A 57,471-nucleotide genomic window follows, 5' to 3' on the forward strand; every position below is an offset into this window, starting at 1 on the left:
GGCCCGGTCGTCCGGCGAGCCGCGTCGCCGTGGCGCGGAAGCCCTCGCCGCGATGCGGGAGAAGAAGAGCGCGCCGCATCCGGCGCAGCGGGCGCAGTCGCCGACCGGCCCGCAATCACCGGCGGCGCCGCAATCGCAGAACGAATCGGAAGATCAACGGCCGCAAGAAGTTTCGGATGGGACGCAGGATGCGTACCCGGCGGCGGCCGATCGTCCGGTTCCGGATGACCGACCCGGTGCCGCCGGTATTTCGATGAGCGGTGAGCAGGTCTCTGGGACCGGCTCCGTAGCCGTCGGTGCCGTATCGGCCGACAGCGAAGCTGTCCGCCCGGCGTCGGTCGGTGTGGAAACAAGTGAAATCTCCACGGCGACAACCGATTCCGGTGCCGAATCAGGAAATGCGGATCAGGTCGCCGGGTCCGGGCCGGAGGGTGCGTCTCCCTCCGGCGCGCAGCCGGTGACCGACACCGAGCGACAGGCCGAAACGGAGGAGTTGGCTCCCGACCTGGGCGCAGCCGAGTCGGTCGCCGTCCACCGGCCCGCTGCGGATTCTGTGGCCCGGCCGGAATCATCCGACCCGATGCATCCCGCGCCCGGCGACGCCGCCTCCACTGTCCATCGAGGCGAATCGGTGTCGGCCGGATCCGACGACGCCGCCGAGCGCGGCCACCGTGGGCCGAACGCGACCGCTTCCGGCGACGTCGCCAACCGCCCCGAAACGGGAGGCGAGTCGGGCGCGGGCGCCGAAGGAACCGTCGAGTCCGATCGCGACTCGGAGCCGGCCGGTGTGGCCGCCCGGTCGACGGGTGCCGCGAGTTCGAGCGGCCCGGATGCCGTCGCGGGTTCGGATGCCCACGGTCCCGCGGTCGATTCCGTCACCGATTCCGACGCTGCCCGGTCTGCCACCCCGGAGTCGGCTTCGGCCGACAGCCCGGAGAGGCGGGATCCGTCGGATGCCGACGAGGCGGACCGGATCGCGGATGCGCCCGCGGAGCTGGTGACGTCGCCCGCGGAGGCCGGCAGTGGCGATGTCCTGCGGGAGATCGAGGCCGCCTGGGCCGATATCCGAGCCAAGGCGCGGGAGTCGAGTGCCGCCCTGCCGGCGCTGCTGTCGGGTGCGGTGGGGGCCGTCCGGGTCGAGGGCGACACGATCGTGTTCGCCCATCCGCATGCTCCGCTCGCGCAGCGGTTGTCCATTCCGCAGAACATCGACGCCGTGCGGGCCGCAGTGCACGCGGTGATCGGCCGGCAGTACGGCGTGCGGTGGGAAGTCGGGTCGGGCGATGCCGGTGGTGCGCGCACCGGTGGTGCGGCGTCCGAGCGACCTGCGCGAGGCGGCGCCGAACCGTCGGCCGGCCGTGGTGGGCGTGGGGACAATCCGGGGCAGTCGCAACCGCCGCGATTCGTCCGGCCCAGCCAGAGCCAGGCGCAGTCGGCGGACGGTGAGACCCGTGGCGGTCAGACCGATACCCGGGGCGCCGCGGCCGATCGTCGCGACGGTCAGGGGCAGGGACAGCGACGGGAGTTCCGCCCGCCGCGCGGCGCCGGCGCCGGCGACCGAACCGCGCCCGACGACGATATTCCGCCGCCCGAGGCGCCGGACCTTCCGGACGACCCCGGGCCGTCGGACTACTCGCCGGTAGGTTACGACGGTGTCCCACCTGCGTTGACGCCGGAAGAAGAGCAGGAGATGCTCGCGGAATCGGCGCGACCGGTCCCGCCGGAACAGCGCCGCGACCCCGATGAGGTGGCCTTGGAGTTGCTGCGAACTGAGTTGGGTGCCACACATCTGGGTGGTTGACAGTCACCTGCCGGAATACGTTAAGTTAACCGGAGTTCGCATCCCGCTGTACTATGAACGGGTGGTCGTCAGCATCGGTGCTACGAGGTTCTATGGTATGCCCAGGCATACGGGCATCCCGGAGCCTCGTAGGTCGATGCGTGTCGGCGTTTGTACAGCGTTATGCGCTCGGCGGACTTCCGGAGGAAACCGTGTGTGACCTCCCGGTTCGCCGGTGTGGTGTGCCCGAGGGCTCGCCGGGATCGAACACGGTCGGTCGGATGGCCGGTCGGCACCTTTAAGGAAGGAAACACTCCGATATGACCACAGAGGCCTACATTTTCGAGGCCATCCGCACCCCGCGCGGCCGCAACAAGAAGGGCTCGCTGCACTCGGTCAAGCCGATCGATCTGACGACCGGTCTGGTCCAGGAGCTGCGCAACCGCTTCCCGAACCTCGACGAGGATCGCATCTCGGACATCATCCTGGGTGTCGTGTCGCCGATCGGTGACCAGGGTGCCGACATCGCCCGCACCACCGTGCTGACCGCGGGCCTGCCCGACACGGTCGGCGGTGTGCAGATCAACCGCTTCTGCGCCTCCGGCCTCGAGGCCGTGAACATGGCCGCGCAGAAGGTCCGCTCCGGCTTCGAGGACCTGGTCATCGCCGGTGGTGTCGAGTCGATGTCGCGCGTGCCGATGGGCTCCGACGGCGGTGCGCTGTTCGCCGACCCGGCCACCAGCTACGACCTCTACATCGCGCCCCAGGGCATCGGTGCCGACCTGATCGCCACCATCGAGGGCTTCACCCGCGAGGACGTCGACAAGTTCGCCGTGCGCTCGCAGGACCTGGCCGCGCAGGCGTGGTCCGGCGGCTACTTCGCCAAGTCCGTCGTGCCGGTCAAGGACATCAACGGCCTGACCGTGCTGGACCAGGACGAGCACATGCGTCCCGGCACCACCGTCGAGGATCTGGCCAAGCTGAAGCCGTCCTTCGCGGGCATCGGCGAAATGGGTGGCTTCGACGCGGTCGCGCTGCAGAAGTTCCACTACATCGAGCAGATCGACCACGTGCACCACGGCGGTAACAGCTCGGGCATCGTCGACGGCGCCGCGCTGGTGCTGATCGGCTCCCAGGAAGCAGGGGAGGCCTCCGGTCTGACCCCGCGCGCCCGCATCGTCGCCACCGCCACCAGCGGCGCCGACGCCACCATCATGCTCACCGGCCCGACCCCGGCGGCGCACAAGGCGCTGGCCAAGGCCGGTCTGTCGGTCGACGACATCGATCTGTTCGAGATCAACGAGGCCTTCGCCTCGGTCGCGCTGAAGTTCCAGAAGGATCTGAAGATCCCGGACGAGAAGCTGAACGTCAACGGCGGCGCCATCGCGATGGGCCACCCGCTGGGCGCCACCGGCGCGATGATCACCGGCACCATGGTCGACGAGCTGGAGCGCCGCAACGCCCGCTACGCCCTGGTGACCCTGTGCATCGGCGGCGGCATGGGTGTGGCCACCATCATCGAGCGCGTCTGATCCCCACCCTTCACATTCTCCAGGAGAACGAAAAACTATGACAGAGAACATGATCGGCTGGGAAAAGGACGCCGACGGCATCGTCGTGCTGACCATGGACGACCCGAACCAGGGCGCCAACACGATGAACGAGCTCTACAAGAGCTCGATGCACGCCACGGTGGACCGCCTGGTGGCCGAGGTCGACGACATCACCGGTGTCGTCATCACCTCCGCGAAGAAGACCTTCTTCGCCGGCGGTGACCTCAAGAACATGATGAAGACCACTCCGGAGAACGCTCCGGACATCATGGAAGAGCTCACCAGCATCAAGGCCGACCTGCGTCGCCTCGAGACCCTGGGCAAGCCGGTCGTGGCCGCCATCAACGGCGCCGCGCTCGGCGGTGGCCTGGAGATCGCGCTGGCCACGCACTACCGCATCGCCGCCGACGTCAAGGGCGTGCAGATCGGTCTGCCCGAGGTCTCGCTCGGCCTGCTCCCGGCCGGTGGCGGTGTCACCCGCATCACCCGCATGCTCGGCATCGCCGACGGCCTGATGAGCGTGCTGCTGCAGGGCAACAAGTTCAACGCGCAGAAGGCCAAGGCCAAGGGCCTGGTCAACGAGGTCGTCGGCAGCGTCGAGGAGCTCGTCCCGGCCGCCAAGGCGTGGATCAAGGACAACAAGGACAACGCCGAGGCCGCCACCCAGCCGTGGGACCGCAAGGGCTACAAGATCCCCGGCGGCTCGCCGTCGAGCCCGGCGCTGGCCGCCAACCTGCCGGCCTTCCCGGCCAACCTGCGCAAGCAGCTCAAGGGCCAGAACATGCCGGCGCCGCGGGCCATCATGGCCGCCGCGGTCGAGGGCGCGCAGGTCGACTTCGACAACGCGTCGCTGATCGAGTCGCGCTACTTCGTCTCGCTGCTGACCGGCCCGGTCGCGAAGAACATGATCCAGGCGTTCTTCTTCGACCTGCAGGCCATCAACAACGGTGGTTCGCGTCCGAAGGACGTGCCCAAGCGGGACATCAAGAAGATCGGCGTGCTCGGCGCCGGCATGATGGGCGCGGGCATCGCCTACGTCTCGGCCAAGGCCGGCTACGAGGTCGTGCTGAAGGACGTCTCCCAGGAGAACGCCGACCGCGGCAAGCAGTACTCGGTGAAGATCGAGGAGAAGGCGCTCTCGCGTGGCAAGACCACCGAGGAGAAGTCCAAGGCGCTGCTGGATCGCATCCACCCGACCGCCGACCCCAAGGATCTGGCCGGTGTCGACTTCGTGATCGAGGCCGTCTTCGAGAACCCCGACCTGAAGGCCAAGGTCTTCCAGGAGATCGAGGACGTCGTCGACGCCGACGCGCTGCTGGGCTCCAACACCTCCACCCTGCCGATCACCCTGCTGGCCAACGGTGTGAAGCGGGCCGAGGACTTCATCGGCATCCACTTCTTCTCCCCGGTCGACAAGATGCCGCTGGTGGAGATCATCCGTGGTGAGAAGACCTCCGACGAGGCGCTGGCCCGGGTGTACGACTACACCCTCGCGATCCGCAAGACCCCGATCGTGGTCAACGACAGCCGCGGCTTCTTCACCTCTCGCGTCATCGGCACGTTCATCAACGAGGCCATCATGATGCTCGAGGAGAACATCGACCCGCAGACCATCGAGCAGGCCGGTCTGCAGGCGGGCTACCCGGCCGCGCCGCTGAAGCTGAGCGACGAGCTCAACTTCGAGACCATGCAGAAGATCTTCAAGGAGACCAAGGAGGCCGCCGAGAAGGACGGCATCGCGATCTCCGCCGCTTCGCTGGCCTCGGGCCGCGTGGTCGAGACCATGATCGACAAGTTCGACCGCAAGGGCAAGCTGCACGGTGCGGGCTTCTACAACTACGCCGACGGCAGGACCGCCGGCCTGTGGGAGGGCCTGCGCGACGCCTTCGACTCCAAGCGTGAGCTGCCTGAGGGCGTCACGCTGCAGGATCTGAAGGACCGCATGCTGTTCATCGAGGCCATCGAGACCCAGAAGTGCTTCGACGAAGGCGTGCTGACCAGCACCGCCGACGCGAACATCGGCTCGATCTTCGGTATCGGCTACCCGGCCTGGACCGGTGGTGTGCACCAGTTCATCGTCGGCTACCCGGGTGGCACGGAAGGCTTCGTCGCCCGTGCCGACGAGCTGGCCGCGAAGTTCGGTGAGCGCTTCCAGGTGCCGGACTCGCTGCGCAAGTAAGGTTCTCGCCACGCCGAGATTCCCTGCGACGGCCCGGATCACGTTCCCGCGTGATCCGGGCCGTTTGCTGTCTCGTCGCTCTCACCGGTGTGGCCGCGGCCGACGGAAACGGTCGCGACTCGAAGCGAGCGGAACCGCGCCCGGATGCGCATCGACCGCGCTACGTTGGAGTGAGGGCGGAACGTTCGAGGTGGCCAGATGAATCCACAGACGGGCAAGGTCCGCAGCGACGACGATCCCGATCCCGCGGCGGACTCGGAGGCAGCCGCGGGGGCGAATACCCAGCGCTACCAACCGATTCGCATCGCCGACGAACTCGAGGCGATGGGGCTGTTCGATGCCCAGGAGATCGGGCGCGGCGGTTTCGGGGTGGTCTATCGCTGTGCGCAGCGGGCGCTGGATCGCGTGGTGGCGGTGAAGGTGCTGTCCTCGGAGATCGACGAGGAGAGCCGGGAGCGGTTCCTGCGCGAGGAACATGCGATGGGCCGGCTGTCGGGCCATCCGAATATCGTCGACGTCCTGCAGGTCGACGTCACGCCCAGCGGCTTGCCGTTCCTCGTCATGCCGTTCGCCGCGCACGGCTCGCTGGAACAGCTGATTCGCGATCACGGCCCGCTGAGCTGGTCGGATTCGCTGCGGGTCGGCGTGAAACTCGCGGGCGCGATCGAGAGCGCACATCGCGTGCACGTCCTGCATCGCGATGTGAAACCGGCGAACGTGCTGCTGAGCCGCTACGGCGAACCGCAGCTGACCGATTTCGGCATCGCGCGCATCCCGGGTGGCTTTCAGACCTCTACCAGCATGATCACCGGATCGCCGGCCTTCACCGCGCCCGAGGTGCTCAAGGGCGAGGAACCGACCGTGCGGTCCGATGTGTATGGTTTGGGCGCCACGCTGTTCGCGCTGCTGACCGGGCACGCCGCCTTCGAACGTCGCTCCGGTGAGCGCGTCGTCGCCCAATTTCTGCGGATCACCACCCAGCCGGTCCCCGACCTGCGCGAACAGGACATTCCGGCCGATGTGGCGGGCGTGATCGAATCGGCGATGGCTCAGGATCCCGCCGATCGCCCGGCCTCGGCCCTGGAATTCGGGCAGGAGATGCGTGCCGTGCAGATCGCGCACGGCGAGACGGCCGACGAGATGGCTCTGCTCGACGGCGAAACGACCGACGGCCGCACGGCCGAACCCGACGCGACGGCGTATCCGATCACCTCACGCCGCAGCCGCGCGGTCCTCGGCCTGCCCGCGCTGCGCACTCCGGGGCCGCCCGGTCTCGCCCAGCCCCCGACGCTACCGCCCACGGCCGCAACGAAATTCCGTCCGCCGACCCCGGCCCGCGAGCCGATTCCCCGGCCCCGGCTGCTCGATATCCTGCGCACGGGTGGCCGCCGCCGGCTGGCCGTGATCCACGGACCGGCGGGCTTCGGAAAAAGTACGATCGCCGCCCAGTGGCGCACCGAACTCACCGCCGACGGCATCGCGGTGGCGTGGATCGGGATCGATCACGACGACGACAACGAGGTGTGGCTGCTGGCCCATCTGATCCAGGCGATCCGGCGGGTGGCGCCGGATATCGGTTCCGGGCTGGCGGAGGTGCTCGAGGAACGCCCCGCGGAGGCGGTGCCCTATGCGATCTCCACGCTGATCGACGAGATCCACAGCGGCGGGCAGGTCGTCGTGGTGGTGGTGGAGAACTGGGATCGGGTCACCGACGAAGGCGCGCATCGGGTGATGGATGCGTTGCTGGAGAACGGATGCCACCATCTGCGCTTCGTGATCACCACCCGCGAGCAGGCCGGTCTGCCGCTCAGCCGGATGCGGGTATGCGACGAGCTGGTCGAGATCGGCAGTCACGAACTGCGGCTCACGCTCGCCGAGACGCGGCAGATCCTGTTGGAGCGCAACAAGTTTCCGCTCACCGATGAACAGGCCGAGCAGATCCGCGCCGCGACCGACGGATGGCCGGCCGCGATCCAGCTGGTCAGCTTGTCGCTGCGCGGGGCCACCACGGGCGCTCCGGTGGATCCGGCGCAGCTGATCGCCCATCTGTCCGGCGGAAACCAGGCCATTCGGGAATATCTGGCCGAGAACGTGCTGGCGGGGCTCGAACCGCGCATGCTCGAATTCCTGATGTCGATCTCGGTAGCGGAGAAGCTCAACGGCGGGCTGGCTACGGCGCTCAGTGGCGAGCCGGATGCCGAGCAACTGCTGGAGCAGGCGCAACAGCGCGAATTGTTCGTCACCCGCGTCGAACACGATCCGGGCTGGTTCCGGATCCAGCCGCTGTTCGCCGAGCAGTTGCGTGCCCGGCTCGAACGAGTGCATCCGGGCAAGTTGAAGTCGTTGCACCGCAAGGCTTCTCGCTGGTACGCCGAACATCAGCAACTGCGCAAGTCGGTGGATCATGCCCTGGCCGCCACCGACCTGAAGATGGCGGTGGATCTGGTCGAGAACGGCGGCATGGATCTGATCGACACCTCCCGCCTGGCGACCCTGCTCGGCACCGTGTCCAAACTTCCTGTGCAGCAAGTGACTTCGCGGTCGAAGCTGTTGATGACACTGGCCCGGGCCAATATCAATCTGCAACAGTCCGGAGCGGCTCGCACCGCGCTCGGGCGACTGTCGAATATGCTCGCCCGCAGCTCACCCTCGGATGCCGATGCCACCCGCCAGCGGTGTGAGGCCGCGGTGTTGTCGGCCGCCGACCTGGTGGCCCGCGACCGCACCGACGGTGTGCTGGAGAAGGTGCTGCCGTGTCTGGAGGAGCCCGACGAACTGCCGCCGTGGACGGTGTCCACCGCTGCGAATCTGGTGTCGTTCGTGCGGCTGTGCGATTTCGATTTCGACGGTGCGCTCTCCATCCAGGACTGGGCCGCGCCCTATCACAGCAGGTCCAAGGATCCGCTCGGTGTGGTGCTGGGTCTGCTCAACACCGGTGCGGTGGCCTATGAACAGCTCGATATCGACACCGCCACCCGGTGTTTCGAGAAGGCCTGGCAGATCGGGCGGGAGCGCTCGGGGCCACGTTCGCACGCGGTGCGGGTGGCCGCGGCGCTGCTGGGGGAGCTGACCTATCGGCGCGGCGACCTGGAGGCGGCGGACCGGCTGCTAGAGCAGAGCCATCGGTTGCCGGCGCGGATCGGTGCGGTGGATTTCATGATCACCACCTTCGTCGTGGGTGCGCGGGTCAAGGCCGTGCTCGGCGATACCGAGACCGCGCGCGCCCGGCTCGACGACGGCGCGCGGATGGCCGCCGAGCGCAAACTTCCGCGCATGGCCGCCCACATCCGGGCGGAACGGCTGCGGTTGGGGCTGCTCGAACCACCCGCCGGGCCGGAGCCGCCCGCCCCGGTGCTGCGCCAGTCCGCCGGCACCGTCGCGCTCACCGCGGAGGCCGAGGAGGTCGCGGCCGTGCGCGTGCTGCTGGCGCGGCACTATCGCGGTCTGGACGGGAAGAACGTGGCGGCCGAGGGCCTCGAATCGGCGGTGAAACGGGCGCGCGCGCTCTACGGCCGGATGGTCGAACAGAACCGTCCCCGGGCGGAATTGGATGCCGCGCTGCTGCTGGTCGAATGCCTCTCGGTCGCCGGATGGAACGGCGAGGCGATCACCTCACTGCTGCCGGCGCTGGATCGCTGCGCCCGATTGGGCTGGACCAGACCACTTCTCGACGCCGGCCCGGAATTGAGCTATCTGCTGCATTCACTGCGTGACGACGTACTGCTCGCCGGTGAGGGCACCGGATCGTTCGATATTCCGCGGCCGTTCCTGAACGCGCTGCTGCACTGAGAACGCCGGCGGGCCGGATTCGTCACCACGAATCCGGCCCGCCGGCAACGCTTTCCGTGCAAGCTCAGGCGTTCCACCACGGACGCAGCGGCACGTCCCAGGTCTGCTTGTCGCCGAGCTTCATCCCGAGCACCTGGTGCAGCTGCACCACGTTGCGCTCGAAGCCCAGCTGGGAGCCGGCCATGTACAGACCCCACACCTTGGCGGTGCCCTCACCGACCTCCGCGACGCACTCGTCCCAGTTCGCGACCAGGTTCTTGCACCATTCGTGCAGGGTCAGCGCGTAGTGCGGGCGCAGATTCTCCTCGTGCACCACCTCGAGCCCGATGTTCTGGATATCGGTGATGATGCGCCCGGATCCGATCAGCTCCCCGTCCGGGAAGACGTAGCGGTCGATGAAGTCGCCGGCCTTCGTCGTGCGGGTGTTGTCGGGGCGGGTGATGCAGTGGTTCAGGAACAGGCCGCCGTCGCGCAGCTTGCTCTTGATGAAGCCGAAGTAGCTCGGGTAGTTCTGCACCCCGATGTGCTCGGTGAGGCCGATCGAGGACAGCGCGTCGAAACCGGATTCGGCGATATCGCGGTAGTCGCTGTGGCGGACCTCGGCCAGCTCCTGCAGACCCTCCTCGACGATCTTGGCCTGCGCCCATTCGGCCTGTTCCTTGGACAGGGTGGCGCCGATGACCTTGACGCCGCGCCGGGCCGCGTAGCGGACCATGCCACCCCAGCCACAGCCGATATCGAGAAGTCGATCGCCTTCCTTCAGCCGCAATTTCTCGAACACCAGGCGGTACTTGTTCTCCTGGGCTTCTTCGAGGGTCTGGTTCTCGTCGGCGTAGCAGGCGCAGGTGTAGGTCATCGATGGGCCGAGCACCAGTTCGTAGAACCGGTTGGACACGTCGTAGTGATGGTGGATCACCTCGGCGTCGCGGTTCTTCGAATGCCGCAGCCCCTCGAGCGCGATGCGCCGCCAGCGCGGCAGCGTCTCCTGCGGCGGCGGCGCGATCGGCTTGAGCGCGTCCCAGCCCAGCGAGCGCGCGATGGTGACCAGCGCCAGCGCCGACGGGCGCCGGAACTTCAGGTCGGTCATCGCCTTCAGGATGTCGTACGGATCGCCCGGGTGGACGCCGTCGACCGCCATGTCACCGGAGATGTAGGCCCGCGCCATGCCGAGATCGCCCGGTGCGGTGGCGATGTAGTTGATACCCCGCGGCGTCGTGATCTCGAGGCTGAACTTCGAATCGTCGGGTCCGGCGCTGCTGCCGTCGTAGGCGGAGAACCGGATCGGGACGCCGCCGTCGACGAGCGTCTCGAAGATTTCGGCAATGCTGAGTTTCGTTCCCAGCTCCGAGAACGGGGGCAGCTGGGAATCCTTGAATGTCGTCACTTGCGTTGCACCGCCTTCGAATACAAATCCAGCAAACGATGATCGGGGTCGTATCGTTTCTTCAGATTCGCGTAGTGATCGCCTCCGTAGAGGCGCGCGAAATCGTCTTCTGCGTAGTAGGAGTCCGAGTAGAGGGACTTGTGGCCGTCCAGGCGGGCGACCTCGTCCTCGATCGCGCGATTGGCCGCACCCTCGATCTGCCCGGGTTGTTTCGGCACCGCCGACCAGAAACCGACATTGACGTAGGTGTGATCCGGTTCCAGCGGATACAGCGGCCACGGACGCGACGGATCCTCGGGCTTTCCCGGTACTTCCGCGCTGTCGCGCAGCCGGAGCGGGCACAGCCACAGCGGTTCGATCGGAATTTCGCGCAGGAACCAGTGCAGGAAATCGGCGGTGCGCTCGATCGGCACCTCGATGTCCTGTACCACGCGCTCCTGTGGCGGATTTCCCTTGCGTGCCTCGAGCTTGTCGCCGATGTTGTATTTGTGATCGAGCGCGATCAGCTTCCAGTAGAAGCTCGAACGGCGGTACTGCTTCGGCCAGAACCGGCGGATTCTCGGATTCTGGGTGCCGAATGCCCGTGAGCACCAGAACCAGTCGGTGTCCCAGCGCCACAGATAGTCGTGGATGGTCAGCCGGTCGCGCTTGGGCTCGGCGCGGTCGTGCCGCAGGGACTGGTAGTAGATATCCATCCCGGTGTAGTCGCTGACCGGGCCCGGTTCGTCGGTCTGGCGGCCCAGGACGAGATAGCTCTCCTCGGCGGTGAATACCGCGCCGTCGAGATAGTCGACCCGCTCGCCGTCGTAGCTCCGGTCGATGACGATCTGTGCCATCACGGTTTCGAGTTCGCGCAGATCGTGGAAACGTACATGGCGCAGCGTCACATACGGCTGCACCGATTCCAGTTCGATCTTCAGTCGGGTCGAATAGCCGAGCGTGCCATAGGAATTCGGGAAACCGCGGAACAGATCGGCGTATTCGCCGTCCGGGGTGGCGGTGATGATCTCGCCCGCACCGGTCAGCACATCGATCTCGAGGACGGATTCGTGCGGCAAACCGTTGCGGAACGAGGTCGATTCGATTCCCAGGCCGGTGACCGCGCCACCCAGCGTGATCGTCTTCAACTGCGGAACCACGAAGGGCGCCAGACCGTACGGCAGGGTGGCGGCGACGAGATCCTCGTAGGTCGTCATACCGGCCACATCCGCGGTCTTCGCCTGGGGATCGACCGCGATCACCCGGTTCAGGCCCGAAACATCCAGTCCGGGTGCGGGGTTCTTCGCCCGGGCGCGAAACAAGTTCGACGTCTTTTTCGCCAACCGCACGTTGGCATCCGAAGGAATCGCACGATAGCTGGCGAGCAGACGCTCGACACCTTCTCGGTGCGCGGCAAAACCTGATTCGCGTGCGGCCGCCGCGCGGCCGGCCTTCCCCAACAGACTCACTGCCACCCCCTGACGCTATCTCTCCTGGTTTCCCCCGGCCACCGCGAGGGTACCTATGGGCGCGATTCTTCACGCATATGTTGCATTGCGTTCGATCACGGGCCGGGCCCACGCTTGTGGGTCATCCGCCCAGCTCGCGGACATGTTTCCGAGCGGAATCGTGCGGCTGTGGGCTGACCCGGGGCTTGTGACGAACCCGTCGAAATTCGTCGCCGGTCCCGGAACGAGCGTTCCGGTTCGGGCGTGAACGGATGCCGCCGAAGGGTCTCGATCGATCATCCGTCACACCGGCGGCCGGTCCGTATTCGAGCGCCGATGATCGTGGACCGTGCCCGTCGCCGATGCCGGTCGCTACGCTCGGCCGGGAGTGCGCGGTGCGACAGACAGAGCGATGGCTCGAGTTCGGTGCGACGCAGCTCAGCGCGACGGATAGCCGGGGCGCATCCCATCCGGGCCGGCCGGCGGATAACCGGGTGGCGCCGGAGGGTAGCTCCCCGCCGGCCCGCTCGGCACGAAATGCGGTGCGGCAGAAAGGTATTCCGCGTGACCCGACGCGCCCGAGTGGGCTGGATACCCCGGTGGCGGCGGAGGATAGCCGGTTCCCGCCGGAGCGTAACCGGGCGCAGGATATCCGCTCGCACCGGACGGATAGCCGGGAGCAGACCGGCCGGCCGCCGGATTCGCGGGCGGTTGCCCCCCATTCGCGACGCCCGGATATGCGGGCGCGCCGGGCGGCGTGGAATGCGTCACCGGATACGCGGAACCGCCGGGGGGATAGGCGGCCGGGTTCGGTACCACCCGCATACCGGTCTTGGTGCCGAGACCGCCCGAGCGGCGCAGTTCTCCGGCCAGGAACGCGCCCCCGCCGACGATCATCAACACGCCGAAGCCGAGCAGCAGCCAACCGGTCCGGGTGTTGTCCGACGCCTGCTCGTCCATCGAGCGGGTGGTGCGGTGGCCGTGTTTGCCCACCTCGACGCACTGGTCCCCGGACCGCATGGTCTCACCGCCGCAGTCGACCCTGCCGTGACTGTTCAGCATCGTGATCGCGCCGACGATCATGACGACGCCGACGACCATCACGCCGACCCACTTGAGCACATTCTTGACACGGCGCGCGCCGATAGCGACGTTCGACACCTCATCCCCCCGGGCGTAGCTGCGGGCAGAGCGAAACCGCGTCTGCCGGTCCGGAACTGCACCGGACGCGGCGTAGCATAGCCCCGCAGAACGGCTCGAATAAACCCGAACGACCCCGGATCGACTAGGAGCTCATTGTGGGACAGGTCAGTGCATCCAGCTCGACCGTCGTCGCTGCGGAACCGCAGCGTGCGCTGGAAGCGATCGCGGACTATCAGGATGTGCGCCCCCGCATCCTGTCTTCGCACTACCACGACTACAAGGTGCTCGAAGGCGGAAAGGGCGCCGGAACCGTCGCCGAATGGACGCTGCAGGCGACGCAGAAGCGCTCCCGCAACGTCCACGCGGTCGTCTCGGTCTCCGATTCGATGGTGACCGAACGGGATTCGAATTCCACGCTGGTCACCACCTGGACCGTCACCCCCTCGGGTGAGGGTTCGCAGGTGACGGTTCGCACCAGCTGGAAGGGTGCGGGCGGCGTCCCCGGCTTCTTCGAGGGCATCTTCGCCCCGCTCGGCCTGAAGAAGATCCAGGCCGAGGTTCTGGAAAACCTGAAGCGCGAGTTGAGCTGAACCTTCGGCCTCCGCTTCGCTCCGGCGGGTCTCGGCCCCTTGGGCCTCGATTTTTCCCTCCTCCGCTCAGTCGCTGCGCTCCCTCGCTCTGTCAGTCCAAAATCGAGGCGGGCCGAGACCATTGGGGTGCACGGACTGGGTGACCGCTATCTTCGGTCGCTTCGGTCAGTGCTGGTGGGCGATGTCGAACAGGTTGCCCTCGGGGTCGGCGAGGGTGACCCATCGCACGCCGTATTCGTCGAAATCGCCGATGTGTTCGGCGCCCAGCGAGACCGCCCGCTCGATCTGAGCGCGCCAGTCCGGTGCGCTCAGATCGAGGTGGACCACGTTCTTGCCCGGGGTCTTGTCGGGAACCTGGATGAACATCAGCGCCGTATCGCCGTCGTCACCGCGGCCGATCGAGGCGAAGTACTCGTTGGCCTCCGGGTCCACCGGACGCTCCAGCAGCTGTGCGTAGAAGTTCGCCAAGGTGGCGGCGTCACGGCAGTCGAAGGTGACGGCGGCCAGACTGATCGACATGAAATATCCTCTCTTCGTGGGAAATTCGTGAATACGCGAGGCGTGTCGCGCGGTTCGCCCGATCAGGCCGATGCGATCGGCCAGCAGACCTCGGTGCGCTGCGCGGCGGGATCCGCGCAGTCCTGCGGGCCGACCACGTAGATCTCGCGAATCGGCTCGCTCAGCGCGGTATCGTGTTCGGCCACATGCGAACCCAGCGCACCGTAGGTGCGATCGAAGTCGGTGAACGGTCCGGCATGCACCGCAATCGCGAAGCGGCGCTGCGGAAATCGGCGAACCGCGACCTCACGGTGTCGGTCGAAGGCGGTGCCCGGATCCGCTGCCAGCGGCGCGAACGCCACCACCTCGCCGATCTCGTTCTCGAAGAAGTCCGCCGAATACGTCGCCCCGCTCGGGCCGCCCGGGGCCACCCCCGCGACCGCGAGCACGTCGTACAGCCGGGGGAACACGGCACCGCACCACTCACCGATCTCCGCCCGCGACACCAGCGCGCGAATCGTCACGGCGGTGAACTCCGGAACCAGGCGATACCGCACGTCGATCGGCGCGCCGGGTGACAGCAGCGCGCGCAGCGATGCCACCACATCGCGTGTCCGCAGCAACTCCGCTTCCATTCGCTCCAGATGCGCTGCCAGCGCGGCATCGCGGGTCGACCGATCCGGCGCGGCCAGGACCGCGCGGATCTGCGGCATCGGCATATCGAGATCGCGCAGGCGGCGAATCAGATGCGCCTGCTCCACCTGGGCGGTCGAATACCGCCGATACCCCGAGCCGGGATCGACCGACACCGGCTCGAGCAACTCGATCTCGTGGTAGTACCGCAGCGTTTTCACGCTGAGATAGGTGAGGCGGGAGAACTCGCCTATGGAGACTGTCGCGGGCATGAGGACAAGCGAACACCCTCCAGCAACAGGAGAGTCAAGTCCTACTGCTCGGTGAGGGCGAACGTCAGCAGCAGCGTGGTCTGGAAGAACCCTCTCCACCAGGAGTAACCGAACCAGACACCGGGGGTCACCTGGCGGATCTCGTCGAGGATCTGGGGTGTGATCGAGGGGCGGTAGTCCAGTAGCCAGGCCGGTTGGCCGTCCAGACGGGCGGGTCCGGAATAGACGTCGGCGGGGAAACCCTCGATGCCGGCCGCGGTGATGCGGTTGGTGAGGGTGCCGCCGTCGGGGCCGGTGTAGAAGTTCTTGCCGATCCAGAACGGCGGCGCCACCGCCTCCATCACCGGCGGGCGGGTCACCCAGCCGTTGGTCACCCCGGTCGGCACGTCGCCGCGAGGTGCGTCCCGGAAGATCTGATCCTGCTGTTCGGCCGAACAGTGGTTGTGCAGCGCGTCGATCGTCGCCGCCGGATCGTCGGTGTAGAGCACGCAGCCACCGCCGTAATCGGTATCCGCCGAGGCGGCCGGGGCCAGGACGGCGGACCCGAGGCCCAGAACGGCGATCGCGACGACGGCCGTCAGTGCCGAACTCCGCCGCCCGCGACGCGGCGGTGGTGCGGATGGGGTGTGCGCAGATGCGGAAGACATGTGTTGATCTTGATCCCGATACATAACCGGCCTCCACCGGATTGGCCCGACCCGTGTGCCGACGTCCGGCCCTGTTCCGATGGTAAAGGCGCCCGGACCGGGCCGGTACCGGACGGGATCCGAACGTGACTACGCTGGTGCACATCCGCATCCCGCAGAGAGGACATCCCCGTGGAGCCTGGTGGACAGCTCGATATGCAGGCCCTGCTCGCGCAGGCGCAGCAGATGCAGCAGGCGGTGATGGCCGCGCAGGCCGAAATCGCCGCCACCGATGTGACGGGTGAGGCCGGCGGCGGTCTGGTGCGGGTGACGATCAAGGCCAGCGGCGAGGTGCAGTCGCTGCAGATCGATCCGAAGGTGGTCGATCCGGAAGACGTGGAGACGCTGCAGGATCTGATCGTCGGGGCGGTCAACAACGCGATGGCCAACGCGCAGCAGCTGGCCGCCGAGAAACTGGGCCCGCTCGCCGGCGGCATGGGCGGCGGTTCCGTGCCCGGCCTGCCGTTCTGAGCGGCCCGATAGGACGAATCCGTGTATGAGGGTCCGGTCCAGGATCTGATCGACGAACTGGGGAAACTGCCCGGCGTCGGTCCGAAGAGCGCCCAGCGCATCGCCTTCCATCTGTTGTCGGTCGAGCCGCCGGAGATCGATCGGCTGCAGTCGGCGCTGCAGAAGGTGCGCGACGGCGTGCGGTTCTGCGCGGTCTGCGGCACCGTCTCCGACGGAGAACTGTGCCGCATCTGCGCCGACCCACGCCGGGACCGGACCATGATCTGCGTCGTCGAGGAACCCAAGGACGTCCAGGCCATCGAGCGCACCCGCGAATTCCGCGGCCGCTACCACGTGCTCGGCGGTGCGCTGGATCCGCTCTCGGGGGTCGGCCCGGATCAGCTGCGCATTCGAGAGTTGTTGGCGCGCATCGGAAATCAGGAGGACGGTGTCGATGTCACCGAGGTGATCATCGCCACCGATCCCAATACCGAGGGCGAGGCGACGGCCACCTATCTGGTGCGGATGCTGCGGGATTTCCCGGGCCTGTCGGTCACCCGGCTCGCCTCCGGTCTGCCGATGGGCGGCGACCTGGAATTCGCCGACGAACTGACCCTGGGCCGCGCCCTGTCGGGACGCCGAACGCTCTGACGGCGCGGAGGCGCCGATCGCAACGGCCGTCAGTACGTCTCCGTCAGAACGTCTCCGTCAGAACGTCACCGCCTCCCAGTCGAGCTCATCCAGGCGGCCGCGCTCCCCGGCGGTCCAGTCCCAGACGAGTGCGGCGACCTGGTCGCCGTCCTCCAGCTGCACCGCGAAATGCCGGTCGGGGCCGCCGTCGCGGTATTCCAGCGTGTACAGCCCGGGCTCGTCGCGATAGGTCTGGATGTAGAGGTGGTCGGCGCGCTCCACGATCAGGTACGGATTCGGTTCCGCGAGTTCGGTGATCCACCGGTGCGCGAGCTGCTCGGTGAGATAAGGGAATTCACCCGCACCGCCGTGGGTGACGGTGACGTCGATGCGACCGGTCGGATCGATCAGCCAGTTCAGCTGCGGATCGTAGAGCGCGTAGTCACGCGGGGTCGCGAGTTCGAACAGGAGGTTGCGCACGTGGCCGATGGCGTCGTAGCGGGCGGCGACGTACAGCGCGCCGCCGGTGCCGTCGCCGCCGGTGGCGACACTGAGGAACGCCTCCTCCTCCGGCAGCGCGTCGTTGCGCCGGTTCACCTCGGCCGCGATCGCCGCCACGGTGTCGGTCTGCGGCCGTCCCTGCTGTGCGGCCAGGTAGGTTTCCACCGCATCGGGCGAGGTGGCGATGCCCGCGGGGAGCAACACGTGGTCGTAACTCATCCGGCCAGGCTACGTGGGGGTGTGGCGAGGGTCCTTTTCCCGGCCGCGGACCGACCTGTAAACTGGCCGACATCATGCAGCGGGCACTCCTCCTCGGCCGCCGCGACGGGGTCTGAATCGGACCGGCTCCCGTCGCGGGGTTCAGCTGTGCCGGTCGACCCCATACTTGGGACACCCACCCACACCCTCGGAGAAACGCCATGTCACCCGCTGACGCCTTCGTATCCGGTACGCGCACCATCACCGCGCCGTCCAAACCCGCGCCCGCCGATCAGCCCGCGTGGAACCAGCAGAAGAACTCCTCGATGCCGACCTTCCGGTACCGGCCCTTCGCCGAGGAGGTCGAGCCCATCACGCTGCCCGACCGCACGTGGCCGAACCAGGTCGTGGACCGGGCTCCCGGCTGGTGCGCGGTCGACCTGCGCGACGGCAACCAGGCCCTGATCGACCCGATGAGCCCGGCCCGCAAGCGCCGCATGTTCGACCTGCTGGTGCGGATGGGATACAAGGAGATCGAGGTCGGCTTCCCCTCGGCCAGCCAGACCGACTTCGATTTCGTCCGCGAGATCATCGAGGACGGCGCGATTCCGGACGACGTCAGCATCCAGGTGCTGACCCAGTGCCGCCCCGAGCTGATCGAGCGCACCTTCGAGGCCTGCCAGGGCGCCGCCAATGTGATCGTCCATTTCTACAACTCCACCTCGATCCTGCAGCGTCGCGTGGTGTTCCGCGCCGACCGCGACGCGGTGAAGAAGATCGCGACCGACGCCGCGACGTTGTGCCTGGAGATCGAGCAGCGCTATCCGGACACCAACTGGCGCTACGAGTACAGCCCGGAGTCCTACACCGGCACCGAACTGGACTACGCCCGCGAGGTGTGCGACGCGGTCTCGGAGATCATCGCGCCGACCCCGGACAAGCCGCTGATCATCAACCTGCCGGCGACGGTCGAGATGGCGACGCCGAACGTGTACGCCGATTCCATCGAGTGGATGAGCCGCAACCTGGCCCGCCGCGATTCGATCGTGCTGTCGCTGCACCCGCACAACGACCGCGGCACCGCGGTCGCGGCCGCCGAACTGGGCTATCAGGCCGGCGCCGACCGCATCGAGGGCTGCCTGTTCGGCAACGGTGAGCGGACCGGCAACGTCTGTCTGGTCACCCTGGGGATGAACCTGTTCTCCCGCGGTGTGGATCCGCAGATCGACTTCTCCGATATCGACGAGATCCGCCGCACGGTCGAGTACTGCAACCAGCTGCCGGTGCACGAGCGCCACCCCTACGGCGGCGACCTGGTCTACACCGCCTTCTCCGGCAGCCACCAGGACGCGATCAACAAGGGCCTGGATGCCATGAAAGCCGCGGCGGACGGCGCCGATTCCGATATCGACGACATCGTCTGGGAGGTTCCGTACCTGCCGATCGATCCCAAGGATGTGGGCCGCACCTACGAGGCCGTGATCCGGGTGAACTCGCAGTCCGGCAAGGGCGGCGTCGCCTACATCATGAAGACCGACCACGGGCTGGTGTTGCCGCGGCGGTTGCAGATCGAGTTCTCGCAGGCGATTCAGAAGATCACCGACGGCGAGGGCGGCGAGGTCACGCCCAAGGAGATGTGGGACGTCTTCGCCGACGAGTACCTGAACCCGATTCTGCCGCTGGAGCGCATCCGGCAGAAGATGTCGGCCGCCGAAACCGATTCCGGCACCGACACCATCACCGCGGTGGTGAAGGTGGACGGGGCCGAACAGGAGATCGTCGGTTCCGGTAACGGCCCGCTGGCCTCGTTCGTCGACGCGCTGGCGACCATCGGCTACGACGTGCGGGTACTGGACTACTCCGAGCACGCGATGTCCTCCGGTGACGACGCACAGGCCGCCGCCTACGTCGAATGCGCGATCGGGGACAAGGTGACCTGGGGTGTGGGCATCGCGACCTCCATCACCACCGCCTCGCTGCGCGCGGTCGTCTCCGCGGTGAACCGCGCACAGCGCACTCGCTGATCCACACACCCCGCTCGACAGCCGGGACCGCCCACCGCCGGGAAGGCGGTGGGCGGTGTTCTGCGGCAACCCGTCCGGTACGGGGTGCGGCCCCTGTTCACCGGGGGACTCGTATTCGGCCAGCGTGCTAGCGTTGTGGCGCATTGGCCGCGAGCTCTCTGCTCGAACTCTGTCGAGCAGATGGGGGAAACGTGACGACTAACGACAACTCCACTTCACCGCCTTGGTTGCAGGGGCAGGGAATGGGCGATACAGCTGCCGACCAGGACAATCCGACCTCGCTGCCGTCGCAGGACGAATCCGACGCGGACACAACGGCATCCGACGGGACGGCGAACGTGACATCCGACGCCGAACCGAACGGCGCACCGGCCGACGAATCCGCGGAATTCGAACACGCGGCGTCCGGGATCATTCCGCCGGTGCCCGACGGTATCGAGCAGACCACGTTCGCACCCGGTCCGCAGTTCGGGCCCGACGGCTTCGCCCCGCCCGAGCAGGGGGGATTCGCACCGGGCCCGTTCGCGCCGCCGGGAGCGAACCCGTATCCGCCGAATCAGGGCTTCGCGCCGCCGGGCTTCCCGATGAACGACCATGGCGGTCCTTTCGCCCCGCCGGGAGATCCGAACGGATTCCCGCCGCCGTGGGCGGGCGGTCCCGGCCCGGATGGTTTCGCGCCCAATGGATTCCCCGGTGAGCAGGGCGGTTTCGCGCCGCCCGGCCACCCCGGCGAACCGGGCTTCGCACCGGCCGCATACCCCGGTGAGCAGGGTGGTTTCCCGCCTCCCGGAAATCCCGGTGAACAGGGTGGTTTCGCGCCGGGCGGATTCCCCGGCGAGCAGAACGGTTTCGCGCCCCCCGGTGAGCAGGGCGGTTTTCCGTCGCACGGAAACCCCGGTGACCCAGGTGGATTCGCGCCGCACGGCAATCCGGGTGACGCGGGTGGATTCGCGCCGCACGGCAATCCGGGTGATCCGGGTGGTTTCGCCGCGCAGGGCAATCCCGGTGAGCAGGGCGGTTTCCGGCCCGGTGCCGGTGAGCCGGGACCGGGGTACGGCGAGGTCCGCCAGGAAACGCCGTACGGTGAAATCCGCCAGGAGATCGGCGCCGACGGCATGGTCCGCCGGGTCTTCGACGAGCGGCAGGCCCCGCCCGGTCCCGAGCAGCAGGGCGGGGACGCCGATGCGGGCGGACCGATCTTCAGCTGGGCGCCGCCGCCGCTGCCCTCGACTCCGCCGCAGCAGCCCCAGCAGTATCAACCGCAGCAGCAGGGCGGCTGGCAGGGCGGCCCCGGGCCGCAACAGCAACTGCCGCAGGCGTATCAGCAGCAGCCGCCGCAGTCGACGTTCCAGCCGCAGCACATGACCCAGCCGGTGCAGCCGGGCAGTTCGGTCAACGACCTGAATCTGCTCAAGCGGGCGCGGCGTTCACCGCGCAGCGGCTGGCGCCGCGCCGTGCACAAGGTGACCGGTGGCGCCATCAATCCGGGCGAATCGTCGGCCGATGTGATCTACCGCGAACTGGTGGACCGGGTGAATCAGCCGGTGCGCGGCGACTACCGGATCGCCATCCTGTCACTCAAGGGCGGCGTCGGAAAGACCACGACCACAGTCGGTTTGGGTTCGACCTTCGCCTCGCTGCGTGGTGACCGCGTCATCGCCATCGACGCCAATCCCGACCTCGGGACCCTGGCCCACCGGGTGCCGCGCCAGACCCGCTCGACGGTCCGCAATCTGCTCGAGGATCAGCACATCGGCCGCTACTCGGATGTGCGGGCCCACACCTCGCAGGCGCCGAGCCGGCTGGAAGTGCTTGCCAGCGAACAGGATCCGGCCGTTTCGGAGGCCTTCAGCGAGGCCGACTACCGGCGCGCGATCGGCATCCTGCAGCAGTTCTACAACATCATTCTCACCGACTGCGGTACCGGCCTGATGCATTCGGCGATGGCCGGTGTGCTGGATATGGCGAGTTCGCTGATCCTGGTCACCTCCCCGGCCATCGACGGCGCGCGCAGTGCCTCGGCGACGCTGGACTGGCTCGAGCACCACGGCTACAGCAAGCTGGTGGAGCGGACCGTGGTGGTGGTCAACGCCTCCCGCCGCGGCGCCTCGACCGTCGACCTGGATCAGCTGCGCAAGCTGTTCCTCGACCGCACCCGCGCGGTGCAGGTGGTGCCGTTCGACGATCATCTCGCCGAGGGCGCGGAGATCGATCTGGAACTGGTCGGCAAGCCGACCCGGCGGGCGCTGCTGGAATTGGCGGCCATGGTCGCCGACGATTTCGGATATCACGTCCCGCAGCCGCCGTTCCCGGGTCCGCAGACCCAGTATCCGGGTCCGCAGGGGCACTATCCGGGCCCGCAGGGCTACTGATTCGCGCCGGGCACCGGTTTTGCGAGGATTTCTCCCCGCCGAATCGCTGCCCGGCCGAATTGTCACCCCGATCGAGACAGAGCCCGGCCGCACCGCATACAGTTACCCGCGGTGTGGAGGTCCCGATAGATGGCAGAGAAATACGGGGCCGTCTCGCGAAGGACGGTACTTCGCGGGGCGGCCGGCGCGGGTGTGATAACCGCGGGCGCCATGATGCGCCCGATTCGTGCGAATGCCGATCCCGGTCGGCGGGTCGCGATTTTCGGTGGCGGCGTCGCCGGACTGACCGCGGCGCACGAATTGGCCGAACGCGGATTCGACGTCACGGTCTACGAACGCCGGGCGCTGGGCGGTAAGGCGCGCAGCATTCCGGTGCCGGACAGTGGTCGCGGCGGCCGTGCCGATCTGCCGGGCGAGCACGGTTTCCGATTCTTCCCCGGTTTCTATCACCACCTTCCCGACACCATGCGGCGAATTCCGTTCGCGGGTAATGCCAACGGTGTCTGGGACAATCTGGTCCCGGCCGCCGAGGCGCGATTCTCCCGCGCCGGCGCCGACGACACCATCGTGCCGATGGGTCGCGCCGGAAAACCGTGGGCCACCCCCGACGATTTCCGTCAGACCGTCGCCTCGGTGATCTCCACCTCGATGAAGATGCCGATGACCGATGCGGCGTATTTCGCCAATCGGCTCCTGGTTTTCAACACCAGTTGCGACGATCGCCGTTTCGGCGAGTGGGAGAAACTCGCCTGGCGCGATTTCGTGGGCGCCCGCGGTCGCTCACAGGAATTCCGCATGCTGATGTCGCGCACCCTCACCACACTGCTGGTCGCGGCGAAGGACGATCACGCCAGTACCCGGACCATCGGTTCCATGGGCGAGCAGTTCCTGGGCAATCCGCTGGAGACCGGTAACGACGGACCGCTGGACCGGCTGCTGAACGGCCCGACCAACGAGGCCTGGATCGACCCGTGGGTGGCCCATCTGCGCGGCCTGGGGGTGCGTTTCGACACCGCCGAACTGCGCGGGCTCGACGTGCGCGATCGGCGCATCTCGGGCGCCCGGGTGGCCGTCGGCGGCGGCGAGCGGGCGGTCGACGCCGACTACTTCGTGCTGGCGGTGCCGGTCGAGGTCGCGCGCACACTGTGGACGCCGGAAATCCTCGCCGTGCAGCCGGAATTGGCGGCCATGGACGGCCTGGTGGTGAACTGGATGAGCGGAATGCAGTTCTATCTGCGCCGTCCCACCCAGATCGCGCGCGGCCATACCGCCTATGTCGACTCCCCGTGGTCGCTCACCTCCATCGCGCAGAATCAGTTCTGGTCGCGCACAAGGCTTTCCGAATCCGGGGACGGTTCGGTGCGGGATTGCCTGTCGGTCGACATCTCGGACTGGAATACACCGGGCATCCTGTACGGCAAGCCGGCGATCGAGTGCACCCACGACGAAATCGCCCGCGAGGTCTGGGCGCAGTTGCAGCGGCATCTGGAAGGACGTGCGGCGCTGGATGATTCGGATCTGGTGTCGTGGTTCCTGGATACCGGCGTGAGCTGGGACGCCGCGCAGAACCGCAACACCAACGCCGATCCGCTGCTGATCAACACCGCCGGTTCGTGGGCGGCGCGCCCGAATGCGCACGGTGGTCTGGAAAACCTGTTCCTCGCAGGCGATTACGTCCGCACGAACATCGATCTCGCGACGATGGAAGGTGCCTGCGAGGCTGCTCGCACCGCGGTGAACGCGCTGCTGGACGTCGCCGGGTCGAATGCCGCCCGCTGCCGGCTGTTCCAGCTGTACCGGGCGCCGCAGCTGGAGCCGCTGCGCCAGGCCGACAGTGCGCGCTACGCGGCCGGACAGCCGAATATGTTCGACGTCCCGATGTAGGTGGCGCGCGGCGGATCTCGCGCGTTCAATGGGGTGATGAGCGAGATCACCAGCGCCGCCGAACTTCGGGAACTGCTCGGTGAGCCGGCGCCGCGCGCCGCGACGAAGGAGCGGACGCGCCTGCATCCGCTCGATCGGGAGTGGATCGCGACCGCGCCGTTCGCCATCCTCGCGACCAGCGACGCCGACGGGCGTTGCGATGCCTCCCCGAAGGGCGATCCGGCCGGCTTCGTGCACGTGATCGACGACCGGACGCTGGCCGTCCCGGAGCGGCCGGGCAACCGCCGGGGCGACGGATACTTCAACATCCTGTCCAATCCGCACGTCGGTGTGCTCTTCCTCATCCCCGGACGCAACGAGACGCTGCGGATCAACGGCCGGGCGCGGCTGCTGCGCGACGCACCCTACTTCGACGACATGGTGGTCAAGGGGCACCGGCCGATCCTCGCCATCGAGGTGGCGATCGAGCAGATCTTCTACCACTGCGCCAAGGCGTTGCTGCGCAGCGAGCTGTGGCGGCCCGAACGCTGGCCGGAGGATCCGTTGCCCGGCCACGCGGTCCTGGTGAAGGAGGTACAGCGCAACACCACCGAATCGCTGGAAGAGCTGCGGGACTACTACGCACCGGAGAACTACCGGCGCATGCTCTACTGACCGCCTCCCGCTCCCGGTCGCAGATCACATCGGCCGGTCGCACACGGGTGTCCGTCCACCAATACACTCGCGTGGTGGCAGACATCTCGGTGCGCGGACGGCTGGCGCTGCGGGCGGCGGCAGCGGCGTCGTGGGCCTCGCAGAAGGCCGGACGCGGTAAGGGGTCGATGATCGGCGGGCTGATCGCCCTGCAGATCGCCCCGGACATCATGACCCAGCTGGGCCGCGATCGGCGGACGGTGCTGGTCACCGGCACCAACGGCAAGTCGACGACGACCCGGATGACCGCGGCCGCGCTGGCCGAACTGGGCCGCGTCGTCACCCAGGCCGACGGGGCCAATATGGATGCCGGAATCGTCGCCGCGCTCAGTGTGGACCGCGCGGCGCCGCTGGCCGCCATCGAGGTCGACGAACTGCATCTGCCGCACGTGGCCGATGCGCTGAACCCGGCCGCGGTGGTGCTGCTGAATCTGAGCCGCGATCAGCTCGACCGGGTCGGCGAGATCAACATGATCGAGCGCAAACTGCGCGAGGGTATGGCCCGCCATCCCGACACCGTGCTGATCGCCAACTGTGACGACGTGCTGATCACCTCGATCGCCTACGACCATCCCAATGTGGTGTGGGTGTCGGCGGGCAGCGGCTGGGCGGTCGACGCCACCAGCTGCCCTCGCAGCGGCGAGCCGATCGTCTGGGAGGGCAACCACTGGCGCAGCACCGGTGCCGACTTCCATCGGCCCGATCCGCAGTGGTGGGTCGACGCGGAGTATCTGTGCGGGCCCGACGGGCTGAAACTGCCTTTGCACCTTGCACTTCCGGGGCGCGCCAATCGCGGTAACGCCGCACAGGCGGTGGCCGCGGCGGTCGCGCTGGGCGGCCGTGCGGAAACCGCGGCGCAGGCCGCCGGAACCGTTCGCGAGATCGCGGGGCGCTACCGCACCGTCCAGGTGGGTGAGCACTCCGCGCGCCTGCTGCTGGCCAAGAATCCGGCCGGGTGGCAGGAGGCGCTGTCCATGATCGACCCCGACGCCACGGGTTTGGTGATCGCGGTCAACGGCCAGGTGCCCGACGGCGAGGATCTGTCCTGGCTGTGGGATGTGCGCTTCGAGCACTTCGAAGGCACTCAGGTGGTCGCGGCAGGCGAGCGCGCCACCGACCTGGGCGTGCGGCTGACCTACGCCGGTGTCGAGCACACGACCGTGCCGAATCCGTTGCGCGCCATCGCTTCCTGTCCGCCCGGGCGGGTCGAGGTGCTCGCCAACTACACCGCCTTCCGGGATTTGAATCGCGATCTGGACGGAAACCACTGATGGCTGAATCGACGGTACGCATCGGGCTGGTGCTGCCCGATGTGATGGGCACCTACGGTGACGGCGGCAACGCGCTGGTGCTGCGGCAGCGGCTGCGTATGCGCGGTATCGATGCCGAGATCGTGGAGATCACGCTCGCGGACCCGGTGCCGGAGACGCTGGACATCTACACCCTCGGCGGCGCCGAGGACTCCGCGCAGCGCTTGGCGACCAGGCATCTGCAGCGTTATCCGGGTCTGCAGCGTGCGGCCGCGAAAGGTGTTCCGGTACTTGCCATCTGCGCCGCGATCCAGGTGCTGGGCAGCTGGTACGAAACCTCGGCGGGGGAGCGCGTGGACGGTGTCGGCCTGTTCGACGTGACTACCGCGCCGCAGCGGGTCCGGTCCATCGGCGAGGTCGCCACCACACCGCTGCTCGCCGGCCTGTCCCAGCCGCTGACCGGCTTCGAGAATCACCGGGGCGGAACGACTCTCGGTGCGGACGCGACCGGACTGGGCCGGGTCACCAAGGGCGTCGGCAACGGTGTGGGCGACGGCCTCGAGGGTGTGGTGCAGGGCTCGGTGCTCGGCACCTACATGCACGGCCCGGCACTTGCCCGCAACCCCGAACTGGCCGACCACCTGCTCACGCGGGCCCTCGGCGGTCGCGAACTGGAACCGCTCGATCTGCCCGAGGTCGAGCGGCTGCGTCGCGAACGTCTGCGCGCCTGAGTCCCTCTACTACGTGATATAGCGATCGCGCATGTAACAGCGCGGTCGCCGGCGCCGATCCTGTTGAGAGATAGGAAGTTCGGCGGTAATCTCGCGCGCGGCCATGCGTGATGAGGGAGGTGGCCGGTGCGGAGACGTGCCTTTTTACAGGCGGCCGGTGCTGCGGTTTTGCTGGGTGCCACGGGCGCGTTGCGCGAGACCGGAACAGCCACCGCCGATCCGGCGTGGGACGGGATGTTCCGCAACTGGGTGTCGGAGATCTTCGTGCCGCTCGCGGATCCGCCGGAGCATACCGAGGCGATCGTGATCGGATCCGGCTTCGGCGCCGCGGTCGCGGCACTGCGACTGGCCGAGGCGGGTATCGCCAATACCGTGCTGGAGCGCGGGTCGCGCTGGCCGAACGATCCCTGGCGAGAGATCTTCACCGGCGACGATCTGCCCGACGGCCGCGGATTCTGGCATCGCACCAGCTTCACCGGCATCACCAAGGTCGCCATGCATTTCGCCGATTTCGGCGGTGTCCTCGATGTCACCGAATTCGACGGGATCGATGTGTGGCGGGCCGCGGCCGTGGGTGGCGGATCGGTGATCTTCTCCGGATGCATGATCGCTCCGGAGCGCCGGCACTTCGACGAGATCTTCGGTGGCACAGTCGATTACACCGAATTGGAGCGCACCTACTATCCGCGCGTGCGGCAGATGCTCCGCCTGTCGGTCATGCCGGCCGACATCTACAATTCGCCGCCGTTCGCCCATTCCCGGATGTGGGACGATCAGGTGCGCGCGGCCGGATACGAGCCGGTGCCCAACGAGTCCATCTTCAAATGGGATACGGTGCGCGCCGAATTGGCCGGTGCCACGCGCGCGTCGGCCACCGCGGCCCGCAGCAATCTCGGCAACTCGAACGGCGCGAAGTTCGACCTCAACCAGAACTATCTGAAGTACGCGCATGCCACGGGCCGCTCGTCGGTGTTTCCGGGACATCGGGTGGACAACATCGGCCGCGACGGTGACCGCTACGTCCTCCAGGTCTCGAAAATCGACCCGACCGGCAAGGTCCTGGGCATCCGCACTCTGACCTGCGACAAGCTGTTCCTCGGCGCCGGATCCATCGGCACCACCGAACTGCTGGTTCGCGCCCGCGCCACCGGCACGCTGCCCAACCTCGACGAACATGTCGGCGACGGCTGGGGCACCAACGGCGACGTCGCGCTGGCCCGCGGTGAGAGCCGGCTCTCGGGGCTGGGGCAGGGCGTGCCGAGCGCCAGCCGGATCTTCGACGAATCCGGCATGCCGTTGACCCTGGAGAGCTGGTACATCCCCGGAATTCCGGTGGAGACCGGCGCCTTGGCCTCACTCGGGCTGGTGATCGATCCGACCCGGACGCGCATCACCTACGACGCCGCGCGCAATGCCCCCGCCCTGAGTTGGCCGCGTGCGGCTCAGGATCGGATCGTGGCCGCCTGCCGCGCGGTCGACCAGCGCATCGCCGAACGGTCGGGCGCGCTGTTCGACTATCAGGTGCTCGGCTACGACGCCAATGCTCCGTTCACCGCCCACCCCCTGGGCGGTGCGGTGCTGGGCCGGGCCACCGACAACTACGGCCGGGTCAACGGCTACCCGGGGCTCTACGTGGTCGACGGCGCGGCGATCCCGGGCAGCACGGGCGCGGCCAATCCGTCGCTGACGATCACCGCGCTGGCCGAACGCAACGTCGAGGCGATCATCCGCGCCGGGCGCTGATTCCCGCCGCCCCGGGCTTCGGGGCGGCTTCCCGGCGCCGCCGATGCCGCTACTCTCGGCAGGTACCCGTTCGATGTGGAAGGGACCGTTGTGGCGCAGTACCCGGCTGGATCGTTGCCCGAGGGATATCCGCGCAAGCCGCCGGCGCTGTGGACCGACCTGCTGATGCTGGTGCTCGCCGTGGTTTCGGTGGCTCTGGTCACCTGGATCACCTTCTTCACCGTGCCGCAGCACACGTATCACGTGATCGTGGTGGTCGACATTTCGATCTGCGCGGTGTTCGCCCTCGAATTCCTCTGGCGCTGGCGGCGGGCGGACTGGTCGTGGACCTTCCCGTTCGTCTACTGGTACGAGGTCCTGGGCATGATCCCGGTGACCAGCCCGTTCTTCCGGGGTTTCCGGCTGCTGCGCATCATCGTGATTCTGGTACGGCTGGCCCGCGTCGCCGACCGGGCCTTCGGCGACCGGGTCACCGCCGCGGTGGTGAACCGATCGGTCGGCGTGATCGTCGACGCGGTCCGGCGCCCGGTCACCATGGCCGTGCTGGAGGAGGTCGCCGATGTGCTGCGTCGTGGGCGGTACACCCACAATATCGCCGCGGCGCTGGAGGAGAACCGCGACGAACTCGACGGCATGATCCTCGAGCTGATCAAGAAGGATCCGGCGGTCGGGCGGGTGCGCTACCTGCCGTTCCACGAGGAGATCATCCGCGGTATCGCCGACACCAGCTTCCGGATCGTCTTCCAGGTGCTGGCCGATCCGCGCACCGACGAACTGGTCGGAGATGTGTTGCGCGAGAACATCAATCAGATGCGGGACGCGGTGCGCGAGGGCGGGCACGTGCCGGAGGCGGTGGATCACAAACTCCAGCAGCGTATGTCGCCCGATCGCGCACCGCGCTAGTCCGCTTCGGCGGTCAGTGCGCGTGCCGCACCGCGTCGCGGGGCTGCGCGTAACGCACTGTCTCCCAGACGATCAGCACGGTGAGCACGGCACACAGCAGTCCCAGTGCGGCCATCGCCGGCAGCTGTCCGGCGATCGGAACCAGAGCGATCAGCACCGCCGCGGTGACCAGGCGCGGCCACAGCACCACCCGGGTCGCGTAGTGCCGGAACCAGACCAGTGCCAGCAGGTACAGCACTACGCCGCCGTAGAGCGCGAACAGGGGAATGCCGTGCAGCCGATCGTGCAGGGTATGGCCGGCCGCGCCACCGAGATAGTTCAGCGTCTTCTTCAATCCGAGCGACATGGCGACGATGCCGGCCACCATCGGGAAGTGCAGAAAGGTGTAGCAATTGCGCGCGATCCGGATCCGGCGCGGACCCGAGGCCTCGGTCATCGCGCGTTCCACGACGGTCGCGGCGACGTCGAAGTAGGCCCACCACAGCAGGCCCGAAACCGCCAGTGCCAGCAGCGATCCCACGGTGATCGGCCACGAGATCGGCAGCCCGGCCACGCCGACGCCGATGGAGACGATCGATTCACCCAGCGCGACGATCACGATCAGGCCGTGCCGCTCGGCGAAGTGCGAGGCCGAATTCACGCGCCAGTCGTTACCGGCGAAGAAGGTCCAGACCATATCGCCGGCGATGGCCGCGATCCACAGCACGATCTGCACCGTGCCGTGTTCGACGGCCGCCACGATCAGCAGTGTGGTTCCGATGGTGATCGAGCCGCCCGCCCAGCGGCCGACCTGGCCGCGCAATTGCCGGTCCTCGGTACTGGCCAGCCAGAACATCCCCAGATGGACCAGCCGTATCACGAGATATCCGATGGCGAACACGAGCGGTCCGTACCAGCCGCCCGGCATGTCGTGGAACGCCTCGGGAATCACCTCGGCCACGATGAGTCCGGCGCCCATGGCCGCGAACATCGCCACCCGGGCCAGCCCCTCGTCGGCCTTCACCACATTGCCCAGCCAGGCGTAGGCGATCCACACCCACCACATCACCGCGAGCACCAGCACGGCCCGCAGCATGTTGAGCGCGGTGACGTCGTGGGCGGCCAGATCGGTCACCTGGGTGAAGGCGAAAACCAGGACGAGGTCGAAGAAGAGTTCCAGCTGGGTTACCGAGGCGTCCTCGGTGACCGCTTGAATGCGTGTGCGTCTGACACCGGTCATTCGCACATCGTGGCAGGAAGCCGACGTCAGCGCCCGCGACGGCGAACTTCTCGGTCAGCCGACCTCGTAGTTCTCGCCGAAGGGAAATTTTTCGATGTACTCGATGAGGTTCTGCACGGCCTCGTCGTTGGCCCGCGACAGCGTGCGCTTGAGCAGCAGACCGGGAACGGGGATCGGCAGATACACCTCGGAGTGGTACCAGACCTCGGTGCCCTCGTCGGTCTCCTCGATGTCGAACCAGCCCTTGCCGCCGCCACCGGCGGCGCTCTCCACCACTTCCCAGGAGATGCGTTCCGGGGTGCAGTTGTACTCGAGGACCTGACGGTCGGAGTTGTTGAGGGTCGTCACCGTGGCGTAGACGCGGCGGGGACGGTCGAATTCGTCGCGGGTCGCGACGCGCACATCTCGATGCGCGGGCGACCATTCCGGAATCCGCTCGACGGCCAGCAATGCTTCCTGAACCTGATCGGGTTCGACATCGATGATGAATCGGTGATCGGTCTTCGTGCGCATGTCTTGCCCTCCACTGCTTCGGCCGATTGTCTCCGCCGTCACACGCGGTCGTCAACCGTGTGGTCTGTTCCTCGAGTTACAGAGACCGACCAGTCTGATTAGGTTCGGTCGGGCGTGCCGCGTTTGCGGTCGCGCTGCCGGGGCGGATCGGCGGCGTACTCGGCGCCGGCGCGCCGCGTCGGTGGCCCGGCGATTGCCGGGTGAGCGGTGACTTGCCCGAAGAGGGACTGCCCCCGGGTGGGAAAGGGGGCTTGACGTTGCTCGTCCGCACAGCTACCGGTGGTGGAGGACCTCCCAGTCGGGCCCCGGAAAGACCAGACTTTCGTGTCCGTCCTCGAACCGTACGACGTAGGGCGGGGCGCCGTCGCTGCCGCGCGCCTCGATGATTTCGCCGGTGCGTTCGGGCATTCCCACAGCATTGCTGTGGACGAGGATGTGATCGCCTACATGCGCCTGCATGACCGCCATTATCGTTCGATGTGATACTGCTCACAAGTCGATGCCGCAGTTCCCCGTCGTGCGAAATCGCCCGCTCTCAGCGATCCCCGGAACCGGCGCGCGGCAAACCTGCCACCCCACTTGACACCACTGCGGCTGTAGTACTACGTTTTAACCACTACAGTCAGAGTGCAACAATCAAGGCGGTATCGGTATGCGAAAGCTCGTCTACTACGTCGGCGTCTCCCTCGACGGCTATATCGCCGGCCCGGGCGGCGAGTTCGACATCTATCCCGTGTCCCAGGAGATGTCGGACTGGTTCAACGAGCGGTATCCGGAGGTGGTGCCCACCCATATCCGCCCGCACGTGAATCTGCCGGTGGACACTCCGAATCGGGAATGGGACACGCTGATCATGGGGCGCGGGACCTACGAACCCGCGCTGGAGATCGGTATCACCAGCCCGTACGCGCATATGAAGCAGTACGTCGTCTCGACCACCCTGGACCCGGTGGACGATCCGAATGTCGAGGTCGTGGCCGACGATCCGGTCGCGCTGGTGCGGAAGTTGAAGCAGCAGGACGGCAAGGACGTCTGGTTGTGCGGCGGCGGCACACTCGCCGGCGCCCTGATCGACGAGATCGACGAGGTGATCATCAAGAGCTATCCCGTGCTGCTCGGCGCCGGGATCTCGGTGGTGTCGGGCAACTTCTCGCCGACCGCCTTCCGGCCGGTCCGGCGGCAGGAATTCGGCAACGGTGCCCAGGTCACCTGGTTCGAGCGCGGCTGAGCAGGATCACCCGGCATCGCGCAGGAAGGACAGGCGCACCCGGCGGATCGGGTTGTCGACGTTGAGGTCCACGAAGGCGATGGACTGCCAGGTGCCGAGCGTCAGCTCGCCGCCCAGCACCGGCACGGTGGCGTACGGGGCGATCAGCGCGGGCATGACGTGCGAGCGGCCGTGCCCGCGCGAGCCGTGGGCGTGGCGCCAGCGATCGTCGGCCGGCAGCAGATCGCGCAGGGCGCGCAGCAGATCGTCGTCGCTGCCCGCGCCGAGCTCTATCAGGGCCACGCCGGCGGTGGCGTGCGGGACGAAGACGTGCAGCAGTCCGTCGCCGCCGCCGGCCTCGCGCAGAAACGTGGCGCACTGCGGGGTGAGGTCGTGGACGACCTCGCGATCACCGGTGTGCAGCTCGATCTCGATGCTCTTCATAGGCCCATCGTGCGCTTTCGCCGCGAGGTACACCGGGAACTCGCGGGAAGGGGTTCGCCGACCGGGTGCTAAACCGGTCGGTGTGATTACTCACACCGGTACGCCGGCTGTTCGGGCGGGATCGGGTCACGGGCTCCGGCGGATCCGGAAAACCGCTGATGAACGAGGCTGTTCGCGCCGATTCCGATGCCCCGCAAGAGCTCTGCCGTCGCGGCCGTGCCCCGCCGCGCCGTCCCGGGACGGGATCGCCGCTGGTCCGGGTAGCGAATTCGGTGGTCGAACCCGCCGGCTCCCGGTTGCCGCTCGGAGGTAGCCGACCACCGAGCGGACTCCGATCGGTAGTCTTATTGGCTGTAACAGCAGCTAGTCGATCTTGGAGGACCCCACTGTGGCTCTCGTCGTTCAGAAGTACGGAGGATCTTCGCTCGAGTCTGCCGAGCGAATCCGGCGCGTCGCTGAGCGGATCGTCGAGACGAAGAAGCAGGGGCACGACGTGGTCGTCGTGTGCTCGGCCATGGGTGACACCACCGACGAACTGCTCGACCTGGCCCAGCAGGTGGCGCCCGCGCCGCCGGCCCGCGAACTCGACATGCTGCTGACCTCCGGTGAGCGTATCTCGAATGCGTTGGTGGCCATGGCGATTCACTCGCTCGGCGCCGAAGCGCGGTCGTTCACCGGCTCCCAGGCGGGAGTCATCACCACCGGCACCCACGGCAACGCCCGCATCATCGACGTGACCCCGTCCCGGGTTCGCGATGCCCTCGACGAGGGTTTGATCGTGCTGGTCGCGGGCTTCCAGGGCGTCTCGCAGGACAGCCGCGACATCACCACGCTGGGCCGCGGCGGCTCCGACACCACCGCGGTCGCGCTGGCCGCCGCGCTGGAGGCCGACGTCTGCGAGATCTACACCGATGTCGACGGCGTGTTCACCGCCGATCCGCGGATCGTGCCGGATGCGCAGAAGCTGGAACAGGTGAGCTTCGAGGAGATGCTCGAACTCGCCGCCACCGGCGCCAAGGTGCTGATGCTGCGCTGCGTCGAATACGCCCGCCGCTACAACGTTCCGGTGCACGTGCGGTCGTCCTATACCGACCGCAAGGGCACCTATATCTACGGATCGATGGAGGACATCCCCTTGGAGGACGCAATTCTCACCGGCGTCGCGCACGATCGCAGCGAGGCCAAGGTGACCGTGGTGGCCCTGCCGGACGAGCCGGGCTACGCGGCCAAGGTTTTCCGGGCCATCGCCGACGCCGAGATCAACATCGACATGGTGTTGCAGAACATCTCCAAGGTCGAGACGGGCAAGACCGACATCACCTTCACCCTGCCCAGGTCCGACGGGCCGCGCGCGGTGGAGTTCCTGACCAAGCGTCAGGGCGAGCTGGGCTTCAGCCAGGTTCTCTACGACGACCACATCGGCAAGGTGTCGCTGGTCGGCGCGGGGATGAAGAGCCACCCCGGCGTCACCGCCACCTTCTGTGAGGCGCTGGCCAAGGCCGGAATCAACATCGACCTGATCTCCACCTCCGAGATCCGCATTTCCGTGCTGGTCAAGGACACCGAGCTGGACGGCGCCGTGCAGGTGTTGCACAAGGCGTTCGACCTCGGCGGCGACGAGGTCGCGGTCGTGCACGCGGGATCGGGGCGATAACTGTGGGCGTACGCGTAGGTGTGGTCGGCGCGACCGGGCAGGTCGGCGCCGTGATGCGAAAACTGCTGGAGGAGCGCGACTTTCCGGCCGACGAGGTGCGATTCTTCGCCTCCTCGCGTTCGGCGGGCAAGAAGCTGCCCTGGCGTGGCGGCGAGATCGTGGTCGAGGACACCGAGACCGCCGATCCGTCCGGACTGGATATCGCCCTGTTCTCGGCCGGCGCCACCATGTCGCGGGTGCAGGCGCCGCGGTTCGCGGCGGCGGGGGTGACCGTCATCGACAACTCCTCGGCATGGCGCAAGGACCCCGAGGTGCCGCTGGTGGTCAGCGAGGTGAATCCCGAACAGACCCGCAACCTGGTCAAGGGCATCATCGCCAACCCCAACTGCACCACGATGGCCGCCATGCCGGTCCTCAAGCCCCTGCACGAGGAGGCGGGACTTCAGCGGCTGATCGTCTCCAGCTACCAGGCCGTCTCCGGCAGTGGACTGGCCGGTGTCGAGGAGCTGGCCGGCCAGGCCCGCGCGGTGATCGGGGATGCCGAGAAGCTCACCCACGACGGCGGTGCCGTGCGGTTCCCGGCTCCGAACAAATACGTCGCGCCGATCGCGTTCAATGTGCTGCCGCTGGCGGGTTCGCTCGTCGACGACGGTTCCGGTGAAACGGACGAGGATCAGAAGCTGCGCAACGAGAGTCGCAAGATTCTCGGCCTGCCGGAGCTGCTGGTCAGCGGCACCTGTGTGCGCGTGCCGGTCTTCACCGGGCATTCGTTGTCGATCAATGCCGAATTCGCGCGGCCGCTCTCGGTGGAGCGGGCGAAGGAACTGCTCGCCGATGCGCCCGGTGTGAAACTGGTCGACGTCCCGACGCCGCTGGAGGCCGCCGGTAAGGACGAGTCGCTGGTCGGCCGGATCCGCCAGGATCCGGGCGTGCCGGAGGGGCGCGGCCTGGCGCTGTTCGTCTCCGGTGACAACCTGCGAAAGGGCGCCGCGCTCAACACGATTCAGATCGCGGAAGTTCTGCTCGCGCAGCGCTGACACTGCGTTGTCGAGGTTCGCTTCGAACGGGCCGTCCGATTACGGGCGGCCCGTTTCGCTGCCGATCGCTCAGCCGGCCTGCGCGCAGCGGGCCCGGAGTCCGTCGAACACGACGGCGAAAGCGCGGGCTCGCTGCTCGCCGGTGGCCGTGTGCGTGCCCGCGAAGGTGCCCTTCAGTACCCGCATCAGATCATCGAATTCGATATCGCCGCGGATCGCGCCGGCATCCTGCGCGCGGCGCAGCAACCGGGCGATGGCCGCCTGGAATTCCTTTGTGGGACCGGTGATCTCGATCGTCTCGTGACCGCCCAGCGCATCGGCGAGGTCCCGCTTGACGCCTCCTTCGGCGACCATGTGGTCCAGCAGGTCGAAGAAGGCGGCCCCCGGATCGTCGGCGGATTCGAGCCCGCGCGCGTAGTCGATCATGCGCTCGATGTTGTCGACGATGGCGGCGTGGAAGAGGGCTTCCTTGGTGGGGAAGTGGCGGTAGACGGTTCCGGGGCCCACCCCGGCGCGCCGTGCGATCTCGTCCAGCGGGACCGAAATACCTTCGGCGGCAAAGGCTTCCCGCGCGGCTGCGAGTACCCGCTCCCGGTTGCGGCGGGCGTCGGCGCGTAGGGCGCGGCGCGGTTCGGCCGCCGGGTCCGCTGACTGTTTCTCCGCCACAGCGCGAGTCTACCCGGTAACCGTTGACAAACGGGGCGTGCGTTCCGGATTATAAACGGGGCGTACGTTCCGCTTCTAACAGAGGGAGTTTGTCATGGTTTCCAGTTCGGTGCGCAGTGCCCGCCAGGTGGTCGAGGACCTGTTCGCGACATTGCCGGTACGTGATGCCGACGCCTTCGTCGCGGCGCTCGCTCCCGATGCGGTATTCGAGATCCCGTTCCCGATCGCGGGAATGCCGGAGCGGCTCGAGGGCCGGGAGGCGATTCGTGAACACCTCGCGCAACGCTGGTCGGGTGTGTCGGGTATCGAGGTGCACGGTGTCTATCCCACGGTTTACGAAACCGCCGAGGACGGAGTGCTTTTCGTGGAGAACGAGGTGGATATGACGGTGCCCGGCGCACCACGTGCGCGAGTGCGCACCTCGGTCAACATGGTGCACGTGCGGAACGGGGAAGTGACCCTGTTCCGGGACTACATGGATACCGCGCGGTTCGCGCGGATCGCCGGCTGACCCGCGCAGCCGGCGGGGTCCTCCTCAACGGATGCCGGGGGTTCGAGGGTCCGGGCCGAGACAGGCCAGCAGCGCACAGCCGGGCGGTGCGTCGGAGAAGGGCGGCGCCAGCGGGGTCTGCAGACAGGAGAGCACGGTGCACCCGGGATAGGCGTCGGGCCCGATGCCGAATACCGCGACGGTGATATCGGGATCGAAGAAGGCGCGGGGGTCCAACGTCACCGGCGGCTCGACATAGGGGCCGGGGTCCGCGATCGGCGGTTGTTCGAAGGCGCCGAGCAGTCGCCGGAAGAATTCCCAGGTCAGCTCGGTCAGGTTCTGAACGATCCCGGTCGGGCCACCGTTGCTTCGGTTGCCGAAGACGCCGGTCCACACCACGGTGAGGTCCAGGCTGGGGATGAAGAAGACGTCCTGCAGACCGAGTCCGGACATCGCGAAGACATCCGGGGGCAGGAACGACGGAATCTCGATACACCCGGGACGGGCCCAGAACAGATAGCCGTAACACTCGCGGCCCGGGCCCGTCTGCTGGGCGCGGTGCAGATAGTCGGCCGAGACCACTCTCACCCCGTTCCAGTCGCCGTGGCCGGCGACCAGCAGGGCGATCTTGGCGAGATCGTCCGGCGGGATCATCAGATGCGCGTAGCCGTAGGTGTGACCGGAACGGTCGCGGGCCCAGTAGTAGTCGCCGCGCTGAATGCCCAAGGGGGAAAACAGTTCCCGTTGCGCGAACTGTTGCAGTGGTTCGGCGACGGCCAGCTCGATCACATACGACAGCAGATCGACGTTGCGCTGACTGTAGGAGAACCGGGTGCCGGGCGGATTGTCGAGTGGGACCCCGAGCGCCTGCACGGCACTGTTCGGATCGATCGGCACCACCCCGGAGATGCCCTCGTTGATCACTCCGACACGCAGGCCGGAGCGCTCGGTGAGCAAATCCTCGACGGTGATCGCGCGGTGGGCGGCGTCGCCGAGTCCGGGCGGCAGATAGCGGTCGATCGGCGCATCGATATCGAGTTTGCCCTGATCCCAGGCGATTCCGGCGATCAGCGAGACCACGCTTTTGGTGACGCTCCAGATATTCCACGGCGTGGCGTCGGTGGCGTCGTTGTGCGCGCCGGATCCGATCAGGCAGTTGTGCCGGAAGATCTTGACGTTCAGCCGGTTCCGTTCGTCGGCGAACCGCAGGGCGGACGCCAGCCGTGCCGAATCCAGGCCCGCCGATTCCGGCGTGGCCCGTTCGAATTCGCGTCCGGACGAGACGGCGCAGGTCGGTGGATCCTCCGCACGTGCCGGTACCGCGGTGGCGCAGGCGCCACCGATCAGTACGACCACGAGAACCCCGATGACCCAGCCGTGTAGGCGTCCCATGAGTCGAGGTTAACGACGGGCATCCGGTCACGGTGCCCAACACGCAACCGCCGCAATCAAATCGGAATCGGCGTCGCGGCGTTCGGTCGAACGCCGAGCGAGCGGATGTGACGCCGGGAACATCCCCGGCGGTCTTTTCTTGACTTATTCCAGAAAACGGGCAGACTGGGCTCATGCACACCGAAGGTTTCGATCCACGCGAACGATTGCGTGCGGCCGGCCTGCGGGTTACCCGCCCACGGGTGGCGGTGCTGGAAGCGGTTGCCGCCCATCCGCATTCGGATGCCGACCGGGTGACCGCCGCGGTCCGGCAGGAGCTCGGTTCGGTGTCGACACAGGCCGTCTACGACGTACTGCACGCCTGTGTGGGCGCGGGGCTGCTGCGCCGGATCGAACCGGCCGGTTCGGCGGCGCGGTACGAAACCCGCATCGCCGACAACCACCACCATCTGGTGTGCAGGAACTGCGGCACGGTCGTGGACGTGGACTGTGCCGTGGGCCGTGCCCCCTGCCTCGACCCGTCGGATGCGCACGGGTTCACGATCGACGAAGCCGAGGTCGTGTTCTGGGGACTCTGCCCGCAATGCCGTCGGTGACGACGCGCCATCACGATGGCCCGGACCTCCCGGGCGACAGCTGAAACAGGAGGCTGCGATGACCAAGCCGATCAGTGGGCCGACCACTACCAACACCGGCACTCCGGTCCCCAGCGACAACGAATCGCTGACCGCCGGCACCGAGGGCCCGATTCTCCTGCACGACCACTACCTGATCGAGAAGCTCGCCCAGTTCAACCGGGAGCGGGTGCCGGAGCGGATCGTGCACGCCAAGGGTGCGGGCGCCTTCGGCGAGCTCGTCGTCACCAATGACGTCAGCCGCTACACCAAGGCGAAGCTGTTCCAGCCGGGTGCGCGGACCGAATCGCTGGCGCGATTCTCCACCGTCGCCGGTGAACAGGGCAGCCCCGACACCTGGCGCGATCCGCGCGGATTCGCGGTCAAGTTCTACACGCCCGACGGTAACTACGATCTGGTCGGCAACAACACCCCGGTGTTCTTCATCAAGGATCCGATCAAGTTTCCCGATTTCATTCGCTCACAGAAGCGCTTGCCGGGCAACGGCCTTCGCGATCACAACATGCAGTGGGACTTCTGGACCCTGCGCCCGGAATCGGCGCATCAGGTGACCTGGCTGATGGGTGACCGCGGCATTCCCAAGACCTACCGGCACATGAACGGCTACGGCTCGCACACCTACCAGTGGATCAACGCCGAGGGTGAACGGTTCTGGGTGAAGTACCACTTCAAGACCGATCAGGGCATCGAATTCCTGACCCAGGCGGAGGCCGACCGGCTGGCCGGGACCGACCCCGACTATCACCGCCAGGATCTGTGGGAAACCATCGAACGCGGTGAATTCCCGAGCTGGACACTGTATGTGCAGATCATGCCGGTGGGCGAGGCGGCGAACTACCGCTTCAACCCGTTCGATCTGACCAAGGTGTGGTCGCACAAGGACTACCCGCTGATCGAGGTCGGCACCTGGACGCTGAACCGCAACCCGCGCAACTATTTCGTCGAGATCGAACAGGCCGCGTTCGAGCCGTCGGCGATCGTGCCGGGTATCGGCTATTCGCCGGACAAGATGCTGCTGGGCCGGGTCTTCGCCTATGCCGACGCCCATCGCTACCGCATCGGCACCAACTACCACCAGCTGCCGCCGAACCGCGCGCGGGCGGCCGAGGTGAACTCCTACTCCAAGGAGGGTGCCATGCGCTACGACTTCAACGCGCCGGAAGTGCCTGTCTACGCGCCGAATTCGTTCGGTGGACCGCATGCCGACGCGGCCGCGGCCCCGGAGGAGGCGGCGTGGAGTTTCGAGCCCGAACAGGTGCGCGCCGGATACGTCCAGCACGCCGAGGACAGCGATTGGGCGCAGCCGGGCACGCTGGTGCGTGAGGTGTTCAACGACGAGCAGCGGGAGCGTTTGGTGGACAACGTGGTCGGGCATGTGCTCGGCGGCGTGCGCGAGCCGGTGCTGAGCCGGGTGTTCGACTACTGGAAGAACGTCGATCCGGAGATCGGCAAGCGCATCGAGGAAGGTGTGCGCGCCGGTCTGAACGGCAACGGCTGAACCTGACGAAAGCTGCGGGCCCGCACCGGACTTCGGTGCGGCCCGTCGTCTGTGATCAGTGCCGCGCGGCGCCGGCCGCTACTGGCACCAGGTGGGGCCCTGGTTCATCAGCATCAGGCGAACGATGGTGCACATGATCGACTGCGTGGACGAGCCGGTGCCGCCGTCGGCGACCGGCTGAGTCGCGGACACGGCGGCGGCCTGCGGCACCGTTTCGGCCTGGGCGGGGGCGAGGGGAAGCAGGACGGCGCCACACACCAGTGCGCCGGCGGTGAGTCGCGAAATCCGAGTCATCGTGAACAGGCCTTCCGTCAGGGGGTTTCGATCCGTGGGATCGGATCCGCTGACTCATCTCCGGGTGTGTGAGAAGTGTTAACCGCGGGCGGGAGCAGGATGTCGACGAGCCGTGCCGCCGTGGTGTGGTCGAGTGGGGCATGGCCGAGCAGGAAGCGGTACCAGAACAGGCCGTAGAGCAGATCCACCAGTAGGTCCGCATCCGTATCGCCGGGCAGTTCGCCCCGGGTGATCGCCCGCTCGAGGATATCGCGCGCGGCGGCGCGGCGGGCTCCGGTGAACTCCTGTAGTAGTTCGGCGAGGTGGGGGTCGCGGGCGGCCTCGCGCACCAGCGCGCGTAGCGCTGGAGCGGTCGAAACCTGTTGGGCCCCGGTGAAAGTGGAATCGGCGACCGCCAGCAGATCGGTGCGCACCGAGCCGGTATCGGGAGTCGGGACCGACCGGCGCGCGCGGTCGAGCAGCGCGTCGAGCAGCACCGCGCCCTTCGACGGCCACCAGCGGTAGATCGTCTGTTTGCCGACCCCGGCCGCGGCCGCGATGGAATCGACCGTGACCGATCCGCCGTCGGAGGCGGCGAGCTGAGCGAGGGCGGCGTCGAGAATCGCGCGACGGGTGGCCTCGTTCCGGCGCCGGCCGGTGTGCGCGCGTTCGGACGACTGCGAATCCGGTTGCCGCGGTGCTGTTCCCATGGACCTACCTCCCAGCGGTGGCGACGCGCGGGAATACCGCACCCGTTACGCTCGTTGTCGAGACTGTCAGTCTCGACAAACTGTACAGGACAGGAACAGTAGCAATGAGCGCTTCCAGCACCGGCATCCCGCGCGTCGTCGTCATGGGCGGTAGTTCCGGAATCGGCGCGGCCACCGCCGCGCTGTTCGCGAACGAGGGTGCCGAGGTCGTGGTCACCGGCCGCAGTCAGGACAAACTCGACGCGGCAGTGGCTCGGCTGGGTGGTAAGACCAGCGGCTACCGGATGGACGCGGCCGATGCCGAGCAGATCGCGGCCTTCTTCGCGCAGTCCGGCCCCATCGACCACCTCGTCGTCGCGGTCAGCGGTTCGGCGGGCAGTGGTCCGTTCGCCGAACTCGATCTCGACCACCTGGCGCAGGGGTTCGACGGCAAGTTCTGGCCGCAGGTGAGAATCGTCAAAGCCGCTCTGCCACATCTGGTTTCGAACGGGTCGATCACCCTGATCACCGCCGCGTCGGCGCATGCGGCCTTCCCCGGCACCGCCGGACTGGCCGCGATCAACGGGGCGCTGAACGCCATGGTGCCTCCGCTGGCGGTCGAACTCGCCCCGCTGCGGGTGAACGCCGTGGCCCCCGGCGTCATCGACACCGAATGGTGGGAGCGGGTGCCGGAGGAACAGCGCCGCACCCTCTTCGACGGCCTCGCCGCCACCACACCCGTCGGGCGCGTAGGGGATCCGGAGGAATTGGCGCGGGCCGTGCACATGATCGCCACCAACGGCTTCGTCAGCGGTGTGGTGCTCGACGTCACCGGCGGGGCGAACCTGCCCACCGGCCGCTGAGGTATCCGCTCGCCGGTGGTCGGTCCGGCGAGGTGCTGCCCGGTGGGGCGCCGTCGGTCAGATCAAGCCCCACCAGTAGATCAGGCAAGCCAGGACGAAGACGACCGCAGTTTCCATACCCCCATCATTCCTCGAGTCGGACACCCGCGCCGCTGCCGAATCGTGATCCGCTCGGCCTGTCACCCCTCGTCGACAGACCGAGCGGAACGCCTCGGTCGCAGCCGGTGGGTGATCCTGCCGCCCCCTCTCGCGGCAGGAGCACCCCCGGTGTCGACGACGACAATGCCGGGGTGCGCTTGCCGCGCCCTTAACGAGCGCTTGTGAAGGGGGCTGGGAAAAACGGGCGGCTCGATCAACCGACGATGACGACGACCAGCCGTCGCTCGGTCTCCTCGATGACTCCGCCGACCTTGCCGGAATCGGCCTCCGGATCGGTCATGGCGGTCGGGCCGCCGAACCAGGTGATGGACCGGCGCGGGTCCAGCTTGTCCAGGACCTGCGGTAGCGAGTAGTCGATCTGCTCGACGCGGACCACGCAGATGTGACAGTCGGCCAGGACGGCGGCATCGCGGCGGCACTGCCCCGGCCCGCCGTCGAGAATCAGGGTGCCGGCGTCGGCTACCGCGCCGGCACATCCGGTGACCACGGCATCGGTGCGTTCGCGATCGAGGATCGACAGCTGCGGCTGATCGTCGAGGACCCGATGCTCGCCCGTCAGTTCCCAGCGCCGCAGCCAATGCTCGGGCAGGCCGTCGGGGGCCAGCGCCGAGCGGGCGCCGTGGGCGCGCAGGGCCGAATCGATCGCACCGGGGATCTCGTCCGCGCCGACCCGATGGACCTGGGCGCCATAATGTTTGAGGCGATCGATGAACAGTTCGACGATCTCGGCCTGGTCCGCGGCCGAGTGCACCGGGGCGTTGCGCTGATAGTTGCGCGGCACCGGCACCATACGTTCGTCATTCGGTAGCGCCTCGAGGGCATCGCGCACGCGGCGCAGGAAATCCTCCCGCGAGGTCACCGTGAATCTCCCGTTCCACTCCTCCGGCTCCTCCCGCCGGATCGTACTTCGCGAACCAGGCTACCGTGCGGTAGGAGATCGCGAGCTCAGCCCACGAATTCCCGGGTTCGCCGGCGCCGGATCAGCGTAACCGCCAGATCGGCCGCGGTGGCCGCCCACACCGCCAGCGCCACCCATGCCTCACCGTGCCCGAAGTCGACCATCCACTGTTCGCCGGTGGCCTTGCCCAGCTCGGCGGTGCCCACGCCGTACATGCCCACGGGAAACACGATGCTCCACAGGCCCGGTTCGTAGCGCAGCCCGAAATGCCGGACCAGATGCCGCCAGATGCCGGCCGCCAGCAGCAGCGGCACCAGCCAGGTGCCGAACGCCCACAGCACCAGCGTCGCCCCCTCGAGCATGGGCCGCACCGTCGCGATCAACGCCACCGCCCGCTGATTCATGATCTGGGTGCCGGCCAGCACACTGATCGCGGTGGCGCCCATGAAGATCCAATACGTCGGCGCGAGACGCTCCGCGGTCAGCGAGGTACCGAACAGGGTGCCCAGCACCACCGCCGCCACGATGCCGTAGAGCACCACGCCGACCGACCAGCACAGCAGCGCCGGCACCGCGAAACGCTGACCCCACGGCTGCGGCAGTGCGGTGGCGGCCACCGCGAGTGATTGGGTACCGACCACCCAGAGGAACCAGGTGCCGTCGGCGCCCGTCACCGCGGTCGGTGCGCCGTGATGCAGCATGAGCAGCGCCGGGATCGCGTACACCAGAACCGCCCACACGACCGTCGCCACCAGCAACAGCGCGAGCGCCGCACCCACCCAGGCGTGCCGGGACAGCCCCGCTGACATCACCCCGGTGGCGGCGACGAAGGCCAGATAGGTGAAGCCGGTCGCGGGATTCACCGCATCGCCGATCACGCGGTCGCGGAAGAATGCGATGCGCAGCAGGGTCGCCACCACGAGCACGGCGTAGGCGATCAGGCCGACGATCAGCAGGGCATTGCCACCCCACTCCCACCCCGCCGCGCCGACGGCCCGCGAGACGATGCCGGTCGCCATGACCGAGGCGAACCACCCCGGACCGAGATCCGCCACGAAACGCATTCGCCGCCCGAACGACTCGCTCACAGCGCGAGTGTTCCACGCAGACGCCGCCGAGCCCCGCATCCACACCGCGCCGTACCGCGATACGGATCGTCGTCCCGCGGTCTGTGGAGACGCGGCTCCGCCTCCATGGGAAGGAAGCTTGCCCGGCAGATCTACGGTGGCCCGGTCCATGACGATCTACTTTCTCAGGCGGCGGTGGCGTTGTGGGTGTTCTCGGCGGTTCGTTCCTCGCGTACCACCAGTAGCCGTTCGCGGTGGTGTTCCTCGTGCAGGTCGCGGCGGCGGGCGTGGAGCAGCTGTTCGAGGGTGATGATGCCGCACAAGCGGTTCGGATCGTCGCGCGCGACCACGGGTGCCGCCGTCACGTGCGCCATCGCGAGGGCGTTGGCCACCTCGCGCAGGGTGTTGTCGGGATGGACCGAGGTCCGGATGTCCAGGGTGGCCGCACCGACCGTTGTGCCGGGGCTGTGCTGCAGGACCTGGCGGGTGGTCACGCCGACCAGTGCTCCGGAACCATCGACCACCGGATAGCGCCCGGCGTAGTGGGTCCGGGGAAGGATCGGGTCGATGAGGTCGTCGGTCCCGAGCACCAGCGGATCGGCGGTCATCACCACGTGGGTGAAGAACGTCTCCAGTGGGTCGGTGGTGTATTCGCGGGTGAGATGCAGGCGGCGGCGGGCGCGGCCACCGCGGCCGCGCCGCCGACCGGAATCGCAAGTGCGGCGATGAGCAGCAGTCTCGGGGTGACCTGGAAATCGCCCAGATGCGTTGCGCGCGAATGCCCGCCGCTCATAACGACCCTGGCCCGGTCGCGGTGACGAAGGGCGTGGTGGCGGCGGCCTGCACCAGATCCCGCGCCGCGACGATCACGCGGTCGCGTGCCTCGGGAGTGAGGCCGTCCAGCAAGGATCCGAAGGCGACCTTCCGCCGCTGCAACACCTGATCGACCACGGCCTGTCCGGCGTGGTGACCTCGATGGTGACGACGCTGCGGTTGTGCGCATCGGTTCCCCGCGCCACGTATCCGCGGGCCTCGAGCCTGTCCGCCAGCCGCGTCACCGACGAAGCGTTGACGCCGAGCGCGGCCGCCAACCGCGACGACGACACCCGGCCCAGGGCCTGCAGGATCAGCAGAAAGCGCATTTGCGGGAAGGTGACGCCGGGTGGTGCGGCGTGAGCGCTGTCCCAGGCGATGGAAACCAGCATCCGGGTCAGCGCTTCGAGTGCCGCGATCTCGGCGGTGGTGCTGTGTTCGGGCGCGGCGTCGGCGGCCGCCGCGTCGGTCTCCTCATGGCCTTGCATTAGACAAGAGTTGCAATGTGCAAATGATGCGTCAAATCGATCGAAGTCGCCGCATCATGTCCGACCTTGAAGGCGATCAGTCGGCGAATCGAATTCCTCTGCGGCACAAGGAAACGTGAGCCTAGGGAGAGATCAAGCGTGGTCGAGGGTGCCGTTGCGGAGGTCGGTGGTGAAGGCGTCCCATTCGGCAGGGGTGAAGACGAGGGCGGGGCCGGTGGGGTTCTTGGAGTCGCGGACTCCGATGTGTCCGGTGGTGAGGAACGCGGTCTCCACGCAGTCCTTGCCGCCCGAACTGCGGCTGGACTTGAACCACTTCGCCCCGGTCAGATCGACGTTCACGCTCGGAACTCCCTTGCTGTGTGCCGCAGAAGACGCTTGCTATCTGCAACGTCAAGTGCCGCTTGCTGGATGACGTTGTACGCCTGACGATACCGTCCCACATCGGCGTTTCGCTCGAGGTACATATCGCCCGCGTAGGACTCGATATAGACCACGGTTGGCGAGATATCGCGGCCCTTCGAGTCTTGACCGAATTCGAGGATCGTGAACGGCCCCGGCGGTGTTCCCAGCGGAAATCCGGCGGCGAACGGTAGGACTCGCACGGTGACGTTGGCGGGCGCGTCGGCGAGATGACGTAGCTGCTCTGCCATGATCGCCGGAGTGCCGACCATCGTCCGCAGAACGGCTTCTTGAATTACCAAATCCACTTTGGCCGGGTTGGTTTTCCGGGTGACGAGCACTTGTCGTCGGCGCTTCAGCTCCATGCGCCGCTCCAATTCGTCCCTTGCAATTCTCGGGAAATAGATCTGATCCAGGAGACGGGCGTAGTTCGGGGTCTGAAGTAGGCCAGGCAGCATGTCCGGGCGAAAGATCGCCAGCTGTCGCGCCGACGATTCCAATCCCACGTACAGGTCGAAGTTCCCCGAAATAACGTCATCGAATGCTTGCCACCAGCTTTTGCCGGTGCTCTGTTTCGCCAGGGCGACCAGGCCGGCGATGACCTCGGGATCGTCGATGTCGTAGATCCCGCACAGTGCCTCCACGTCGAGTACGCGGATGGCCGGCGACTTTCCGGCCTCGAGCCGAGACAGTTTGCTCGCCGACCATTGCATAAGCGGCGCAACGTCTTCCAGCCGCAGGCCGACGCCCAGGCGGGCCTCCTTGAGATACCTTCCCAATTGTCGCCGGGGCAGGGTGGTCGAGCTGTCCTCACCAATGTTCGTCACGGATTCCTCGTTTGCATCGTGAGCGGTCGCCGTTTGCACGAGGAAAGAAATCGGCTACCCCCGTGCGAACCGCTCTGGGCCGTCGCAGAACCTTCGTTGCATATGCATGGCGCTATTGTCCCGCCGGCTCAGTCGGTGGTCTTCTTGAGCCACCCCGATGGCCGGGAAACTCGAATCGGCAAGTCGCACAACCGTTGCCCCCGGATGCGACTACAACCGTGATGATACCGACGAGACATTACCGCGTAGCACCGACGCCGCAAGGTGGTGGCCGAAAATGGCCCCGGCCATCGGGAGTACCAGCAGCCGCGTGTCCGCTGGTGCCCCGACGATGTCCGGAGGTGTTCTCCCGTGCACGGTTTGCGACCGATCATCCACAGCGCCCTGCCGACCATGACCACCGCGCTCGCTCACCGCATCATGCAGGACCATCTCGATTGTCCGATCACGGTGTGCCCCCGCAAATTACAGGCCAAACTGTGGCTCGTCGCGACGGGCGCCCTGCACCCCGCCGACCGCCCGCACTTCGGAATCTGACCGGCCATGACCAATCCGATCTTCCACGGCCCGCTCGCCAACCCGATCTCCCCGGAGCGGATGCACCGCGAGATCCACGCCGACCGCCACGCGGCCTGCACCCCGCAAACCTGCGACATGCTCAGCAGCTGCCGCAACATCCTCACCACCCTCGGCCACGACCCCGACGCCGTGACCACCGCCCAATGCGCCGCCTGCCGCACCGGGCCCACCATGAAAACGCCTCGCTCGCAGGACGTTCCGACGCCACCGTCCACACTCCCCACCGAGTGCCGCGAGCGAGCCTGAGGTGCCTGCGGGGTCCCCTCCCGACCCCGCAGGCCACCGCAACTCCCCACCACCGCAACGCCTCGCGCGTCGTCTCGCCCGACAAGGAACGACGTATGACACCTTCTCTGCCGCAACGCATTCCACGAACACCATCCGCCCCGGCGATCCAAGGCGACCCACACTGGTACGCGGCAATCGCACAAGCCCTACGCGCCACCCCCGCCACCAGCTTCCCCTGCCTGAACGACCTGATACCCCGCCACACCCCAACGTCCGAACCAAACAGACCCCACCCATCCCCAGATGTGAACTAATCGTGCAAACCTCCACGAAAATGCGTGAAAACCGCAAATTCGAGCGAGGTTTGCACGATCAGTACACGCGCCGTCCCCTCGGGAACGCTCACCGTTCACCGTCGACACGATCTCGGCGACAGCCGACCCCGCGGACGACGACGGCCCCGGTTGCGATCGGTGATCACAACCGGGGCCGGTGGAGCGAGGCGAATTATGCGGAGGCGGTGATGAATTCGGCCGCCTTCTCGCCGATCATGTAGCACGGGGCGTTGGTGTTGCCGCCGGTGATGCTCGGCATGATCGAGGCGTCGGCCACGCGCAGGCCCTCGATGCCGCGCACCCGCAGCTGCGGGTCGACGACGGCGCGCTCGTCCACGCCCATCCGGCAGGTGCCGACCGGGTGGTAGACCGAGTGGATCCGCATCGGCAGCTCGCGACGCAGCGCCGTCTCGTCCTGGAAGGCGGGGCCGGGGGAGAACTCTTCGGTGATGTCGCCCGCGATCGCCTTGTTCGCCGCGGCCTCGCGGATCATGCCGATGGCCTCGACCAGGAAGTCCATATCGGCCGGGTCCGAGAGGTAGCCCGGGTCGATCAGCGGCGAGGTCAGCGGATCGGTGGAGGCCAGGCGCAGTTCGCCGCGGCTCTTCGGGTAGATCAGCGTCGGGAAGATCGTCAGCGCTTCCCGCTTGTCCACCATGTGCAGCTTGTCCTCGTCCTGGTTGGGCGTCGGGTAGCTCCACGGCAGGGTGTGGATCTGCATATCCGGGATGTCCTTGGCGAACGAGGTCCGCACGAAGCCCACGGATTCGAAGACCGTACGCCCGAACCAGGAGCTGCCGGGGCTGCGCAGTTCCTTGAGGAAACCGGCCGCGAAATGCGACGGAATGCCACGGTGCAGCGCCTTCTTCGAGATGAAGGTCATCGGGACGAACAGGTGGTCGTGCAGGTTCTGGCCGACCGGCAGATCCGCGTTGACCTCGATGCCGAGGTCGCGCAGGTGCCCGGCGGGGCCGACTCCCGACAGCATCAGGATGTGCGCGGAACCCATCACGCCACCGGAGACCACGACCTCCTTCTCGGCGCGGATGATCCGGCGGCCCTTCTTCTCGATGACCTCGACGCCGATGGCGCGGCCCTTCTCGATCACCACGCGCGCCACGTGCGCCTTGGTGACGACCTTCAGATTCGGATTGGGGCGGTTGGTGATGAAGCCGCGCGAGGAGCTGTAGCGCAGGCCGTCCTTCACGCTCTGCTGGAAGATGCTGATGCCCTCTTGGGACTCGCCGTTGTAGTCCTCGATGACCGGGACGCCGAAGGTCTCGGCCGCGGCCTCCATCCACTCCTTGGCGATCGGGGTGAGGTCCTTCTGCCGGGTCACCTCGATGGGGCCGCCGGAACCGCGCAGGTCGCTGGCGCCGTCCTCCCAGTTCTCCAGGCGCTTGTAGGCCGGCAGCACATCCTCGTAGCTCCAGCCCGCACAGCCCTCGGCGGCCCAGGAATCGAAGTTGGCCTTGTTGCCGCGCACGAAGAGCATGCCGTTGACCGAACTCGAACCGCCCAGCACCTTGCCGCGCGTCATCGGCACCCGGCGCTCCGCGGCGTGCTTCTGCGGAATCGAGTACTGCGACCAGGTGACCTGGTGCTTGAGCTGCGGGACGGTGTGAACCGTGGTGATCATGCCCGGGACCGTGACCAACTTGGTGTTGTCCTTGCGGCCGGCCTCGAGCAGGATGACGCTGGCGCCCTGCTCGGCGAGCCGACTAGCGACAGTGGCACCGGAGCTGCCCGCGCCGATGACGATGTAATCGGCTGCGCTGGTGTCGGTCATGTTCGGTTACCTCATCTTCGAAGTGGTAGCGGCTGATCGCGGCAGCGCTCGGCGCGGGAGCGTGCCTCAGCTCACTGTAGAACAAGTTCTAATAATGGTGAAGACGCGCGGTGGGGAAAAATGATGCGCGGGACGCGGTCCGGGAGCGACTTCCTGGCTATGACCAGGGATGTTGTCCACGTCACACTATAGAACAGGTTGCAGTTAGTTCGCCCGTGCAGGGACGCGGCGACGGGTGTGCCGACCCTCGGCACCCCGTCCGTGGACGGGTCCGGCGACGGAAGTCGCGCTCGCACCCGCCGAGATTCGACCTATCATTTCGACTGTGACCGATATTCGTGAAATTCCCGTCCAGACCCTCGCCGGCGAGCCCGCGACCCTGGCCGAACTCGCCGGTGACAAGGCCCTGCTCGTGGTCAACGTCGCCTCGAAATGCGGTCTGACACCGCAATACACCGGACTCGTTGCGCTGCAACAGGCATACGGCTCGCGCGGATTCAGCGTCGTCGGCGTGCCGTGCAACCAGTTCATGGGGCAGGAGCCCGGCACCGCGGAGGAGATCCAGCAGTTCTGCTCGACCACCTACGGCGTGGATTTCCCGTTGCTCGCCAAGGTCGACGTCAACGGTGACGACCGGCATCCGCTGTATCGCGAACTCGTGCAGACCGCCGATGCCGAAGGCGACGCCGGCGATATTCAGTGGAATTTCGAGAAATTCCTCGTCGATCGCGACGGTAAGGTCGTCGGCCGTTTCCGTCCGCGCACCGAACCGCAGGATCCGAATGTGGTCGCCGCCATCGAAGCGGTATTGCCGTAATTTCCGGAATGCGCCGGGAATTACGCGATCAGTCCCGCAGCACCTGCAGGGCCGATTTTTCCAGTCGATCGGCGATTTCGGCGTACGAGGCGTAACCCACCCCGGCGCGCACCAGGGCGCCGGCGTAAAGCAATTCCAGCGTTTCCACCACATCGGGATCGGCATCCGGGCCCAAGGCGTCCAGCAGGCGCCGCCGGATCTCGGTCCCGATGCGGGTGCGCAGATGTGCGACGTCGGGGTCCGTGCCCAGCAGCGCGCTGGTCACCGCGCCCGCCAGTGCGGGTTCGTCGGCGACCAGCATGGCGATCTGCCGCAACACCGCGACCACCCGGGTGGTCCGGTCGGCGCCGGCCTCGGGCTCCGGCGGCGCGTCGGCCGCCAGTCGCCGCCAGAAGACCTCGGCGACCAGGTGTTCCTTGGAGGAGAAATAGGTGTAGGCGGTGGCCGTACCCACTCCGGCGGCCGCGGCCACCATGCGCACGGTGAGGCCGGCGAAGCCTTCGCGCGACAGCACCTCCAGCGCGGCCTTGGTCAGCCGGTCGACGGTATCGGCCTGCTTCTCGGTGAGGCGGCGGCGAGTTGCCTCCATATTCACCGGTGTAGGCTCGGTGGAAATGGGATCGGACACGTGTCTGGATGCTACTGTAGTGAAGCTTCGAAAGCAACTCGCATACCTGTTGCCGGAGTGGATACGGTCGCAAATCACACAATATCGCATCCGCTCGCAAAGTATCGAGAGATGATTTCCGAAAGGTGTTCTTCTGATGACTCGTGCCGATTCGATAATTCCCGCGGAATCCGATATTTCCGCGGATACTCGGCGATTGTTCGAGCTGGCCGAGCAGGCGACGGGCTTCATGCCGGTCGAGGAGGGACGGGCGCTCTACGAGGCCGCGCGGCGTTACGCGGGCGACGGAATAATCGTGGAAATCGGCACCTACTGCGGTAAGTCGGCGATATATCTCGGCGCGGCGGCCCGCGACACCGGCGCCACCGTCTACACCATCGACCATCACCACGGGTCCGAGGAACATCAGCCCGGCTGGGAATATCACGACACCTCGCTGGTCGACCCCGAAACCGGCCGCTTCGACACCTTGACCACGTTCCGCCGCACCATCGTGCGGGCGGAATTGACCGATACCGTGATCGGCGTGGTGGGCCCCTCCGCGACCGTGGCGAAGCACTGGCGCAGCCCGATCCGGCTGCTGTTCATCGACGGCGGACATACCGAGGCCGCGGCCCAGCGGGACTACGACGGCTGGGCGCACTGGGTGGCGGCCGGTGGCGTGCTGGCCATCCACGACGTCTTCCCGGACCCGGCCGACGGCGGGCAGGCCCCGTACCACATCTATCGAAAGGCGTTGGACAGCGGCAATTTCCGCGAGGTCGCGGCCATCGGATCGCTGCGGCTGCTCGAGCGCGGCACGGGATGCGGCGGTAAGGGCTGAAGCGAGGAAGGCTGAGGTGGCCGGGCCGTGTCGCGGCCGCCTCAGCTGGGCGAGCGCACGCAGTCGCAGGTGAGGCCGGTCGCGATATCCGCACTGGGCGCCAGGTCACGGAAGACGCCGTTGCCGCCGGTGGTGCGGGTCAGCGCGTCGGCGGCCAGCACCGCCGCCGCCCCGGTCCAGGTGGTGCGCTCCTCCGGCCAGCGTTTACCGTCGGCGAAAACCAGTCCGGTCCAATAGGATCCGTCGTCCTCGCGCAGGTGCTGGATGCTCGCGAGCAGTCGCAGCGCGCGATCGCGGTCGCCGAGGGTGTCCAGTGCCAATGCCAGTTCACAGGTTTCGGCGCCGGTCACCCACGGGCGATCGGAGACGCAGCGAATGCCGATCTCACCGACCACGAAATCGCTCCAGCGCGAGGCGATCCGGGCATGTCCGGCCTCGCCGCGCAGCGCACCGCCCAACACCGGGTAGTACCAGTCCATCGAATACCGGTCCTTCTCGGCGAAGGATTCCGGATGATGCCGCAGCGCGTGGCCGAGGCGCAGCGCCGCGACCTCCCATTCCGGCTGGGCCAGGCCGAGCAGTTCCGCGATCGCCAGCCCGCAGCCGATGCTGTGGAACATACTCGAGCAGCCGGTGAGCAGCGCCTCGGGCAGGATGCCCTTTTCGGTCCGCAGCCAATAGATCTCGCCGTTGCGGCCCTGCTGCAACGAGATGACGTAATCGATGGCCGCGCGCACGGTCGGCCACATCGTGTCCACGAAGCGCCGATCACCGGTGCAGCGGTAGTGGTGCCAGACACCGGTGGCGATGTAGGCGCAGAAATTGGTGTCGGTGTCGGCGGTCTCGACGACGTCGCCGCGGAACTGCGACGGCCAGGAGCCGTCCGCGCGCTGGGTGTCCGCCGACCAGGCATAGGCGGCGCGCGCGGCATCGTGCAGACCCGCCACCGTCAGCGCCATCGCCGACTCGACGTGGTCCCAGGGGTCGGTGTGCCCGCCCCGGAACCACGGGATCGCGCCGTCGCTGTGCTGTTGTGCGGCAATGGATTCCGCGGTGGCCCGGCACTGCCGGGCGGTGAGGACGCCGGGAATCGAGGGCAGCTCAGCGGCGCGCACCGGACACCGCCGGCTTGGTGAAGTACAGGGCGACGCTCTTGCCGATCACCGGGTCCAGGGCCGATTCGGCGACACGGGTCAGCCACGGCCGTTTCATCATGTCCCACACCAGCATCCGGTGATACAGCTGCACCGGCCGGGCGTCGGGCTTGTCCACCCCGACCAGGCATTTCAGCCACCAGTACGGAGCGTGCAGGGCGTGCGCGTGTTCGCTGTGGATGAATCGCATCCCGCGCGCGGTGACCTTGCCGCGCAGTTCGTCGGCGCGGTAGATGCGCACATGCCCGCCCTCGTTGGCGTGGTATTCGTCCGAGAGCAGCCAGCAGATCCGCTCGGGCAGCCAGCGCGGCACCGTGATCGCCAGGGCCCCACCGGGTTTGAGGATGCGTACCAGTTCGGCGATGGCGCCGTCGTCGGCCGGAATGTGCTCGAGGATCTCGGAGGCGATGACGACGTCGAATTCGCCGTCCTCGAAGGGCAGGGCCAGCGCGTCGCCCTGGACCGTCTCGGCCTGCGCGTAGTCGGGAGCCTCGTCGGCCTCGGCGAGTGCACCGAACATGACCTTCACATCGGCTAGGTCGTCGGCGTTCTGATCGAAGGCGACGATATCGGCGCCGCGCCGGTACGCCTCGAAGGAATGGCGACCCTGTCCGCATCCCACATCGATGACCCGGACGCCCGGCCCGATCCCCAAGCGGTCGAAATCGACGGTCAGCATACGGTCGCCTCCTGTGTATCGGCGGTCAGATCGGTGCCCTGGCGGCGGGCGATGGCGCGTTCGTACACCGAAACCGTCTGGGCTGCCACGGCTTCCCAGCTGAAGACGGTGAGTGCGCGGTGGCGCCCGGCGGCGCCGAGGTCGTCGATGCGACGCGGATTGTCGAGCAGTTTTCCGAGGACGCCGGTCAGTTCGTCCACATTGCCCGGCTCGACCAGTTCGGCACAGTCGGCCGCCACCTCCGGCAGCGCGCCGGCCCGGCTGGCGACCAGGGCGGTGCCACTGGCCAGCGCCTCCACGGCAGGCAGCGAAAAGCCCTCGTACATGGACGGAATGCAGGAGATCTGCGCCGAGGCCAGCAGTTCGGCCAATGCCTCGTCGGACAGTCCGCTCGACACCGTGACGATATCGGAGATGCCCAGTTCGGCGATCAGCTTCTCGGTGGGGCCGTTCGGTTCCAGCTTGGCCACCAACTGCAATTCGACGTCGTGGGTGAGCCGCAACCGCGCGAGCGCCTGCAGCAGGTGGGAGATGCCCTTGAGCGGTTTGTCGGCGCTGGCCACGGCCACGATCCGGCCGGGTACGCGGCGCTCGCGGGGCCGGAACAGTTCGGTGTCGACGCCGAGCGGGACCACCCGTAACTGGGAGGCGTCGACGCCGAAGTCGTCGGCGATATCGGCGGCCGAGGTAGAGGAGACGGTGATCAGATCCGGAATCAGCCGGGCGACGCGCTGCTGCATGCCGAGGAATCCGTACCAGCGGTGGACGAACGCCTTGCGCCGCCACGGGGCGGCCGCCAGATCGACGGCCCGGTCGCGGGTGATCGGGTGGTGGATCGTGGCCACCAGCGGCACCCGCCGGGCGATGTCGAGCAGTCCGGAACCGAGGCACTGGTTGTCGTGCACCACATCGAAATCCGCGGCGCGCGAACGCAACAGCCGGGCCGCGCGCAGGCTGAACGTGCGCGGCTCCGGGAAGCCCGCGGTCCACATCGTGCCCAGTTCCAGCAGGTCGATGCGGTCGCGGATCTCTCCGGGCCGCGGCGTGCGGAACGGGTCGGAATCGCGGTACAGATCCAGGCTCGGCACCTCGGTCAGCCGCACTCGGGGATCGAGCAGTTCCGGGTACGGCTGACCGGAGAAGACCTCGACCTCATGGCCGAGTTCGGCCAGGCCGTGACTCAACTTCCGGACATACACCCCCTGCCCGCCACAGTGGGTCTTGCTGCGGTAGGACAGCAGGGCGATACGCACGTCTTCGGCTCACTTCCTGTTCGGGCGCCAGGTCGCGTAGTGGTTCAGGCGCTCGCGCGCGGTTGTCGATCAGGCGCTCGCGCGCAGGGGCGCGAGCTTGCCGGCCAGGCGGTCGAGATAGGCCAGCACCTCGGCTTCGGACTTGTCCGGCAGTCCGTACAGTACGTCGGTCACCCCGGCGGCGTGCCATTCGGTCAGCCGCTGCGTGTCGGGTTTGCCGTCGAGGGCGACCACCCGCGGGGTGTCCTCGCGACCGGCCTCCTGCCACACCTTGCTCAGCAGTTGCAGGCGTTCCAGCAGCGTGTGGGTCTCGTACGGGGTGGTGATCCAGCCGTCGGCCGAGCGCGCGATCCAGCGGAAACCCTGTTCGGTACCCGCGGTGCCGATCAGCACCGGCACCTTGGACTGCACCGGCTTCGGCCACGCCCAGCTGGGGCCGAACTTCACGAAGTCGCCGTCGTAGCTCGCCTCCTCCTCGGTCCACAGCGCTCGCATGGCCTCGAGGTATTCGCGCAGCACCGTGCGGCGCTTGTTGCCCGGCACGCCGTGGTCGGCGAGTTCGTCGGTGTTCCAGCCGAATCCGGCGCCGACACTGACCCGGCCGCCGGACAGATGGTCCAGCGTGGCGATCGTCTTGGCCAGCGTGATGGGGTCGTGTTCGGTGGGAAGTGCCACCGCCGTGGACAATTCGATGCGTTCGGTGACCGCCGCCGCGGTGGCCAGCGCGACCCACGGGTCGAGGGTGCGCATGTAGCGGTCGTCGGGCAGGCTCTCGTCGCCGGTCAGCGGATGCGCCGCCTCCCGTTTGATCGGGATGTGGGTGTGCTCGGGCACGAAGAACGACTCGAAGCCGCGCTCCTCGGCGGCCGCGGCCGCGACCGCGGGCCGGATGCCGCGGTCGCTGGTGAACAGGACGATGCCGAAACGCATGGGGTTCCTTTCGATTCGGTCGGGCATCAGCTCGATGCCGGACCGTCGTTGGCGGCGGCGCGGCCCGCGCGGCGACCGTAGAAGCTGCCGTCGCCGAGGGAGGTGCCGCTGGCGTAGCCGCCCGCGCAGACGCCGGAGGTGCAGCGGCCCGCGGCGTACAGGCCGGGGATCGGTTCGCCCGTGACGTGGATGACCCGGGAATCCAGATCGGTGCGCAGGCCGCCGAGGGTGAAGCCGGCGGTGAAGTTGCGCATGTCGAATCCGGCCACCGGCGTGCCGATCGGCTTCACCCACTCCGGCTTCTTGCCGAGCAGCGGGTCCGAGCCGGATTCGGCGTGCCGGTTGTAGACCTCGACGGTGGCCTGCAGCGAACCCGCGGGCAGGCCCATATCGCTTTCGAGTTCCTCGACCGTCTCCGCCGCCCAGGTGGGGGGCTGGCGGAAGAAGGGGCTGCTGGTCTCGGTCTTCAGCGCTTCCTCGAGCGCGGCCTCATCGATGATCAGGTAGGCCTGGTTGTCCTGCTGGATCAGCGTGGCCTGGCCGATCCGGCCCGGATAGGTGTCCTCGGCGATGTAGCGCTGTCCCCGGCCGTTGACCAGGATGCCGCGAACCATCATCTGCGGATCGCCGAAGAAGGCGACCTCGGTGGCGTCCATATGCGCCAGTTCGGCGCCGAGCGCCTGGGCGACCCGGATGCCGATGCCGTCGTGTTCCTCGATCGCGGCGGCGGGCCGGCCGATGAGTCGCGGCGCGTAGCCCTCGATCATCCGCTGCTCGTAGGCGAAGCTGCCGGTGGCGAGCACCACGCCGCGACGGGCGCGGACGGTGATCTCCTTGCCGTAGCGCTTGGCCACCACGCCGACGACGCGATTGTCGTCCGCGACCACGAGCCGCTGGATCCGGATGTCGTATTCGGCTCGCACACCGAGGGATTCGGCGGTGTCGGTGAGCGGCTTCATCAGCATGTAGCCGCCACCCTGCTCGCCGATGCGCTTGTTCTGCATCTGCGGCAGATGCCCGCGCGGGGCGGGGGTGGCGATGTCCTTGAACGGCGCGGCGTTCTCACCGCCGGAATACATCAGGCCCTCGTCGTGCGGGGGTTCCCAGCCCGGCTCGCCCCAGAATTCCTCCTTGAACGGAACCCCTTGGGCGACAAGCCAGTTGAAGTGTTCGACGCTGCCCTGGCAGTAATCGTGGATCTTGGCCTCGTCCACGCCGGGCCCGAGGGCGGCCAGCATGAACTTCTCCATGTTCTCCGGGGTGTCGTCGAAACCGAGCGCCTTCTGCAGCGGCGTGCCGCCACCCAGATAGATGAATCCGCCCGACAGGGAGGCCGCACCGCCCCAGCCGCCGGTGCGCTCGAGCACCAGCACGTCGGCGCCGGCCCGGGCGGCCTCGATCGCCGCGGCGACGCCGGCGATGCCGTATCCCGCGATGACCACATCGGCCTCGTAGTCCCAGTCGGTGATATCGGCGGCGGGCTGTGGTCGCACACCCAGGGTGTCGGACATGGTGGGTTCGTTCCTCACTTCTCGGCGGACTTCTTTTCGGCAGCCTTCTTTTCGGCGGCCACGACTTTGCCGACGACGCTGTCGAGCTTGGTCCCGGCGGCCCAGCCGGTGTAGTGGCAGAGGAAGATCGCGATCTCGCGCAGCTGTTCCTCGGTGAGTTCACCGTTGCGGAGGGCCGCGCTGACCTGGATCTCGGTGACG

The 57,471-nt window shown here is 67.5% G+C and carries 54 protein-coding genes and 1 pseudogene (1 of these 55 only partly in view); 26 read left to right on the forward strand and 29 right to left on the reverse strand.

The annotated features are described in order from the left end of the window. From RJ03_RS34755 to RJ03_RS01335, 4 genes and pseudogenes are all read left to right on the forward strand, one after another. Positions 1-1,801, forward strand: a pseudogene (locus tag RJ03_RS34755) (hypothetical protein); the annotation flags it as partial. A gap of 299 nt (positions 1,802-2,100) precedes the next feature. Continuing rightward, entirely contained in the window at positions 2,101-3,312 is a 1,212-nt protein-coding gene (locus RJ03_RS01325) for an acetyl-CoA C-acetyltransferase (RefSeq protein WP_036497267.1), read from the forward strand. A gap of 37 nt (positions 3,313-3,349) precedes the next feature. Further along, positions 3,350-5,512 (forward strand): 3-hydroxyacyl-CoA dehydrogenase NAD-binding domain-containing protein, encoded by a 2,163-nt coding sequence (locus tag RJ03_RS01330; protein ID WP_036497268.1) that lies wholly within the window; start codon positions 3,350-3,352, stop codon positions 5,510-5,512. A 198-nt stretch (positions 5,513-5,710) separates the two neighbouring features. After that, positions 5,711-9,301, forward strand: coding sequence for a serine/threonine-protein kinase (locus RJ03_RS01335; protein ID WP_036497270.1), 3,591 nt, complete (start codon positions 5,711-5,713; stop codon positions 9,299-9,301). Positions 9,302-9,365: 64 nt separating this feature from the next. On the opposite strand, the gene RJ03_RS01340 is transcribed toward RJ03_RS01335, so the two are convergent. The 3 genes from RJ03_RS01340 to RJ03_RS01350 all read right to left on the reverse strand — a co-directional run bounded on the left by RJ03_RS01340 (position 9,366) and on the right by RJ03_RS01350 (position 13,273). After that, entirely contained in the window at positions 9,366-10,685 is a 1,320-nt protein-coding gene (locus RJ03_RS01340; protein WP_036497272.1) for a class I SAM-dependent methyltransferase, read from the reverse strand. After that, entirely contained in the window at positions 10,682-12,133 is a 1,452-nt protein-coding gene (locus tag RJ03_RS01345) for an FAD-binding oxidoreductase (RefSeq protein WP_051024118.1), read from the reverse strand. The genes RJ03_RS01340 and RJ03_RS01345 overlap by 4 nt, the downstream gene beginning before the upstream one ends. A 417-nt stretch (positions 12,134-12,550) precedes the next feature. Then, positions 12,551-13,273 carry a hypothetical protein gene (locus RJ03_RS01350; RefSeq protein ID WP_036497273.1) on the reverse strand — a complete coding sequence of 241 codons (723 nt, stop codon included), beginning with the start codon at positions 13,271-13,273 and terminating at the stop codon, positions 12,551-12,553. Between the two features lie 137 nt (positions 13,274-13,410). On the opposite strand from RJ03_RS01350, the gene RJ03_RS01355 reads away from it, so the two are divergent. Beyond that, positions 13,411-13,845 carry an SRPBCC family protein gene (locus RJ03_RS01355; protein ID WP_036497274.1) on the forward strand — a complete coding sequence of 145 codons (435 nt, stop codon included), beginning with the start codon at positions 13,411-13,413 and terminating at the stop codon, positions 13,843-13,845. A 165-nt stretch (positions 13,846-14,010) separates the two neighbouring features. Here RJ03_RS01355 and RJ03_RS01360 read toward each other — a convergent pair whose 3' ends face one another. The 3 genes from RJ03_RS01360 to RJ03_RS01370 form a co-directional block, all read right to left on the reverse strand. Continuing rightward, positions 14,011-14,364, reverse strand: coding sequence for a VOC family protein (locus RJ03_RS01360; RefSeq protein ID WP_036497276.1), 354 nt, complete (start codon positions 14,362-14,364; stop codon positions 14,011-14,013). Positions 14,365-14,426: 62 nt separating this feature from the next. Then, the gene (locus tag RJ03_RS01365; protein ID WP_036497277.1) at positions 14,427-15,248 is read right to left on the reverse strand and encodes a MerR family transcriptional regulator; all 822 of its coding nucleotides are present in this window, start codon (positions 15,246-15,248) and stop codon (positions 14,427-14,429) included. A gap of 41 nt (positions 15,249-15,289) precedes the next feature. Next, entirely contained in the window at positions 15,290-15,895 is a 606-nt protein-coding gene (locus tag RJ03_RS01370; protein ID WP_051024119.1) for a hypothetical protein, read from the reverse strand. Between the two features lie 171 nt (positions 15,896-16,066). Here RJ03_RS01370 and RJ03_RS01375 point away from each other — a divergent pair, with 171 nt between their 5' ends. Both RJ03_RS01375 and recR read left to right on the forward strand, forming a co-directional pair. Further along, a complete protein-coding gene (locus tag RJ03_RS01375; protein WP_083870525.1) occupies positions 16,067-16,405 on the forward strand; it encodes a YbaB/EbfC family nucleoid-associated protein in 339 nt (112 codons plus the stop codon). Between the two features lie 21 nt (positions 16,406-16,426). Continuing rightward, positions 16,427-17,035 (forward strand): recombination mediator RecR, encoded by a 609-nt coding sequence (recR, locus tag RJ03_RS01380; RefSeq protein ID WP_030516496.1) that lies wholly within the window; start codon positions 16,427-16,429, stop codon positions 17,033-17,035. A 57-nt stretch (positions 17,036-17,092) separates the two neighbouring features. On the opposite strand, the gene RJ03_RS01385 is transcribed toward recR, so the two are convergent. After that, positions 17,093-17,734, reverse strand: a complete 642-nt coding sequence (locus RJ03_RS01385) for a hypothetical protein (protein ID WP_036497280.1) — start codon at positions 17,732-17,734, stop codon at positions 17,093-17,095. Between the two features lie 200 nt (positions 17,735-17,934). On the opposite strand from RJ03_RS01385, the gene leuA reads away from it, so the two are divergent. The 8 genes from leuA (at position 17,935) to RJ03_RS01425 (ending at position 29,313) form a co-directional block, all read left to right on the forward strand. Beyond that, on the forward strand, positions 17,935-19,737 hold the full coding sequence (gene leuA, locus RJ03_RS01390) for a 2-isopropylmalate synthase (RefSeq protein ID WP_036497282.1): 1,803 nt from the start codon (positions 17,935-17,937) through the stop codon (positions 19,735-19,737). Positions 19,738-19,979: 242 nt separating this feature from the next. Continuing rightward, the gene (locus RJ03_RS38240; protein WP_245552155.1) at positions 19,980-22,109 is read left to right on the forward strand and encodes a nucleotide-binding protein; all 2,130 of its coding nucleotides are present in this window, start codon (positions 19,980-19,982) and stop codon (positions 22,107-22,109) included. Between the two features lie 129 nt (positions 22,110-22,238). Further along, positions 22,239-23,993 (forward strand): hydroxysqualene dehydroxylase, encoded by a 1,755-nt coding sequence (locus RJ03_RS01400; RefSeq protein ID WP_036497283.1) that lies wholly within the window; start codon positions 22,239-22,241, stop codon positions 23,991-23,993. Between the two features lie 36 nt (positions 23,994-24,029). Continuing rightward, entirely contained in the window at positions 24,030-24,647 is a 618-nt protein-coding gene (locus RJ03_RS01405; RefSeq protein ID WP_036497338.1) for a pyridoxamine 5'-phosphate oxidase family protein, read from the forward strand. Positions 24,648-24,721: 74 nt separating this feature from the next. Then, a complete protein-coding gene (locus RJ03_RS01410) occupies positions 24,722-25,957 on the forward strand; it encodes a Mur ligase family protein (RefSeq protein WP_036497339.1) in 1,236 nt (411 codons plus the stop codon). Further along, a complete protein-coding gene (locus RJ03_RS01415) occupies positions 25,957-26,667 on the forward strand; it encodes a type 1 glutamine amidotransferase (protein ID WP_036497284.1) in 711 nt (236 codons plus the stop codon). The genes RJ03_RS01410 and RJ03_RS01415 overlap by 1 nt, the downstream gene beginning before the upstream one ends. A gap of 126 nt (positions 26,668-26,793) precedes the next feature. Continuing rightward, positions 26,794-28,410, forward strand: coding sequence for a GMC oxidoreductase (locus RJ03_RS01420; RefSeq protein WP_036497285.1), 1,617 nt, complete (start codon positions 26,794-26,796; stop codon positions 28,408-28,410). A 75-nt stretch (positions 28,411-28,485) separates the two neighbouring features. Next, complete coding sequence (locus RJ03_RS01425; RefSeq protein ID WP_051024121.1) at positions 28,486-29,313, forward strand: hypothetical protein; 828 nt, start codon at positions 28,486-28,488, stop codon at positions 29,311-29,313. A 13-nt stretch (positions 29,314-29,326) separates the two neighbouring features. On the opposite strand, the gene RJ03_RS01430 is transcribed toward RJ03_RS01425, so the two are convergent. The 3 genes from RJ03_RS01430 to RJ03_RS01440 all read right to left on the reverse strand — a co-directional run bounded on the left by RJ03_RS01430 (position 29,327) and on the right by RJ03_RS01440 (position 31,504). After that, positions 29,327-30,532, reverse strand: a complete 1,206-nt coding sequence (locus RJ03_RS01430; RefSeq protein WP_036497286.1) for a low temperature requirement protein A — start codon at positions 30,530-30,532, stop codon at positions 29,327-29,329. Between the two features lie 54 nt (positions 30,533-30,586). Further along, positions 30,587-31,045: an SRPBCC family protein gene (locus RJ03_RS01435; protein WP_036497288.1), complete on the reverse strand. Its 459-nt coding sequence runs from the start codon at positions 31,043-31,045 to the stop codon at positions 30,587-30,589. A gap of 273 nt (positions 31,046-31,318) precedes the next feature. Beyond that, a complete protein-coding gene (locus RJ03_RS01440) occupies positions 31,319-31,504 on the reverse strand; it encodes a DUF1918 domain-containing protein (protein ID WP_036497343.1) in 186 nt (61 codons plus the stop codon). A gap of 193 nt (positions 31,505-31,697) precedes the next feature. Here RJ03_RS01440 and RJ03_RS01445 point away from each other — a divergent pair, with 193 nt between their 5' ends. Beyond that, positions 31,698-32,273 (forward strand): dihydrofolate reductase family protein, encoded by a 576-nt coding sequence (locus RJ03_RS01445; protein ID WP_036497289.1) that lies wholly within the window; start codon positions 31,698-31,700, stop codon positions 32,271-32,273. Positions 32,274-32,279: 6 nt separating this feature from the next. Here the strand turns inward: RJ03_RS01445 and RJ03_RS01450 are convergent, their stop codons facing one another. Next, complete coding sequence (locus RJ03_RS01450) at positions 32,280-32,696, reverse strand: secondary thiamine-phosphate synthase enzyme YjbQ (RefSeq protein WP_030516482.1); 417 nt, start codon at positions 32,694-32,696, stop codon at positions 32,280-32,282. Between the two features lie 388 nt (positions 32,697-33,084). Between RJ03_RS01450 and RJ03_RS01455 the strand changes: the two genes are divergently transcribed. Both RJ03_RS01455 and RJ03_RS01460 read left to right on the forward strand, forming a co-directional pair. Then, positions 33,085-34,350 carry an aspartate kinase gene (locus tag RJ03_RS01455; protein WP_036497291.1) on the forward strand — a complete coding sequence of 422 codons (1,266 nt, stop codon included), beginning with the start codon at positions 33,085-33,087 and terminating at the stop codon, positions 34,348-34,350. Positions 34,351-34,352: 2 nt separating this feature from the next. Continuing rightward, the gene (locus tag RJ03_RS01460; RefSeq protein WP_036497292.1) at positions 34,353-35,387 is read left to right on the forward strand and encodes an aspartate-semialdehyde dehydrogenase; all 1,035 of its coding nucleotides are present in this window, start codon (positions 34,353-34,355) and stop codon (positions 35,385-35,387) included. A 69-nt stretch (positions 35,388-35,456) separates the two neighbouring features. Here RJ03_RS01460 and RJ03_RS01465 read toward each other — a convergent pair whose 3' ends face one another. Then, positions 35,457-36,053, reverse strand: coding sequence for a TetR/AcrR family transcriptional regulator (locus RJ03_RS01465; RefSeq protein WP_036497294.1), 597 nt, complete (start codon positions 36,051-36,053; stop codon positions 35,457-35,459). Between the two features lie 94 nt (positions 36,054-36,147). On the opposite strand from RJ03_RS01465, the gene RJ03_RS01470 reads away from it, so the two are divergent. Next, the gene (locus RJ03_RS01470) at positions 36,148-36,564 is read left to right on the forward strand and encodes a nuclear transport factor 2 family protein (RefSeq protein ID WP_051024122.1); all 417 of its coding nucleotides are present in this window, start codon (positions 36,148-36,150) and stop codon (positions 36,562-36,564) included. A gap of 24 nt (positions 36,565-36,588) precedes the next feature. On the opposite strand, the gene RJ03_RS01475 is transcribed toward RJ03_RS01470, so the two are convergent. Further along, positions 36,589-37,935 carry a serine hydrolase domain-containing protein gene (locus tag RJ03_RS01475; protein WP_036497296.1) on the reverse strand — a complete coding sequence of 449 codons (1,347 nt, stop codon included), beginning with the start codon at positions 37,933-37,935 and terminating at the stop codon, positions 36,589-36,591. Between the two features lie 173 nt (positions 37,936-38,108). Here RJ03_RS01475 and RJ03_RS01480 point away from each other — a divergent pair, with 173 nt between their 5' ends. Both RJ03_RS01480 and RJ03_RS01485 read left to right on the forward strand, forming a co-directional pair. Beyond that, positions 38,109-38,531 (forward strand): Fur family transcriptional regulator, encoded by a 423-nt coding sequence (locus RJ03_RS01480; protein ID WP_036497298.1) that lies wholly within the window; start codon positions 38,109-38,111, stop codon positions 38,529-38,531. A gap of 70 nt (positions 38,532-38,601) precedes the next feature. Continuing rightward, positions 38,602-40,068, forward strand: coding sequence for a catalase (locus RJ03_RS01485; protein WP_036497346.1), 1,467 nt, complete (start codon positions 38,602-38,604; stop codon positions 40,066-40,068). Positions 40,069-40,146: 78 nt separating this feature from the next. Here RJ03_RS01485 and RJ03_RS01490 read toward each other — a convergent pair whose 3' ends face one another. Next, positions 40,147-40,362, reverse strand: coding sequence for a hypothetical protein (locus tag RJ03_RS01490; RefSeq protein ID WP_036497299.1), 216 nt, complete (start codon positions 40,360-40,362; stop codon positions 40,147-40,149). Between the two features lie 17 nt (positions 40,363-40,379). Next, complete coding sequence (locus RJ03_RS01495; RefSeq protein WP_063820324.1) at positions 40,380-41,051, reverse strand: TetR/AcrR family transcriptional regulator; 672 nt, start codon at positions 41,049-41,051, stop codon at positions 40,380-40,382. Between the two features lie 104 nt (positions 41,052-41,155). Here RJ03_RS01495 and RJ03_RS01500 point away from each other — a divergent pair, with 104 nt between their 5' ends. Then, positions 41,156-41,893, forward strand: coding sequence for an SDR family oxidoreductase (locus RJ03_RS01500; protein ID WP_036497300.1), 738 nt, complete (start codon positions 41,156-41,158; stop codon positions 41,891-41,893). A 352-nt stretch (positions 41,894-42,245) separates the two neighbouring features. Here RJ03_RS01500 and RJ03_RS01505 read toward each other — a convergent pair whose 3' ends face one another. The 6 genes from RJ03_RS01505 to RJ03_RS01530 form a co-directional block, all read right to left on the reverse strand. After that, on the reverse strand, positions 42,246-42,911 hold the full coding sequence (locus RJ03_RS01505; protein WP_036497302.1) for a LutC/YkgG family protein: 666 nt from the start codon (positions 42,909-42,911) through the stop codon (positions 42,246-42,248). A gap of 86 nt (positions 42,912-42,997) precedes the next feature. Then, positions 42,998-44,038: a tellurite resistance/C4-dicarboxylate transporter family protein gene (locus tag RJ03_RS01510; RefSeq protein WP_157163317.1), complete on the reverse strand. Its 1,041-nt coding sequence runs from the start codon at positions 44,036-44,038 to the stop codon at positions 42,998-43,000. Positions 44,039-44,202: 164 nt separating this feature from the next. Further along, positions 44,203-44,625 carry a CBS domain-containing protein gene (locus RJ03_RS01515; protein ID WP_083870532.1) on the reverse strand — a complete coding sequence of 141 codons (423 nt, stop codon included), beginning with the start codon at positions 44,623-44,625 and terminating at the stop codon, positions 44,203-44,205. Between the two features lie 258 nt (positions 44,626-44,883). Continuing rightward, the gene (locus RJ03_RS01520) at positions 44,884-45,318 is read right to left on the reverse strand and encodes a MarR family winged helix-turn-helix transcriptional regulator (protein ID WP_218000913.1); all 435 of its coding nucleotides are present in this window, start codon (positions 45,316-45,318) and stop codon (positions 44,884-44,886) included. Between the two features lie 132 nt (positions 45,319-45,450). Further along, positions 45,451-45,657, reverse strand: coding sequence for a DUF397 domain-containing protein (locus RJ03_RS01525; protein ID WP_036497307.1), 207 nt, complete (start codon positions 45,655-45,657; stop codon positions 45,451-45,453). Then, positions 45,654-46,544, reverse strand: a complete 891-nt coding sequence (locus tag RJ03_RS01530; RefSeq protein ID WP_245552157.1) for a helix-turn-helix domain-containing protein — start codon at positions 46,542-46,544, stop codon at positions 45,654-45,656. The genes RJ03_RS01525 and RJ03_RS01530 overlap by 4 nt, the downstream gene beginning before the upstream one ends. A 351-nt stretch (positions 46,545-46,895) precedes the next feature. Between RJ03_RS01530 and RJ03_RS01535 the strand changes: the two genes are divergently transcribed. Then, positions 46,896-47,081, forward strand: a complete 186-nt coding sequence (locus RJ03_RS01535) for a hypothetical protein (RefSeq protein ID WP_036497309.1) — start codon at positions 46,896-46,898, stop codon at positions 47,079-47,081. A gap of 6 nt (positions 47,082-47,087) precedes the next feature. Continuing rightward, positions 47,088-47,369 (forward strand): hypothetical protein, encoded by a 282-nt coding sequence (locus RJ03_RS01540; RefSeq protein WP_036497311.1) that lies wholly within the window; start codon positions 47,088-47,090, stop codon positions 47,367-47,369. 489 nt (positions 47,370-47,858) lie between these two features. Here RJ03_RS01540 and RJ03_RS01545 read toward each other — a convergent pair whose 3' ends face one another. After that, positions 47,859-49,475, reverse strand: a complete 1,617-nt coding sequence (locus tag RJ03_RS01545) for a GMC family oxidoreductase (protein ID WP_036497313.1) — start codon at positions 49,473-49,475, stop codon at positions 47,859-47,861. A 325-nt stretch (positions 49,476-49,800) separates the two neighbouring features. Here RJ03_RS01545 and RJ03_RS01550 point away from each other — a divergent pair, with 325 nt between their 5' ends. Continuing rightward, positions 49,801-50,292, forward strand: a complete 492-nt coding sequence (locus RJ03_RS01550) for a glutathione peroxidase (RefSeq protein WP_036497314.1) — start codon at positions 49,801-49,803, stop codon at positions 50,290-50,292. 28 nt (positions 50,293-50,320) lie between these two features. Here the strand turns inward: RJ03_RS01550 and RJ03_RS01555 are convergent, their stop codons facing one another. Continuing rightward, entirely contained in the window at positions 50,321-50,887 is a 567-nt protein-coding gene (locus RJ03_RS01555; RefSeq protein WP_083870533.1) for a TetR/AcrR family transcriptional regulator, read from the reverse strand. Positions 50,888-51,056: 169 nt separating this feature from the next. Here RJ03_RS01555 and RJ03_RS01560 point away from each other — a divergent pair, with 169 nt between their 5' ends. Next, positions 51,057-51,743: a class I SAM-dependent methyltransferase gene (locus tag RJ03_RS01560; RefSeq protein ID WP_036497315.1), complete on the forward strand. Its 687-nt coding sequence runs from the start codon at positions 51,057-51,059 to the stop codon at positions 51,741-51,743. Positions 51,744-51,784: 41 nt separating this feature from the next. Here the strand turns inward: RJ03_RS01560 and RJ03_RS01565 are convergent, their stop codons facing one another. The 6 genes from RJ03_RS01565 to RJ03_RS01590 form a co-directional block, all read right to left on the reverse strand. Beyond that, positions 51,785-52,858, reverse strand: a complete 1,074-nt coding sequence (locus RJ03_RS01565) for a glycoside hydrolase family protein (RefSeq protein WP_036497316.1) — start codon at positions 52,856-52,858, stop codon at positions 51,785-51,787. Continuing rightward, complete coding sequence (locus RJ03_RS01570; RefSeq protein WP_036497318.1) at positions 52,845-53,576, reverse strand: class I SAM-dependent methyltransferase; 732 nt, start codon at positions 53,574-53,576, stop codon at positions 52,845-52,847. The genes RJ03_RS01565 and RJ03_RS01570 overlap by 14 nt, the downstream gene beginning before the upstream one ends. After that, positions 53,570-54,829: a glycosyltransferase family 4 protein gene (locus RJ03_RS01575; RefSeq protein ID WP_036497320.1), complete on the reverse strand. Its 1,260-nt coding sequence runs from the start codon at positions 54,827-54,829 to the stop codon at positions 53,570-53,572. The genes RJ03_RS01570 and RJ03_RS01575 overlap by 7 nt, the downstream gene beginning before the upstream one ends. A 69-nt stretch (positions 54,830-54,898) precedes the next feature. Beyond that, a complete protein-coding gene (locus RJ03_RS01580; RefSeq protein WP_036497321.1) occupies positions 54,899-55,759 on the reverse strand; it encodes an LLM class F420-dependent oxidoreductase in 861 nt (286 codons plus the stop codon). Positions 55,760-55,785: 26 nt separating this feature from the next. Then, complete coding sequence (locus RJ03_RS01585) at positions 55,786-57,270, reverse strand: FAD-dependent oxidoreductase (RefSeq protein WP_036497353.1); 1,485 nt, start codon at positions 57,268-57,270, stop codon at positions 55,786-55,788. A 14-nt stretch (positions 57,271-57,284) separates the two neighbouring features. Next, positions 57,285-57,471 carry the end of a carboxymuconolactone decarboxylase family protein gene (locus RJ03_RS01590; protein ID WP_036497322.1) on the reverse strand. Its footprint extends 221 nt past the window's final position, so only the last 187 of its 408 coding nucleotides appear in the window; the start codon falls outside the window, past its right edge — the gene reads right to left on this strand; its stop codon occupies positions 57,285-57,287.

It is taken from the genome of Nocardia aobensis NBRC 100429 (assembly GCF_000308375.1).
In the GTDB taxonomy this organism is placed as follows: Bacteria; Actinomycetota; Actinomycetes; order Mycobacteriales; family Mycobacteriaceae; genus Nocardia; species Nocardia aobensis.

Coding starts and splice junctions, on each gene's coding strand:
- RJ03_RS01325 (WP_036497267.1), top strand. CDS start 2,101: ATGACCACAGAGGCCTACATTTTCGAGGCCATCCGCACCCCGCGCGGC.
- RJ03_RS01330 (WP_036497268.1), top strand. CDS start 3,350: ATGACAGAGAACATGATCGGCTGGGAAAAGGACGCCGACGGCATCGTC.
- RJ03_RS01335 (WP_036497270.1), top strand. CDS start 5,711: ATGAATCCACAGACGGGCAAGGTCCGCAGCGACGACGATCCCGATCCC.
- RJ03_RS01360 (WP_036497276.1), bottom strand. CDS start 14,364: ATGTCGATCAGTCTGGCCGCCGTCACCTTCGACTGCCGTGACGCCGCC.
- RJ03_RS01365 (WP_036497277.1), bottom strand. CDS start 15,248: ATGCCCGCGACAGTCTCCATAGGCGAGTTCTCCCGCCTCACCTATCTC.
- RJ03_RS01370 (WP_051024119.1), bottom strand. CDS start 15,895: ATGTCTTCCGCATCTGCGCACACCCCATCCGCACCACCGCCGCGTCGC.
- RJ03_RS01385 (WP_036497280.1), bottom strand. CDS start 17,734: ATGAGTTACGACCACGTGTTGCTCCCCGCGGGCATCGCCACCTCGCCC.
- leuA (WP_036497282.1), top strand. CDS start 17,935: ATGTCACCCGCTGACGCCTTCGTATCCGGTACGCGCACCATCACCGCG.
- RJ03_RS38240 (WP_245552155.1), top strand. CDS start 19,980: ATGGGCGATACAGCTGCCGACCAGGACAATCCGACCTCGCTGCCGTCG.
- RJ03_RS01400 (WP_036497283.1), top strand. CDS start 22,239: ATGGCAGAGAAATACGGGGCCGTCTCGCGAAGGACGGTACTTCGCGGG.
- RJ03_RS01405 (WP_036497338.1), top strand. CDS start 24,030: ATGAGCGAGATCACCAGCGCCGCCGAACTTCGGGAACTGCTCGGTGAG.
- RJ03_RS01415 (WP_036497284.1), top strand. CDS start 25,957: ATGGCTGAATCGACGGTACGCATCGGGCTGGTGCTGCCCGATGTGATG.
- RJ03_RS01430 (WP_036497286.1), bottom strand. CDS start 30,532: ATGACCGGTGTCAGACGCACACGCATTCAAGCGGTCACCGAGGACGCC.
- RJ03_RS01435 (WP_036497288.1), bottom strand. CDS start 31,045: ATGCGCACGAAGACCGATCACCGATTCATCATCGATGTCGAACCCGAT.
- RJ03_RS01440 (WP_036497343.1), bottom strand. CDS start 31,504: ATGCAGGCGCATGTAGGCGATCACATCCTCGTCCACAGCAATGCTGTG.
- RJ03_RS01445 (WP_036497289.1), top strand. CDS start 31,698: ATGCGAAAGCTCGTCTACTACGTCGGCGTCTCCCTCGACGGCTATATC.
- RJ03_RS01450 (WP_030516482.1), bottom strand. CDS start 32,696: ATGAAGAGCATCGAGATCGAGCTGCACACCGGTGATCGCGAGGTCGTC.
- RJ03_RS01470 (WP_051024122.1), top strand. CDS start 36,148: ATGGTTTCCAGTTCGGTGCGCAGTGCCCGCCAGGTGGTCGAGGACCTG.
- RJ03_RS01475 (WP_036497296.1), bottom strand. CDS start 37,935: ATGGGACGCCTACACGGCTGGGTCATCGGGGTTCTCGTGGTCGTACTG.
- RJ03_RS01480 (WP_036497298.1), top strand. CDS start 38,109: ATGCACACCGAAGGTTTCGATCCACGCGAACGATTGCGTGCGGCCGGC.
- RJ03_RS01490 (WP_036497299.1), bottom strand. CDS start 40,362: ATGACTCGGATTTCGCGACTCACCGCCGGCGCACTGGTGTGTGGCGCC.
- RJ03_RS01495 (WP_063820324.1), bottom strand. CDS start 41,051: ATGGGAACAGCACCGCGGCAACCGGATTCGCAGTCGTCCGAACGCGCG.
- RJ03_RS01500 (WP_036497300.1), top strand. CDS start 41,156: ATGAGCGCTTCCAGCACCGGCATCCCGCGCGTCGTCGTCATGGGCGGT.
- RJ03_RS01515 (WP_083870532.1), bottom strand. CDS start 44,625: ATGACCGCCGATCCGCTGGTGCTCGGGACCGACGACCTCATCGACCCG.
- RJ03_RS01520 (WP_218000913.1), bottom strand. CDS start 45,318: ATGCAAGGCCATGAGGAGACCGACGCGGCGGCCGCCGACGCCGCGCCC.
- RJ03_RS01540 (WP_036497311.1), top strand. CDS start 47,088: ATGACCAATCCGATCTTCCACGGCCCGCTCGCCAACCCGATCTCCCCG.
- RJ03_RS01545 (WP_036497313.1), bottom strand. CDS start 49,475: ATGACCGACACCAGCGCAGCCGATTACATCGTCATCGGCGCGGGCAGC.
- RJ03_RS01560 (WP_036497315.1), top strand. CDS start 51,057: ATGACTCGTGCCGATTCGATAATTCCCGCGGAATCCGATATTTCCGCG.
- RJ03_RS01570 (WP_036497318.1), bottom strand. CDS start 53,576: ATGCTGACCGTCGATTTCGACCGCTTGGGGATCGGGCCGGGCGTCCGG.
- RJ03_RS01580 (WP_036497321.1), bottom strand. CDS start 55,759: ATGCGTTTCGGCATCGTCCTGTTCACCAGCGACCGCGGCATCCGGCCC.
- RJ03_RS01585 (WP_036497353.1), bottom strand. CDS start 57,270: ATGTCCGACACCCTGGGTGTGCGACCACAGCCCGCCGCCGATATCACC.